The following is a 55,980-nucleotide window of genomic DNA, read 5'->3' on the forward strand; positions in this document are numbered from 1 at the left end:
TGGCCTGGACACGCGACCAGATCGCCGCGCGCGCGGCACAGGAGATCGGCGACGGCTTCTACGTCAATCTGGGCATCGGCATTCCGACCTTGGTCGTCGATCATCTGCCGCCCGGGATCGACGTCACCTTCCACAGCGAGAACGGGCTGCTTGGCATGGGGCCGTTCCCGCTCGATCACGAGGTCGACGCCGACCTGATCAATGCGGGCAAGCAGACGATCACCGAAGCCCCGAACAGCGCCTATTTCAGCTCGGCGACCAGCTTCGCGATGGTGCGCGGCGGCCATCTCGACATCAGCATCCTCGGTGCGATGGAAGTGTCGGAGACCGGCGACATCGCCAACTGGATGATACCCGGCAAGTCGATCAAGGGCATGGGCGGGGCGATGGATCTGGTCGCCGGGGTCCGCAAGATCATCGTGACGATGGAGCATATGTCGAAGGACGGCAGCCCGAAGTTCGTCAAGAGCTGCTCGCTGCCGCTGACCGGGGTCAACGCGGTCGACATGGTCGTCACCGACCTGTGTGTCTTCGCCCGTGACGATCGCGACAGCGGCTTCCGCCTCGTCGAGCTCGCCCCCGGCGTCTCGCTCGACTTCGTCCGTGCCAACACCGGCGGCGCCTTCGCGGCCTGATCGACGTTTCTTCATTGAACGTTCGATCAAATAAGTTGCGCAGCGGTTGGCCTTCCCATATTGTGCCTCCCGCGCCGGATGCGATTCCTTATGGGTCGCCGGCGCGGGACCGACAGCGATATGGAGGGGTGGGATGGCTTCGATCAGGCTTGAGCGTCAGCGCGGACACGCCGCCGAGCCCGCCAATGATCCCCGCGCCGGAGCGGAGGGTGAGGGCGACAGCCCCGGCATGTACCCGCTCCAGGCATCGCGCTCCTACCCGCGCGAGCAATGGTATGTCGCTGCCTATCGCAACGAACTGCCCGCCGGAAAACCGCTAGGCCGCGAGATCTTCGGCGAACCCGTCGTCCTGTTCCGTTCGGACAGCGGAGAGGCGGCCGCCCTATCGGGGCTGTGCGTGCACCGCTTCATGCCGCTGGCCGGGGGACAGGTGACCGGCGGCAAGCTGGTCTGCCCCTATCATGGCTATGCCTATGGCGCCGACGGGCAATGCGTCCACATCCCGACCGGGGGCAAGCCGTCGCCACACGCGAAGCTGCGCCATTATCCGGTGATCGAGGATGGGCCCTTCATCTGGATCTGGCCGGGCACGGCCGAAAAGGCCGCCAATACCCCGTTGCCCGATCTGCGCGACATCGGCCTGTCGGGCGATGGCGAAGGCTGGCGGGTCGATACGGCGGAACGGCTCGATCTCGACGCGCGCCCGGCGCTGCTCGTCGACAACCTTTTCGACCTGTCGCACATCGCCTTCATCCACCTCCAGTCGCTCCCCGGCGCTGAAGGGTTGGCGCTGATCCCGCCGGTGTTCGACCGGACCGACGTCCGCTTCCGCGTCGGCCGTACCCTGCCCGGCTTCGTCGCCGAGCCCGATACGGCGATCGCGCGGACGATGCCGCTCATCGCCGGACGGCCCGTCTTCGTCAGCCTGCACACCGATTTCTACAGCCCGGCGATGATCAATTCCTCGGGTCCCTGGGCCTATGAACTGGTCGATGGCAACCAGCCGGGCGCGCCGATCGCCAAGATCAACTTCGTCCATATCGTCACCCCGAAGAATGAGACTGCGACCCATTATTTCAACGTCGTCTCGCGGGATTTCGACCTGGATGACGAAGACATCTCAGCCCAGCTCGTCGCGCAGACCGACCGCGTCCGCAAGGAAGACGCGGTGTGGATCGCCCAGATCGAGAAATATGCCGACCGGCTGGATGTCCGGAAGGAAATCTCGACCAAAGCCGACGAAGGCGCGCTCAAGGTCCGGCGCGTCCTGCAAGCCCTGATCGAGGCCGAAGAGGCCTGATCGGCCAAGGCCGGCGTCCGGCCACGGACTGCGGATATCCCGAATGACGGGCCAGCCGATTGAAAACCTCCGGCCACGTCAGGTTCGTGCTGCGTCGAGCCCGATCTGGTACCACTGGAAATATTATTTGATTGAACGTTCAACTATTATTAGCGTTGCTGTCGAGAGAGGGCGGTCCTTCGCATCGGGGTCGTTCAGCGGAGGATCGGATGATACCTGAGAAATACGAAAAAGGACTGTTCCAGGTCGGAGCGGGCACTTACGCCTACGTTCAGCCGGACGGCATCTGGGGCATGAGCAATGCGGGCCTGATTGTCGACGGTGACCAGTCGATGCTCGTCGACACGCTGATGACGCTGCGCCTCACCGACGAGATGCTGACCGTCATGGCCGATGCGGTCCCGGCGTCGCGCAAGATCGACATCCTCGTCAATTCGCACGCCGATATCGACCACACCTATGGCAACCAGCTGGTCGGAGGCGCGCGGATCGTCGCTTCGCAAGGCACCGCCGATGAGTTCTTCAAGGTGCCGCCCGATTATCTTCAGAAGCTGGTCACCACCGACCATAGCGAGGGCGGGCTCTACATCGCCGAGAAGATGGGCACCCATCTGTTCGACTATAGCGACATCGTCCTGACCCCGCCGACCGAGACCTTCGACCGCGAGGCGACGATCATGGTGGGCGACAAGGAGGTCCGCCTCATCAACGTCGGGCCCGCACACACCTCGGGCGACACCCTGATCCACTCGGTTCAGGATCGTGTGGTCTTCACCGGCGACCTGCTGTTCCTCGGCGTCCACCCGGCGATCTGGGCGGGGTCGGTCGATGGCTGGATCTCCGCATGCGACACGATGCTGGGGCTGGACATCGACACCGTCGTCTCAGGCCATGGCCCGGTGACCGACAAGCGCGGCGTTCAGCTGTTCCGCGATTATCTGGTCACAGTCCGCGACGAGGTACGGAAGCGCTTCGACGCCGGCCTGTCGGTCGAGGAAGCGGCGTTCGACCTCGCCCTGTCGCCGCCCTATGACGAATGGATCTCTCCCGAGCGGATGGTCGGCACGGTCAACTATCTCTACCGCCTGTGGGGCAGCACCGAAACGATCAACGATTTCGTCGGCATCTTCGCCGCGCTCAGCCGCTACGCCAAGCGCAAGCAAGCGTGCCGCGAGGGGCTGCACAGCGCCGGCTGCGGCCACGCGCACTAAGCCTTATCGCATATCATAATCACGAACAGAGGAGCGGAAGATGCGTTTTGTCACCTTTAACGCGCAGGGCACCGACCGGGTCGGCGCGCTCGTCGACGGCGGCGTGCTCGATCTCGCAGCGGCGGGCCGGCGCACCGGCAATGCCGTGCCGGGCACCATGCAGGAGCTGATCGACGCCGGACCACAGGCCTGGGACGCCGCGCGCGCCTGCATCGAGAAGCGGCCCGACGAGGATGTCGTCGCCGCCCCCGCCCTGCGCGCACCGATCCCCCGGCCGGTCCGGCTGCGCGACGCCAGCCTGTTCCTGGAACATATGGAGGTCGCGCTAGGCAAGCTCGGCAAGACGATGAACCCCGAGTTCAAGCGGCAGGTCATCTACTACAATGCCGACCATATCCACATGGTCGGCCCCGACGCGGACGTGCCGTGGCCGACCAAGTCGCAGTGGCGCGACTATGAACTCGAATGGGCCTGCGTGATCGGCAGGACCGCCGCCAATATCAGCCGCGCCGATGCGCGCGACCATATCTTCGGCCTCACCATCTTCAACGACTGGTCGGCCCGCGACCTCCAGATACCGTTCATGGATTGCGGCCTGGGCCCGGGAGACGGCAAGGATTTCGCCAATGGTATCGGGCCGTGCATCGCCACGCTCGACGAATTCGACGACATCTACGACCTGCGGATGACCGCGCGGGTCAACGGCGAGACCTGGAGCGAAGGCAACACCGGCAGCATGCATCACAAGTGGGAGGACGCCGTCTCGCAGCTCAGCGCCGACCGGACGCTGACCGCGGGTGAGATCATCGGCTCGGGCACCGTGCTCAGCGGCTGCGGCTTCGAGCTCGACAAGCGGCTCGACATCGGCGACGTCGTCGAGCTGGAGATCGAAGGCATCGGCATATTGCGCAATCGCATCGTCGCCGGATGAGCGGGCGCTGACAATCGAAGGAGAATGACGTGGCGACAGTGGCGATAACCGGCGCAGGACGCGGCATCGGCTTCGAGCTGGTGAAGCAACATCTGGCGGCGGGCGACCACGTCATCTCGCTGGTCCGCAACCCGGCGGGGGCGACCGCGCTCGCCGCGCTGGCCGATGACAGCGGCGGAAGGATCGCCGTTCACCAGCTCGACGTCACCGATCTCGCTTCCGCCACCCGTGCCGCCGCCGCGAGCGGCGATGTCCCGATCGACATCCTCTATAATGTCGCGGGCGCGGCGGACGGCCGCTCAGACCTCGCCAATATCGACTGGCAGCAGTTTGACGAAGTCGTCGACATCGGACTGAAAGGTCCGTTGCGGGTGCTTCAGGCCTTCCTGCCCCGGCTACGTGAAGGGTCGAAGGTCATCAACATCACCAGCCAGATCGGCGCATCGACCTGGCCGACCGGCGGCTATTATGCCTATGGCGCGACCAAGGCGGCGCTCAACCGGCTGATGCGATCGATCGCCGTCGACCTGAAGCCGCGCGGGATCATTATCGGGCTGGTCCATCCCGGCTGGGTGCAGACCGACATGGGCGGCCCGAAGGCCGATCTCACCCCCGAGCAGAGCGCCCATGGTATCTGCACCGTCGCGCGCGGCTGGACGCTGGACCGAAGTGGCGATTTCTACAAATGGAATGGCGAGCCGCACGCCTGGTGAGGCTTGCCCCGCCGCTTTTCGAACGATCGTAGCGGCCCGCTATATCCCGACCTTTTCGTGCGCGACGCCCAGGCTGTAGCGCATCGCATCGGCAAAGCTGGTCGGCTCGCGGCCCAGGATCATCCGAAGGACATTGCCGTTCCCGACCAGGCCATAGCCGTCATAATGGTCGAGCATCAGCCGCAGTTCGCGGGCCTGTCCGGGCGTATAGCCCCGCGGCGCCGCGACGCGCGGGACGAGGGTGTCGGCGCTCGCCTTGCGCGCACTGATCGGGCGTCCCAGCACGGCACTAAGCCGCTCGGCCATCGCCACCGAGTCCAATATCTCCGGCCCCGCCAGCTCATAGGTAGCGAAGACATGGCCGTCCTCGCTGTGGATGATAGCGGCGGCTTCGGCCAGATCGCCCTCGTGGATCGGTGCGAAAGGCTTGGCGGTATCGAAGGCGGGGATAAGTTCGCCGGCTTCGGCGTCGAAGAAAGCCAGCGCGGTCTGCGCATACATGGCGGGCTGGATGATCGTCCAGCGAAGCGCCGAATGGCGTAACAGATGCTCGGTCTGGCTCTTGCGGAAGTGGTGCGGCATCTCGGGCGTGCCGGGGTGCAGGACCGAGTGATAGACGATCCGCGCCACCCCCGCGCGCTCGGCGGCGGCGATGATATGGCGCGCGAAGTCCGGTTCACGCGGATCGAAGGACGGCGGGATATAATGGATCGCACTGGCGCCCGCGAAGGCCGCAGCCAGTGATCCGGCGTCCTGCAGGTCACCGCCGCGCAGCTCGACCCCAGACGGCAGCAGCGCCGCCGCGTCGCCGCGCCGGGAGATCGCGCGGACGTGCGGGCCCTTGCCGATCAGCGCCCGGACGAGCGGGCGGCCGGTGCCGCTGGTGGCGCCGATAACGGCGATGATGCTCTCGGTCATGCGATCCTCAATCAAAAGGTGGCGGGAAGCCTCTAACTCGGCAACCCGCTTCACAGATCATGGACTTTTTAGATTGATCGTTCAACCAATTAAATTCCGCCCCGGCCGGGCACGGTGTCCAGCCGGGTCAGCCCCCCAACCTACCAGGCGGATTCGCCGCTCGCCTCCACGAACCGGCCTGAGACCGCATCGTCGCCTAGCAGCGCATATTTGACCGGCAGCTGGGCACCCTCCTCGACCGTCAGGAAACCCTGATGGCCGGTCAGGTCGGTCTTCACATAGCCCGGGCTGACCGAATTGATCACCAGCGGCGTGCCGCGCAGTTCCTCGCTCAACTGGACGGTCAGCATGTTCAGCGCCGCCTTCGAAGCGTTATAGCCCATCAGCCGCGCCGAATAATAAGGCGAGGTCGGATCGGCATTCTGGCTGAGCGAGCCGAGCGCGCTCGACAGGTTGACGATCCGCCCCGCCGCCGACTTGCGCAGCAGCGGCAGCATCGCCTGCGTCACCGCCAGCGTGCCGATGAAGTTGGTGTCCATGATCCGGCGGGCGGCCTCGGGCGAGGCGACGGTCGGCGGGCCGTCGGCGGCGTCGACGATGCCGGCATTGTTGACGAGGATGTCGAGCCGGCCATGTTCAGCCTCGATCGCCTTCGCCGCCGTGGCCAGGCTCGGATGATCGTTCAGATCGATGCGCAGCGACTGCACCGCCAGCCCGTCTGCGGCCAACGCCTCGGCAGCCGCGGCGCCCCGCGCCGCATCGCGCGCGCCGAGGATCACGAGGATCCCGGTCTGCGCGAGCTGGCGGGCGATCTCCAGCCCGATGCCCTTGTTCGCGCCGGTGACGAGGGCGATGCGTTTCGTGTCGGCCATGCCGAATTCCTTTCGTGTTTTTGTGACGACTCAGGATATGAAGGATTATTCACTTTGAGGATTCGCTTATGGCCTCGGATGCCCCGGCCCATCTAAATCCCCGGAAAATGCCGCGTCAGGCACGGGCGGCGGCGACGGTCGAAGCCATTTTCGAGGCGACCATTCAGGTTTTGGTCGCCGAGGGCCCGCGCCGTCTGACCACCACCCGCGTCGCCGAACGGGCCGGGGTTTCGATCGGCAGCCTCTACCAATATTTCCCGCACAAGCAGGCGTTGTTCTACGCACTCAACGAGCGCTACCTCGAAGCCCTTGCCGCCACGGTGGAGGCGAGCTGCCAGGCCCGGCACGGCGCGACCGCCGCCGAGATGGTCGAGGCGCTCGTCACCACCTATTGGACCGTCAAGATGGACCGGCCCGAGGTGACCCAGGCGCTCTACCGCTCGGTCGCCGAACTCGACAATGCGGCGATGATCGCGACCTTCAGCCGCCGGGTCGACACCGCCACCGCCGCGATGCTGGCGAGCGCCTCCGATGCGGTCTTCGCCGATCTGCCGATCGTCAACCTCACCTTGCTCAGCACGATCTTCGGCACGGTGCGCAACATCTTCACCCGCAACCTGTCGCTGGCCGAAAGCCGCGCCGTCCACCGGCAGCTGGTGCTGATGTGTCAGGCCTATCTGAACGCCGTCCAAGCCCAGCCGCACGATGTCGCTGCCTAATCCTTTTTTATGTTCTTCTGGAAATAGGGGGCTGGCGCGACCGTCGCGCGGATTTCGTGGACGACATTGTCCTCGACGGTGATCCGGCGCGAGTTCGGTTCGCCCCAGCGCAGCATCACCTCGGTTCCCGGCTCGCTATGCTCGACGCCGACCAGCGACAGCGACAGCATCTGCCGGGCGTTGGCGCTGATCCCGGCATATTGCGAGACGCCGGTGCGGCGGCCGCCCTTGATCACTTCGTCGCACTGATAGGTCGCGTAGATCGACAGCGGCATCTTGATGAAGCGAGCGGGATTCTCGCGCTCGAACAGCGAGGCGCGCATCGCCTCCATCACATCGTCCTGGTTCCAGACGAGCGTGACCTTCTTGCGCTTCGGATTCTTGATCTTCTCGGCCAACGCATCACGACCGATGAAATCTTCGTCGAAGTCGATAAACGGACCGTAGCCGACCTCGATCGGGTCCATATAATAATCGCGGATATCATCGGACTCGAGGCTGCCGCCCAGCGACGCCAGCGCCGGACGATGGTTCGGCGACAGCCATTCGCGGAACGGCTTCATCGCGTCACCGTCATAGATCCCGGGCAGCGGCGTCGCCATCCAGCCTGACTCGATCGACGAAGTGGGAAAGGCGAGCCCGCCGACCTTGCGCATCCCATATTTCTCGCCGGTCGTGGTCAGCGCTTCGAGAACCGCCGCCTGATCCGCCCAGGGCCCGAAGATCTCGAAGCCCGGCGACCCCGCCATGCCGTGACGCAGCGCGCGCACCGGCTTGCCCGCGATCTCGAACTCGCCGATCCCGAAGAAGCCGATCTTGGGCAGCGTCCCGCCGGTTACCTCGTTCATCAGGTCGAGCGCATGCGGGCCCTGCACCTGATAGGCGAAGATGCGCGGTTCGCCGCCGCGCAGGCCGACCGTCTCGTCGCGGTCCATCTCGATGTCATAATCGCCCGATTCGACGTTGAACTGCACCCAGTCGCTGATCGTCGGCCCGGCGGCGACGCGATAGACGTCGTCCGATGTGTGGAAGCAGATGCCGTCGGCGATCAAATAACCGTCGGGGCTGGCGCAGATCAGCTGCTTGCCCCGGTTGACCGGAAACTCGCCGATCTTGTTCGCGCCGATCCGGGTCAGCAGCCGCTTCGCATCGGGACCTCTCAGGTAGAGATGCGTCATATGATAGGAGCTTTCGAGCAGCGCGCAGGACTCGCGCCACGCCCGCTGCTCGTCGCGCCAGTTGGTGAACTCCGGCGGGATGCCCGGAAAGGCGTGCGAGCCATAGGGCGACGAGCGGAGCAGGTTCACCGGTCCGCCGGCGGCGGCGAGCATCTCTTCCAGGTTGTTGTATGTCGGCATCGTGTCTTCCTTGGATTTCCTGGAAAAGGTCAGGCCCAGTCGCGCTGGACGACCGCGGCGAAGGTGGTGGAGGGGCGGCCCAGCAGCATCTCCAGCACCCGGCCGTTGCCGGGCAGGCCGAAGTCGCCATAATGGCGATACATCGCAACCAGCTCCTCGGTCTGGCCGGGATCGAATCCCTTTCGCTCCGCGCGGACCTTCGCGAAGCTTTCGGTGTCCTCCTGGCGGAAGACGATGTCGCGGCCGAGCGTCGCCTTCAGGATCGCCGCCATCTCGACCGGGGTCAGCCGCTCGCTGCCCGCCAGTTCATAGGTGGCATATTCGTGGTTCTCGCCGGTCAGGATATTGGCGGTCGCCTCGGTCAGGTCGGGCAGGTCGATCGGGTTGAACAGCCGGTCGATCGCATAAGGCGGGGTGAACGCGCCCGCGTCCCGGTCGAAGAAGGTCAGGCAGGTCTGGCTGTACATGGCGGGCTGAACGATCGTCCACACCAGCGGGGATTCGCGCAGCATCAGTTCGACCAACGCCTTGCGGCCATGGTGCGGCATCGCCGGGGTCGGCGCGTGGAGCACCGAATGATAGACGATGCGCGGCACCCCCGCCTGCTGGGCGGCGGCGATCAGTGCGGTCGCGAACTCGATCTCGCGCGGATTGAACGAGGGCGGGATATAATAGAGCGCCCGCGCGCCTTCGATCGCGGCGGCAAGCTGATCGACGCTCGCGAGATCGGCGATCCGTGCCTCGCGGAACATCGCCGCCTGCTCGGCACGGCGCACCACCGCGCGGACGGGCGCCCCGCGCCGCTCGAGCTCGGCGACCAGCGGACGGCCGGACAGTCCGGCCGCGCCCAGGATCGCGATGGGGCTTGTCGTTTCAACCATATCTTCAGTCCTTCCAGGCCGTCTCAGGCGGCCGTTCGTTCGGGGCGGACGGACCGGGCCCATGCGGCGCGGAAATCGTCCATCAATCCGGCGGTTTCGACCCGTGCGAAGCGGGCCATGATCCGGTCGCGCGAGGCGGTCAGCCGGGTGCGGATCGCAGGCCAGTCATGCCCGCGCAGACGCCCGCCGCGCTTCACCGCCCGGCCCGCGACGAACACCGAGTCCACATCGGACGGGTTGGCGTAGAAGACGATCGCCGCCGCCGGATCGTTGACCGGGGCCATGTTGATCGAGTCGGTCCGGATCAGGACGATGTCGGCCGCCTTGCCGGGGCTGAGCGACCCGGCGCGGTCGCCGGTCCCCGCCGCCGCCGCGCCGCCCACCGTCGCCATCCGCACCATGTCGCGGGCGGGCCGGCGCCGGGTCAGCGGCAGGCTGCCCTCGGCCTCGTAATCGCGAAAGCGCTGGACCTGGAGGAGCATCCGCATCTGCGAGAAGAGGTCGCCGGCGACGCTCGACGAGATGTCGGTGCCCAGCGACGGCTCCTTGCCGCTGCGCGCCACCCGCGCCGCGACCGGAAAGCCCATCCCCATCTGCAATTCGGTGTCGGGGGTTGTCGATACCCAGCCGCCCTGCGCCGCGAGCAGATCGAGGTCGTGATCGCTCAGATGCGCGCCGTGCGAGAAGAGGAGATCGTCGCCGAGCAGCCCCGCCGCCGCCAGTGCGGGGACAAAGCGGACCTGTTCATTGACCCCGGTGCCGATATGGACGCTGATCCGCGCGGGCTCCAGCTCGCGCAGCAGCCTTATCTCCTCGACCGCCGGGCCGGTCTCGGTCAGCCGCGACCATTCGGTCGAGGCGAGCCCGAATTGCAGCAGGTCGTCGGGCCCGGTGAAATAGGTATCGCGGATGCGCCGGGCGTTGGCGCGATGGAAATCGCTCACCGGGCTATGGACCAGCGTCGAGGCGATATGGTCGCCGTCGCGCTTCGGATTCTCGTACATGCCGTAGCAGAAGACGCCGCGAACCCCGCTATCCTTCAGTCCGCACACCAGCGCGTCGCTATGCGCCTCGCTGATCTGGAGGTGCGAATGATCGACGATCGTCGTCACCCCGGCGTTGAGCGCCTCCAGCGCGCCCGCGAGATTGCCGATATAGGCGTCTTCGGCGTCATAGCTGGTGCAATAGCCATGGCGCATCAGCACGACATAGTCGAACAGGCTCCAGTCGGCGACGACGCCGCGCAACTGGGTCTGCCAGTAATGGCGGTGGGTATCGGCGAAGCCCGGGGTCACGATCATCCCCGCAGCATCGACGATCTCGGCATCGTCGGCGGCGATCGTCGGCGCGACCGCGACGATCCGGCCGTCCTCGACCAATATGTCTCCCTGCGGCAGATCGCCGATCGCCGGGTCCATCGACAGGATATGCCCGCCCCGGATCAGCATGCGCGCACCCATCGATCAGCCCTCGGCCACGCGTTCGCGCGGGTGCAGCCGTCGCAACGTCGCGACGAGCGCCGCAGCACCGACCAGCACCGCCGCCGCGAGCAGGAAGCCGCCGCGATAGCTGCCGGCATGATCGTAGAGATATCCCATGATCGTAGGGCCCATCGCGCTGCCGAACAGGAAGACGCCGAACAGCCCGCCATAGGCGGTGCCATAATGCTGGCGCGGGAAGTGGCGGGCGGTCAGGTAGCAGAGCAGGTCGACCTCGCTGCCCATCGCCAGCCCGACGACCAGCGCGCCGATGATCGCCACCGAGGCGCCTTCGAGCGCGAGAATGGAAAGGCCCACCGAGGTGATCAGGAACAGCGCCGCCGCGACATATTCGGGCACCAGCCGGTCGAGCAGCCAGCCCGTCACCAGCCGCCCGCAGATCAGCGCGACGCCGAGCAGCGAAGCGAGCTGCGCCGCCCGCGCCGTGGTCAACCCGCCATCGACCATCATCGGCACGAAATGGACCACCGACGCCGCGATCGCGTTGGCCGCAAGCAGGAAGGTCGCGGCGAGGAGCAGAAAGGGCCGCTGCGACCAGATATCCCAGCCGCGCACCGCCGCCGAAGCCTCGCCGGTCGGGGCGGCAGGCGCTGATGCGCCGCCACGCTTCGTCCCGATCAGGATCGCGACCAGCACGCCGACGACGATCACGATCGAGGCGAGCAGGCGATAGGCCCCGCGCCAGTCGCCTTCCTGAAGGGTCGAGGAGAGAATGAACGGGATGGTGAACGCGCCCATCCCCGCGCCGGTCTGCATCATCGCCAGCGCCAGCCCCCGGTGCCGGTCGAACGCGTCGACCACCAGTCGGCTGAACGACACCGAACTCGATCCCGCCCCCAGCAGCGCGATCAGCACCGAACAGGCGAGCAGCGACGCCAGGCTGCTGGTCGCCCAGGCGCAGATGACGAAGCTCGCCGCCAGCCCGGCCAGCGAGACGAGGCCGATCAGCCGCGCCCCCAGCCGGTCGACCGCCCGACCGAGCAGCGGGGCCATCACCGCCGCGGTCATGCTGCATACCAGCAGCGCCAGCGTCGCCTCGCCCCGGCTCAGGCCCAGGTCGCGGGCGATCGGGATCAGCAGCAATCCGCTCGAATAGAAATAGGCTGAGCTATATCCGGACGCGACGCCGAGGAAGCATCCGAGCAGGATGCGGCCCTGATAGAGGCGGATAGTGTCGTTCTGCATGGTCACATCCGGATGCCCGATGGTGATCCGGGATGGCCGCGGCCATCCCGGATGGAAACGGAAGTCAGATCAATCGACGAAGGCCACGACGCGCGCGGGCGCGGCGCTCATGCCCTTCAGCTTGATCGGGAAGAAGCCTACCATGAATCCGCGCAAGGGAAGTGCGCCCAGATTTTCCAGCTTCTGGACGATGAAGGCCTCGCGCTCCTTGATCGCATAATGGCCGTCCCACAGCACCGAACGGTCGCCGGTCTCGGCGAAGATCTTGCGCATCACGTCGAACGGACGATCCCAGGCGAAGCTGTCGGTGCCGAGAATGGTCGCGCCCTGGTTGGTCAGGTGCAGCGTCCCCTCGCGGGTCATGCCCGGATAGGTGGTGAACTCCGGATCATTATAGCCGTAGCGTTCCTGCCCGGTGCGCAGCAGCACCGCCATGCCCTGCTCGATCCTGCCGCCGGCCGCTTCCAGCGCGCGATCGAGCGCCTCGATGCTGATCGCCTCGCGCGGCTGCACCCAAGGGCGGACGTCGAGGACGATCCCCGGCCGGTAAAGCTCTTCCAGGGCGATGTCGGAGATCGTCCGCGCCGCCTTGCCCTCGATCGTCGCACCCGAATGGAGCGGCGCGTCGACATGGGTGCCGCAATGCGACGACATGTCGTTGAGCCGCTCCGCCCCCCAGCCTTCGCCATCGGGCAGATCTTCGGGGCAGCAGCCCAGGACGTTGCAGGTGATCTCCAGCCCCTTTTCCTTGGGATGGAACACCTCGACAACCGGGGCGACGACCGCCTTCAGATGCTTGATGTGGTCGGGTAACAGATCCCGCTGGGCGGGATCGATGGTGGAGGTGAGGTCGACGATACGGGGCAAGGTCAATTTCCTTTTACTGATAAACTACGATCACCATTCGGCCCCGGCCCGCACACCGATCGTCCGGCGCGGACCCCAGACTTCGAGCAGACGGGTGGGGTTGATGTTGACGACCTGGGTCCGCTGGCGGTTGCCGGTCAGGTTGGTGACGAAGGCGCCGACGCGGAAATTGCTGAACTTCAGATCGGCGCTGAGATCGATCGAGGTGTAGGACGGCTCCTTCACGCCCGCGTCGAAGTTGCTCGGCTCCCAGTAGAAGCTGTCGACATATTGGCCGCCGCCCCGCAGGTTGAGCGAACCGAAGCTCAGCGGGATGTCCGCCACCAGCGCCGCGTTGAGCGTGTGCTTGGGCGAGCGCGGCAGATGGTTGCCGGTGAAGTTCACCGTCGGCGAGAAGATGTAGCTGTCATATTTCGCGTCGAGATAGGAATAGCCATATTCCGCCCGCAGCCCGCGGGTGAAGACGAACTGGCCGTCGACCTCGAAGCCCTTCAGCGTCGATTTCGCACCGTTGCTGAGCAGCGAAATCGTCGTCGTCTGGCCGGGGAGCAACACGGTGCGCTGCACCTGGATATTGCTGTACTTATAATAGAAGCCCGCGATGTTGAGCCGCATCCGCCCGCCGAGCAGGTCCGACTTCAGGCCCGCCTGATAGGCGGTCATCCGTTCGGGCTTGGCCGCCTGGGTCGCCAGCAGCGGGGTCGCCGGCGCGAGCTGATAGGCGCCGCTCTTGAAGCCGCGCGAATAGCTCGCATAGGCGAGGACCGAGCGGTTGATCTTGTACGACAGGATCGCCGTCGGATCGAACGCACTCCATGAGCGCGACGCCGGCTGGGTGAAGTTCGACCGGTATATTCCGGGGGCCGACGTCACCGCCTGGGCGACATAATCCTTCTTGTCCTTGGTGTAGCGGCCACCGAGATCGAGCGACAGCGCGTCGGTGAAGTTCAGCGTCACCTGACCGAACAGCGCATAGCTGCGGACGTCGATATTCTCGGTGCTGACCCAGGTGATCGGTGTGCCGCCGGTGCCCGACGGCGGCGGCAGCGCGACCAGCGAGCTGTCCACCCCGTAGTTGTAGGTATAGTCCTGATGGACATTCTCGGTGAAATAATAGGCGCCGAAGGTCCATTTCAGGAAATTGCCGAAGGTCAGCGGACCGTCGGTCTTCGACGAGAAGCGGATTTCCTGGCTGAACTGATCCTGCTTGGATTCGGTGGTGACCAGCCACAGATCGAGGCTGGTGCCGTCGAAGTCGACCGGCCCGAACAGCTTCGCCTTCCGATAGGCGGTGATCGTGGTGATATCGACCGCGTCGGTGCTGAAGTCGCCGGTCAGGCTGACGCCGCCGCCGTCGCGCTGCACGCCTTTCACGCCCGGCGTCTGGGTCACCTTATAAGGATTAGGATCGACCGGTGAGGTCGCGCCCGGGCGCACCAGCAATATGGTCGGGCGGCGACCGTCGACATCGTTGCTGCGATAGACCGAGGTCTCGTCATGCGAGTCATAATAATCGCTGTTGAGGGTCAGCTTGGCGTCGTCGGACAGGTCGAAGATCAGCTTGCCGCGCACCGTGGCGTTGCGGCCGCCATTGCCGGTGCGGCCGGTGTTGACGATCTTCATCACGCCGTCGGCGTCGCTGTAGCTGGCGCTGACCTGCGCCTTGACGCGCTCGGCGATCGGCCCGCTGACCAGCCCCGAGACGGTCACGCCGGTGCCGCCGAATTCCTGGTTCCAGGTATGTGAGGCGTTGACCTGCGCATGGAACTCGTCGGTCGGCGAGCGGGTAACGATGTTGAGCGCGCCGCCGATGGTGTTGCGGCCGAACAGCGTGCCCTGCGGCCCCTTGAGCACCTCCACCCGCTCGACGTCGAACAGGTCCTGCAGCGCCGAGCTGAAGCGCGCGATATAGACGCCATCGACGAAGGTGCCGATCGAGGCGTCGGCCTCATCGGTGAAGCTGCGCGTGCCGATGCCGCGGATATAGAGCGAGGGAACGCGGCGATCGGCCGCGCGATAGAAGACGCCCGGCGACAGGGTGGCGACCGCGCGGATGTCGGTCGAACCACGCTGGAGCAGCGAAGAGCCCGACAGCGCCGAGATCGCGACCGGGACGTCCTGCAGACGCTCTTCGCGCTTGCGGGCGGTCACGACGATGTCCTCGACATGATAGCCGTCATCCTGAGTGGCCGCCGGAGTCGATGGCGAATCGGCTGCGACCTGCGCGTGCGCCGTGGCGATCGGCGACGTCGAAAAGGCTAGAAAAGCGAGCAAGGCATGGCGATTTTTCATCTGATTTCCTCTCCTGGGCTTTTGGTTGTTGCGATTTCATACGATCGTTCGTAATAGAGCGCAACAGTTCATTCGCATGATCAAAAATCATCGCGAAAATCGGGATCGAGAGGATCATGAGACTCATAAGCTTCAAGACGATCGGCGGCGCCGAACAGCGGCTCGGCGCGCTGGCCGACGACGATGCGGCGATCGACCTTCAAGCGCGTCACATCAGCCGATTCGGGCGCGAACACGCCGCGCTGGCTTCGACGCTCGCGCTGATCGAGGCGGGACCGGAGGCGCTCGACCTCGCCCGCACGCTCATGGAAGGCGACGGCCCCCGGCTCGCGGTCGGACGCGATGTCCGCCTGCTCGCGCCAATCCCGCTGCCGCCGCAGATCCGTGACAGCCTGAACTTCCTTGGCCATCTCGAAAACGCGATCGACGGCCGCAACCGCCGCAACGGCATCGCCGAACGCAGCAAGGCGCAGCTCGATCGGCTCGACATCTTCCTGCGCCGCCCGGCTTGGTACAAGGCCAACCGCTTCTCGGTCACGGGCACCGACAGCACCGTCGTCTGGCCGCCCTATTCCAGCTATCCTGACTATGAGCATGAGCTGGCAGTCGTGCTGTGGGGCGGCCGCGATCTGTCGGTCGAGGAAGCCGAAGGCCGTATCTTCGGCTATATGAACTTCAACGACCTTTCGGCGCGCGACACCCAGGCCGATGAGATGGCCGGCCAGATGGGCCCGACCAAGAGCAAGGACTTCGACGACGCCAACGTCTTCGGCCCGTGGATCCTGACCGCCGACGAATTCGATACCGCCAACGCGCGGATGCGCTCCTGGGTCAACGGCGAACTGGTCAACGAGGGCCGCGTCGCCGACATGCATTACAGCTTCGCGCAGGTGATCTCCTACGCGTCACAGCATGAGACGCTGCGCCCCGGCGAGATCATCGGATCGGGCACGGTGCCGGGCGGCTGCCGGCTCGAAGCCGGCGAACAGCTCGCCTTCGGCGACACGGTTGAGATCGAAACCGACGGTCTCGGCCGATTGAAGGTCACGATCGCCGCGCGCTGACGCCCGGCCTTCGAACAGCATTTATCGAGGAGACAGACATGCGCGCGATCCGCATACGCGAATATGGCGGCCCGGAGGTCCTGGAGTTGGCCGAGATCGACAAGCCGGTGGCCCATGACGACTATGTCGTCTGCCGGATCCACGCCGCCGGCCTCAACCGTGGCGACGTCGTCCAGCGCGAGGGCCGCTATCCGCCGCCCCCCGGCGCGCCAGACACGCCCGGCTTCGAGTTCGCGGGCGTGGTCGAAAGCGTCGGCCCAGCGGTCACCCGCTGGAAAGCCGGGAACAAGGTTTGCGGCCTGCTCGCAGGCGGCGGCTATGCCGAATATTGCCTGATCCATGAAGGCCATATGCTGCCGCTGCCCGATGGCTGGACGATGGCCGAGGGCGCGGGCCTGATCGAAGCTATCGCGACCGTGTGGACCACCATCTTCGACCAGGTCGTCCTGAAACCCGGGGAGACCCTGCTCGTCCATGGCGGCGCGAGCGGGATCGGCACGATGGCGATCCAGATGGCAAAGGCGATCGGCGCAGATGTCCTGACCACCGTCAGCGGCGCCGAGCGCGGCGCACGCTGCGTCGCGCTCGGCGCGGACGCGGCCATCGACTACACCACGCAGGACTTCGTGAAGGAGGTGCTCGCCCTGACCGATGGACGCGGCGCCGACGTCATCCTCGACATGGTCGCTGGCGACTATATGGCGAAGAATATCGAATGCGCGGCGATGAACGGCCGGCTCGCGACGATCGCCTGGCAGCGCGGGTCGGAGATCACCCTCGACTTCCGCGCGCCGATGCGCAAGCGCATGCTGCTGTCGCAGAGCGCGCTACGCGCCCGTGACGTCGCCGAGAAGAGCCGGATCATGCGCGGCGTCGAGCAGGACTTCTGGCCGCATATCGTGGCCGGGCGGATCAAGCCGGTCATAGCCTCGACCTATCCGCTGGCAGAGGCCGGCGCGGCGCAGAGCGAAATGGAGCGCGGCGGCCATGTCGGCAAGATCGTGCTGCTGGTCGACTAAGATGACCACCCCGCTCATTCATCCCGGCTGGGCGCAGCCCGCGACCAATATGGTCACGGGCTATTCGCTGGAGATGACCGCGAAGGACATCGGCTCGCTGCGCGCGGCGGCGCCAGCAATCCGGCCGACCGCGCCGGTAGCGGTCACCTTCCTGCCCAACGAGGACCCTGCCGCGCGGATCGCGGCAGTGAAGGCAGTCCGCGACCTGGGCTTCGAACCGATGCCGCATTTCTCGGCAAGACGGATCGGATCGGCGGGGGCATTCGAGGACTATCTCGCCGCCGCCGTTGCCGAAGCGGGGGTGAAGCGCTGCTTCGTCATCGCGGGCGATCCGTCGACTCCCGAAGGCCCCTTCACCGACAGCATGGCGCTGATTGCCAGCGGCGCGTTCGAACGGCACGGCATCGCCGCGATCGGCGTCGGCGGCCATCCCGAGGGCCATCCGAATATGAGCGAGGAACAGGGCTTCGCCATACTCGAGGCGAAATGCGCCGAAATCGTCGCGCGTGGCATGGCCCCGCTGGTCGTCACCCAGTTCGCCTTCGACGCGGGCCGGGTGCTCTCCTGGCTGGCGGCATTGCGCGCACGCGGCACGGACGCGCCGGTGCGCATCGGCATCCCCGGCCCCGCCGGGATCAAGACGCTGCTGCGTTTCGCCGCGCGTTGCGGGGTGGGCGCATCGACCGCCGTCCTCGCCAAATATGGCATCTCGGTAGGCAAGCTGTTCGGCTCGGCAGGACCCGACAGGCTGGTCGACGAGCTCGATCGCGGGTTGGGCCCCGAACACGGCCCCGTCCGCCTGCATTTCTATCCGTTCGGCGGGCTCGAAAAGACCGTCGCGTGGATCAACGGCTATGATCGCGCGCATCGCTCGCGCGCGCCGGAAAGGACCGTCTGAGGTGAGCACTTCCTATCTTCTGCGCGTCGAAGCCCCCGACCGGCCCGGGCTCGTCGCCCGCGTCGCCGGTTTCCTGGCCGATCGGGGCGGCAACATCATCGACGCGCAGCAGTTCGACGACAGCCTCAACGACCGCTTCTTCATGCGCGTCGCCTTCCAGCCCGGCGAAGGCGAGACGCTCGAAGCCTTCCGCCGCGACTTCGCGCCGATTGCCGAGGGCCTCGGCCTGACCTGGGCGGTACGCGATCAACTTCAACGCAAGAAGGTGCTGCTGCTGGTCTCCAGGTTCGACCATTGCCTCGGCGACCTGCTCTATCGCTGGAAGATCGGCGAACTGCCGATGGACGTGGTCGGGGTGATCTCCAACCATCCGCGCGACGCGATCAGCGTCGAGATCGGCGACGGCATCCCCTTCCACCATCTGCCGGTGACGAAAGACACCAAGGCCGATCAGGAGGCCCGGATCAAGGCGATCGTCAACGAGACCGGGGCCGAGCTGATCGTCCTCGCCCGCTATATGCAGATCCTCTCGGACGATCTTGCGGGCTTCCTGTCGGGACGCTGCATCAACATCCACCACAGCTTTTTGCCCGGCTTCAAGGGCGCGAAGCCCTATCATCAGGCGCATGCGCGCGGGGTGAAGATGATCGGCGCGACTGCGCACTATGTCACCAGCGACCTCGACGAAGGGCCGATCGTTCATCAGGACGTCGAGGCGATCAGCCATGCCGACACCCCCGACGAGCTGGTCCGCAAGGGCCGCGACATAGAGCGCCGGGTGCTCGCCGAAGCGGTCCGCCTCCACCTCCATGGCCGTGTCTTCCTCAACGGCGCGAGCACCGTCGTCTTCAAGGGCTGACGCCATGGCCGCGGTTATCGACGGCCTCGTGGTGCGCATCCGCGATCTGACGGTGCTCGCCGATATCGGCATAAATCCCGACGAAATCGGACGACGCCAGCCGCTCGTGATCCAGGTCGAGCTGACCCTATCCTCGCCCGACCCGAACAATATCGAAGGGATGGTCGACTATCGTAGCATCGCTCGCGCCGCAGAGGCCCTGGCAGAAACCCATATTCCGCTGATCGAGACGTTCGCCCAGCGGCTGGCGACGCAATGCCTCTCCTGGCCGCCTGTCGCCGCAGTTCGCATCACCGTCGACAAGCCGTTTGCGCTGGCGTGGGGGCTGGCCGGTGTAGAATTGAGGATGCGTCGGCCTGACTGTTGCGCGCCGAATCCACACCGCGTCGGCGGGCATCAGCCCATATAGCCGCCGCAGATCAGGATCATCTCGCCCGTCACATAGCGTGCCGCCTCGCTGCACAGGAAGGCGACCACCGAGGCGGTGCGTTATCGGCCAGCATCGTGGCTCAAGCGCGATCGACGATCATCGCCAAATCGCGCGCAACGCGCTTCAGCGCGGGCAGGTAGCGCGTCCGCAATTCCGTCAGCGAGACCCGCCCCGCAGGAACGCCGATGTTGATCGCGGCATGGACGCCATCCCGGCCGATCACCGGAACGGCAACCGACCGCAGCCCCACTTCGAGCTCCTGGTCGACGATCGCACAGCCTTCCTCGCCCACCCTGTCGAAGATCGCCAGCAGCGCGGCCGGATCGGTTTCGGTCTTGTCCGTCAGCGCGACCAGCGGCGTCCGGCGCAGATAGGCCTCCTGCGCCGCCCTGCCCTGCCCCGCCAGCAGAACCCGTCCCATCGACGTGCAGTAGAGCGGCACCCGGCTGCCGACCCGCAGCGCGACCGACATGATCCGCGACACCTCGGCGCGCGCGATATAATAGACCTCGTCCTCCTCGACCACGCCGAGCGAGCAGGATTCGTGCAGATCGTCGCGCAACTGGTCGAGCAGCGGCTGGGCGCGCATCGCCAGGCTGCTCGACGACATATAGGCATAGCCCAGCGCCAGCACCTTGGGCCGCAGCGCATAATGCGCACCGGTCTGCATCGCATAGCCCAGCCGCACCAGCGTATGCAGGCAGCGCTTCACCGCCGGCCGGCTGAGTCCGGTCAGGCGGCTCGCCTGCGCGATCGTCATCGGCTGCCGCTCGTCGGCGAAGCAGCGCAGCACCGCAAGCCCCCGCGCCAGCGAGGTCATGAATTCCGGATCGCCTTGCGCGTCCAGCGTGGAAAGCTGCTCCACCCTGTTCTCCACTAACCGATTATCGGACAATATCACGTTTATCGGTTGACTCAAGTGGCAGCCGCCGGGAGACGGAGCGCCATCGATCGCCGCTGGAAGGAGATTCGCGCGTGGTGGACAAGACGGTGGCGACGGTCGACGACGCGGTCGCCGATATCTTTGACGGCGCATCGGTGATGATCGGCGGCTTCGGCACCGCGGGCATGCCCGATCAGCTGATCGACGCGTTGATCGCGCGCGGCGTCGGCGACCTGACGATCATCAACAACAATGCCGGCAATGGCGAAAGCGGCGTCGCCGCGCTGATCAAGGCGGGCCGCGTCCGCAAGATCATCTGCTCCTTTCCGCGCCAGAGCGATTCCCACCATTTCGACGCGCGCTACCGCGCTGGCGAGATCGAGCTCGAACTGGTGCCGCAGGGCAATCTCGCCGCGCGCATCCAGGCGGCGGGGGCCGGGCTCGGCGCGATCTTCACTCCCACCGGCTTCGGCACGCTGCTCGCCGAGGGCAAGGAGACGCGCAACATCGACGGGCGCGACTATGTCCTCGAATATCCGATCCATGCCGATTTCGCGCTGATCAAGGCGCATCGCGGCGATCGCTGGGGCAACCTCGTCTACCGCAAGACCGCGCGCAATTTCGGGCCGATCATGGCGATGGCCGCGGAAACCGCGATCGCGCAGGTGTCTCAGATCGTCCCGCTCGGCGAACTCGATCCCGAGGCGGTGATTACCCCCGGCATCTTCGTCCAGCGCCTCGTCCAGACCGGAGCATCGGCATGACCCCCATGACCCGCGACCAGATGGCCGCCCGCGTCGCCCGCGACATTCCTGAAGGCGCCTATGTGAACCTCGGCATCGGCCTGCCGACCAAGGTCGCCAATTATCTGCCGCAGGATCGCGAGATATTGCTGCAGAGCGAGAACGGCCTGCTCGGCATGGGCCCCGCACCCGCGCCGGGCGAGGAGGACTGGGAACTGATCAACGCCGGCAAGCAGGCGGTAACGCTGCTCACCGGCGGCTGCTATTTCCACCATGCCGACAGCTTCGCGATGATGCGGGGCGGCCATATCGACATCTGCGTGCTCGGCGCCTTCCAGGTCTCGGTCCATGGCGACCTCGCCAACTGGCACACCGGCGAGCCCGATGCGATCCCGGCGGTGGGCGGCGCGATGGACCTCGCGATCGGCGCGAAGCAGACCTTCGTGATGATGGAGCTGCTCACCAAGGCCGGACAAAGCAAGCTGGTCGGGCGGTGCAGCTATCCGCTGACCGGCCTCGCCTGCGTCTCGCGCGTCTACACCGATCTCGCCATCTTCGACGTCGGCGCGGACGGCGCGCGCGTCGTCGATATGGTCGACGGCCTGTCGCTCGACGAACTTCGCCGCCTCACCGGCCTCACCCTCACCGCTGCCTGACGGAAAGATCATGACCGACGCCTTCATCTGCGACGCCATCCGCACCCCCATCGGCCGTTATGGCGGCATGCTCGCCGGGGTTCGCGCCGACGATCTCGGCGCGCTGCCGCTGAAGGCGCTGATAGAGCGCAACACTTCGCTCGATCCGGCGGCGATCGAGGAGGTCTTCTACGGCTGCGCCAACCAGTCGGGCGAGGACAACCGCAACGTCGCGCGGATGAGCCTGCTGCTCGCGGGCCTCCCCACCAGTGTGCCCGGCCTCACCCTGAACCGGCTGTGCGCCTCGGGCCTCGAAGCGGTCGGCGCAGCGGCCCGCGCGATCCGCACCGGCGAGATGGCCCTCGCGGTCGCGGGCGGGGTCGAGAGCATGACCCGCGCCCCCTTCGTGATGGGCAAGGCCGACGCCGCCTTCGGCCGCGCGCAGAAGCTCGAGGACACGACGATGGGCTGGCGCTTCGTCAACCCCACGCTCGACGCGCTGTACGGCACCGAGACTATGCCGCGCACCGGCGAGAATGTCGCGCAGGAGCATGGCATCTCGCGCGCCGATCAGGACGCCTTCGCGCTCCGCAGCCAGCAGCGCGCCGCCGCCGCGCAGCAGGGCGGCTTCTTCGCCGAAGAGATCGTCCCGCTCACCCTGCCCGGCCGCCGGAAGGGCGACACCGTCACCACCGACACCGACGAGCATCCGCGCGCCGACACGACGATCGGGACGCTGGCGAAGCTCAAGCCGCTGTTCGGCCCCGACGGCACCGTCACCGCGGGCAATGCGTCGGGCATCAACGACGGCGCGGCGGCGATGATCGTCGCCAGCGAGACCGCCGCGAAGGCGCACGGCCTGACGCCGCGCGCCCGCATCCTCGGCATGGCCAGCGCCGGGGTCGAGCCGCGTGTCATGGGGATCGGTCCGCTGCCCGCCACGCGCAAACTGATGGCCCAACTCGGCCTGTCGATCAGCGGCTTCGACGCGATCGAGCTCAACGAAGCCTTCGCCGCCCAGGCGCTCGCGGTGACCCGCGGCCTCGGCCTGCCCGACGACGCGCCCCAGGTGAACCCCAACGGCGGCGCGATCGCGCTGGGCCATCCGCTCGGCATGTCGGGCGCGCGGATCGCGATGACCCTTGTCCACCAGCTCGAACGGACCGGCGGCAAGCGCGGCCTGGCGACCTTGTGCATCGGCGTCGGCATGGGCCTGGCGCTGGCCGTCGAGCGGGTCTGAACGCCGGCAGGTGAAAGCCCATCGCGCCGGATCAGGCTTCCGCGAGGATTCTGTCCTTCTCGTCGGGCGCCGGATAGTTGATCAGCACCGCGCGATATTTGCCCTTGAAGACGAACAGGCTGCCCGCCGCCGCCCCGATCACCCCATGATCCCGGACAAGGCCCCCGATGTCGTCGAGCGACCCGGCCCCGCCCAACAGGGTGAGCGGCAATGAGGTGGCGGCGCGGACCGCGGCGATGAGGTCGCGGTCATAGCCCTTCATCACGCCGTCGCGGTCGACATTGTTGAGCAGGATCTCGCCGGCCCCAAGGTCCTGCACCGCGCGCGCGAACGATACCGGATCACGGCCGGTCCGCCGCGTGGCGTTGTGCGTCACGACCTCGGCCCGGCGCAGCAGGCCGGTCTTCTGCACGTCGAGCACCGCGACGATGCTCTGGCTCCCCACCCGGGCGGCCGCCTCCGGCAGGAGCTGCGAATCCGCATGCAACGCCGCCCCCAACGCGACCTTCTCCACGCCGAGCCCGACGATGCGCTCGATCTGCTCGACCCGGCCGACGCCTCCGCCATAGCAGAGCGGCATGCGGCATTCGTTCGCCAATATCTCGATCAGCCGGTAATTGGGTTCGCGGCCATGCCGCGTCGCATCGATATCGACGACGATCAGCTCGTCGACTTGCTTTTCGTTGAAGATGCGCACCGCGTTGATCGGGTCGCCGACATATTTCGGGCTGCCGAACCGCGTCGTCTTCACGAGGCCGCCGTCCTGGACGAGGAGACAGGGCATGATCCGCGCACGCAGCATCGTCAGAGCGCCGCGAAATTCTTGAGCAGGCGGATGCCGCCGGCATGGCTCTTTTCGGGATGGAACTGGGTCGCGTAGATATTGCCCGCGCCGATCGCCGCGGCGAACGTCACGCCATAGTCGGCCTTGGCCAGGATCGCGCCGTCGTCGGCGGGAATCATGTGGAACGAATGCAGGAAGTAGAAACGGCTGCCCTCCAGCCCGTCGAACAGCGGGCTCGGCCGGTGCAGGATGATGTCATTCCAGCCCATGTGCGGCAACTGCGTTTGCCCGTTGAGCCCTGCCGTATCGAGCTTCACGACCTCGGCGTCGATCCAGCCGAGCCCGGCCTCCCGCCCCTCCTCGCTCCGCCGCGCCATCATCTGCATGCCGACGCACACGCCCAGCACATCGGCCTTTTCTTCGAGCACGACGCGGTCGAGCATGTCGCGCATGCCCGACGCCTGCAGCCGCGCCATCGCCCAGTCGAACGCGCCGACGCCGGGCAGGATGATCTTGCGCGCACCCGCCAGCGCCGCCGCGCCGTCGGCGATGCGGACGGGGATGTTCAGCTGCCGGTAGATGTTGGCGAAGGCCTTCACATTGCCGAGGCCGTAATCGACGATGGTGATCAACGCTTGCCGCCGATTTCGAGGCCGAGCCGGCGCATCGCCCAGGCGCCCGCGTCATAGATCGCCCGCTGGTTGCGATAGTCGCTGTAGCGCTTGTGCGGCAATGCCATGAACCCCATCAGCTCGTCGACGCTGATGTCCAGCTTGTTGGCGACGAACTCCTTGTCCTGCGCGATCGTCTCGCGATCATAGGAGGGCTTTTCAAGCTCGGCCAGCGCGTCCTCCCGGCGCATCTGCCCGGTCACGATCAGGCTGGAGAACTGGACACGCCGCACGTCATATCCGAAGCGCTCGGGCAGCCAGTAGCTTTCGTAGAAGCGGGTGAAGCGCGATTCGAAATGCTTCTGCGGATAGGGCTGCCAGCCGAACCGCTCCGCCAGGAACGCCTTGGCCTCCTCCTTGACATAAGGGACATGGTTGAGGGGGCGCAGCACCTTGATGCGACGGACATAGGGCAGCCACAGCTTGTGCCAGAGGATCGAGGTGACCGGATAGCTGCGCAGCGGGCGCCGGCCGAAGCGGCGATGGATGTCGCGGAGCTGCCAGGAATCCGACTGATAATACATCCACTCGACCGGATTGCGCACGCACTCGGTCGACAGGTTCGCGCCGGTCAGGATCGTGTTCACCCCATGCTCGGTCGCGAATTTGTACATCGTCGCGAAAAAGGCATGGTCCTGCGGAACGTCGATATGCGGCACGCCCGAGCGGAAGAAGGCGAGCTGGAGGTCCTTCATGTCTTCCCAGTTGATGACCTCGGTGAACAGGTCGAGCTTCAGCCCGTCGACCAGCCGCTCGATATTGTTGACCGCGATCTGGGAGTTCCAGCCGGCGTCGACATGGAACACCAGCGGCCGCAACCCCAGCATCTCCTTGGCGACATAGAGCAGATAGGAACTGTCGATCCCCCCGCTCATGCCGATGATGCAGTCGAAGTCCTTCCCCCGCCCCGCCTTGCGCACCCGCTCCAGCGACCGTTCGAGCTCGGCCCGCCCGCGCTCGTCGGGGTGCCAGTTGGGCAGCGTGTGCTCACGGAAGGTGCGGCAATGATCGCAGACCCCCTCGGCGTCGAAGCTGATCGCGCTGTCGCTGGTGTCCATGACGCAGGAAGTGCAGATCTGGTAGGCGCGCCCGGTCATTGTGCTTCAGGAATTCCCGACAGGAGGAAGGACGTTTGCGATGACGTTACCCGATCGATCGCCATCATGGCAGATTATAGATGGCGCGCCTGATTTTGGTGATCGACGAACCAGCGATAGGCATCTTCCAGGCCGTCGCGGATGGCAATAGTGGGCTTCCAGCCGAGCGACGACAATTTGGAGATGTCGAGCAGCTTGCGCATCGTTCCGTCCGGCCGGCTCTCGTCGAAGCTTATTCGTCCTTGGAAGCCCGTGATGCCGGCAATCATCACCGCCAGGTCCCGGATCGAAATGTCTTCGCCCAGGCCGACGTTCAGATGCGAACACATCGGACGGGTGACGGAGCGATATTCCTCCTCTGACAAACCGAGCACGAAAAGGCAGGCCTCGGCCATGTCCTGCACGTGAAGAAACTCCCGCCGGGGCGTCCCCGTCCCCCAGACGACGACTTCGTCCGCCTGCCGCGCCGCTGCCTCGGTGAACCGTCGAATGAGGGCCGGCACCACATGCGAATTCTCGGGATGGAAATTGTCCCCGGGCCCATACAAATTGGTCGGCATCACGCTGCGGAAATCGGTGCCATATTGGCGGTTATAGCTTTCGCATAATTTTATGCCCGCGATCTTCGCGATAGCATAAGGCTCGTTGGTAGGTTCGAGGGCTCCCGTCAGAAGCGCCTCCTCTGCCAGCGGTTGAGCCGCCGCGCGTGGATAGATGCAGGAGGACCCCAGAAACAGCAATCTGGACACGCCCGCGGCGAAAGCCTGATGGATGACATTGCATTCCATCATCAGATTCTGATGGATGAACTCGGCCGGATAGCTGTTGTTCGCGTGAATCCCGCCAACCTTCGCGGCCGCGAGGATCACCATGTCAGGTCTCTCCGCCTGCATGAACCCGGCTACCGCGTGACCGTCGGTCAGGTCGAGCTCGGCGTGGGTCCGGGTCAGCACCTCCTGCCCCCGATGCTCGAACGCACGTGAGATGGCCGATCCCACCATTCCACCATGACCGGCCACATAAACGCGCATCGTCAGTTCTCGAACGTCATGGATGAACGAAATCCATGCGCGCGCAGCAGCGCGTGGCGGCGGGCCTTTTCAAGATCCTCCGCCACCATCTCGGAACACATCTCCCGAGCGGTTGTCTTCGGCTGCCAGCCTAATTTCACCCGCGCCTTGCTGGGATCCCCGAGAAGCGTTTCGACTTCCGCAGGCCGAAAATAGCGCGGATCGATCCGGACGATCACATCGCCCGGTCTTACGCCCGACGCGATCTCACCGTCCACCGCCTCGACGATTCCGACCTCTTCCACCCCTTCTCCCTCGAAGCGCAGTTCGATCCCCAGTTCCTGCGCCGTCCACAGGGTGAACTGCTTGACCGAATGCTGCTCGCCGGTCGAAATGACATAGTCTTCCGGGCTGTCCTGCTGCAGCATGAGCCACTGCATTTCGACATAGTCCCTTGCATGGCCCCAGTCGCGCAAGGCGTTCAGGTTTCCGAGGTAAAGGCAGCTTTCGAGGCCCTGGCTGATATTGGCGAGCGCGCGCGTGATCTTGCGGGTGACGAAAGTCTCGCCACGGCGGGGGCTCTCATGATTGAACAGGATGCCGTTGCACGCATACATCCCATAGGCTTCGCGATAATTCACCGTCATCCAATAAGCGAAAAGCTTCGAGACGGCGTAAGGCGATCGGGGATAGAAGGGCGTCGCCTCGGTCTGCGGAACCTGCTGGACGAGCCCGTAGAGTTCGGACGATGATGCCTGATAAAAGCGGGTACTGCTCTGGAAGCCGAGAAACCGGATCGCCTCCAGCAGCCGCAAAGCCCCCATCGCATCGACGTCCGCCGTATATTCGGGCGCCTCGAAGCTCACCGCCACATGGCTCTGCGCGGCCAGGTTATAGACTTCGTCCGGTTCGACCTCGCTGAGGATGCGGGTCAGGTTGGATGCGTCGGTCAGATCGCCATAATGCAGCCGGAGATGCCCGCCCTTCTCGTGCGGATCCTGGTAGAGATGGTCGATACGCTGCGTGTTGAACAACGAGGATCTGCGCTTGATGCCATGGACCTCATATCCTTTGGCCAGGAGCAGTTCCGCCAGGTAGGAACCATCCTGCCCGGTTATCCCGGTGATCAAAGCCTTCTTCATCATCGAAAATCGGTACCTTCGGTAACTGCTCAGCGTCTACGAGCGCGCTCGGACTTTGCCAAGAACGGACTCTATGTACGAGAATGTCAGGTCTGAGCACCGGTCCCATGTGTAAGCGGTGCTGTTCTTTCTGGCCATGGCGGCGATCTGTTTGGCAACCACATCGCTCGATACGACCTTCTCGATGGAAGACGCGATATCGGCTGAATCGGTGGGATCGAAATATATCCCGCCGTCGCCCAAGGTTTCCCGGAGACTTTCGAGACGAGAGCAGACAATCGGGATGCCACAGGCCATCGCCTCGAGCAGGGTTATGCCGAACGTCTCGCACGATGAGGCGAATATCGCGATATCGGACGCGCGGTAGAGATCGATCATCTCGTCGCGGCCAAGATGGCCGAGCATTCGCACCGATCCCTCGCGGGCGGGATCGCGCGCGATCATCGAGCGGATTTCCGCGACATGCGCCGGCTTGCCGCCGCCGACGAGGGTGAGTTCGACGCGATATCCCCGCGCCTGCAACAGGCCGATCGCCTCTATCACCTTGTCCTGGTTCTTATAGGGCGCGATCGGCGACACATAGAGGCACCGGATGACCCCGCCCTCACGCGGAATAGCGGGCCTGGCCACCGCCCCCGCCTGCCGATACCGCTCGTCAAAGCCGTGCGCTATGACCGTGGTGTCGGCTAGGGCGCCCGTATATCGGCCGATCGTCTGCCGTGCGTGCTCGGTTAGAAATATCACACCGTCCGATCGCCTCATGCGCGCTACCTGGACGCGCCCGATCGCCCATAGCCGCAACTTCTCATAACCGAAGGAGAAGCGCTGCGGGATGCCCGCCTCGAACGAGAGCATGTCCTGGCTCAGGGCAACCGACGGTCTGAAATCGCATAAGCTTGCGGCATCGAGCGTGAACATTATGTCACAGCCGTAACGTCGCGCTTCTACCCCCAGCACGAACCTCTGCCAGAACAGTTGAAACAGAAGGGGAGCGTTCAGGAGCCTGGACCTGTGCCGGATAATATGGGCCGAGGGCTCGATCTGATCGAGCAGTTCGTCATAGGACCAGATGTGCAATTCGATATCCGGCCGGTCGGCCTTGGCGAAACTGCGCAGAATCCCGAGCAGATGACCGATGCCGCCGCCCGACCTGATCCGGGAAGCGTCGATGCCGATCTTCATGGATTCGCCTGCCGGAAAACTGTGCCCGGCTTGCGCCTTGCCAGAGACAGGAAGCTCTGCGCGGACATTTCGGGATTGATCGCCATCGCGAGTTCGGTGCTCCGCTTCCCCATGGCCTGTCGCTCCCCCTCGGAACTAAGCTCCATCCGGCGCATCGCAACCGCGAGATCCGCCGGATCCGCATTGCGTACCCGAAAACCGTTATAGCCGGGAATAAGCAATTGCGGCGCCGCACCAACGCCTTCCGACAGAATCAGCGGCAGACCCGCAGCCGCGAATTCGTGCACCACCACACCCCATTGGTCCAGCCGGCTGGGGAGGATGAATGCTCCAGCGCGCTCGGCCAAACCGGCAAGCGCATCCTGATCGCTGAAGCCAACATGGTGTATATCCGGGCACCGTGCAACGCGCTCAGCAAGCTCGCCGCTGCCGACGCAGGTGAGCGTCCACGCTCCCCCCAGCTCCTTGCGATAGATGTCATAGGCGTCCAGCAGGACGTCGACCCCCTTCACCCGTCGCAACGCCCCGACATACAGGAATCCCGTCGTCGCACGCGCGAGACGCCGTTCCGGCACCGCGCCGAAGAGCCGGGTGTCAGCACTCAACAGGTGAAAGATGATCTCATCGTCCCGGAAACCGAGCCGCTGCGCAAAGGCATATTGTCGCGGCCCGGCGACCCACGCGTGAGAAAAGAACAGCGGCCTGAGGACGAAGCGGGACAGAAGCGCCCCTGCGCGCTGCCGCAACCTGCCAAGCCACTGATCGTCGAAACCGACGACGACCGGCGTTCCGCTTCGGCGCAGCGCCATTGCCGCAGGGAGATATCCCAGATCCTGCCACCCGGCGATGTAGACGATGTCGGGACGCAGGGCCCGCGCCATATCCGTGATCGCCCGTGTTGAAAAACTCTCCCGGTCGTAAGTGGTTACCGGGAGCGACGACGGAAGTTGGTAGGGTGTGATATTTCTTCTGGTCCACCGCATCACATGCAGCTCGCAACCTGCTGCCAGGAAACTCCGGAATACCGGAACGTGATAGGGCATGATTTCGCTATGGAGGTACAGGATCCTCAATTTTGCATCCGCCTGCGGGCAGACAATGTTTCTGCAAACAGAACCGGCATCAATGCCACCGACAACATGAAGGACCAATATAATGAGTATATATAGGGCCTTTGCAAGATAAGGATCAGCAGAGTTAACGGAATTGCCCAGCCAATTTTCCTATTCTTGAAGCATAAAAATAAAAGCATACAACATATCAGGAAATATGGAATCCATACAAATATACCTGATGCAAAAAGGATACTGAAAGGATTAGAACTCATATCCAAATCAAAACGACCATAGGACGTCAGGTATCCCTTTTTAATTATATTCCAGTCCAGGTAATAAAAGAAATTTTCGAGCTGGTTCGATCTGTTATCTCCGGCGAACTTTCCGTCCTCCATGCGGAATCGTGAAAGAACAGTCTCGGAAAATATATCTCGGGCGGTAGGAATAGCCAACAATGCTATCGTAGCCAGAAAAGCCACGGCAAAAGCGACAAATCGCTTACCCCTTACGAAAAAGGCGGAAGTCCAAAAAATAACTAAAGCTATGAAAGCCATGACAGAGAGAGTCACAAGATTAGCCAACAATATAAGCTGGGTCTTAGAACTATTTTTCCCATATATATCATTAATTATAGCGACGATTATCGAAAACATCGCCAGAGCACCCGGCTCATCGAATATTCCCGAAGGTCTTATAAGCCCATCCTGCACGCTATTTGTAAAGGACGTGAGATAGAATGGCATCTCCTTGTCCGTTTCCAGGTTCATCGCGGCAAAAATCGCCCCGCCACCCAAGAGAGCATATATAAGTGCTATCCAGGCACCTGCGAGAATGCAGAATGTAATGATGTTCAGAGCTCTGACGGCTTGCTCGGAATAAATATACCGCCGGCTATAATATACCGCTATCACCGAAGCACTGCCGACGATACCGATCATGATCTGATGATAGGCCCCAGAAATGATCGTTCCCAGAATGCCGAACGCGAAATAAAGGAGCGCGATCGCGAGTGGCCGGTAGCTATGGGTCTGCTCACGTTCACCGATGAAGCATATTGCGAGCAATCCGACGAACGACGCGACATAGACATATTTGATGTCCCAGTTCAGCAGGCCATGCAGCGGATGCGACGTTGGGGCCAATATGCAGAGAACGGCCAGCACCGACAGGACCATCCGATTGATCCCCCTGGTGCGGGACTGAAGGGAAGTCTGGCTCATTTGAATTGTTTCACAACCTTGGCAGGACAGCCGGCTAAAAGAGAGTTGGGCGGGTAACGGCCACGCTTTACCAGACTCCCTGCAGCCACCAAGCTCCCGCTACCGATGACCGCCCCGGCAATGATCGTGGCGCCGGTGCCGATCCATGTGCCCGATCCGATCCGGATCACCCCCTCGCTCGGCGCGCCGGCACGGCGGGAGTCATCGCCCATGAGGTGGCTTCCTGCGTGGATGGTGACGCGCGGCGCAATGTCGCAACGACAGCCAATGGCAATGTCACCACCCGTTATCAAAACCTCATCCCCCACGAACGTGTCGCGCCCAATCTTGATCTTCCCGTGGTTGAGGAATGCCGAGTGCATGATGTTGGCAGACATGTGCACCCGATGCCCCATCGCGTTGTGGAAGCGATTACGCAATGTCCTGAAAGGCGCGCCACTGAAAAGGGTCAAGACCAGACGGGACTGGCTTCGCAGATAGGATTTCAAACGCGGAAAGAATGTCATTCGAAGTCCATTGCCGCCCGGGGCCTGGCCGATGTTCGCCAACAGATGATGCCCCAGCCCCGTCGGTCCCTTTTTGCCCTGCGATAACGGCCTAGCATTCAGGGCCATTCGTACCAATGCCTATCTTGATGAAACGCGCGCTTGGCTGGGTATGGAGGTCAACGGGGGCGGTCAACCAGGGCGGATCGACATTCGGTTCTGACCGAGCCGGAAATGCCAGTCTTCGGTGACCCCGCGCGCAGCGTACTCCGCCCGGCCGAGGGGTTGCTCTGGGAAGTGCGCTGGCAAGAAGGACTGCGCAGCGCGGGCTGTGGTTGTCCGTGCCAGCAGGCCGTCGCTGCCGGCGTGCTTCCCACAGCAATCACGGCCATCAATCTATGTGACGACCGGCCCAAATGTACGTGAGCAACGGAAGCACCGGAAACCGCATTTGCAGGCCGGCATGAGCTGAACGTCGACCCGCCCTAATATGGTCTTTCACCCAAAATATTTCCGCCCTCGCTGTAGCGGCAGACGAAGAATTCGTCTTTCCGTCCCCGCCGTAAGGCACAGCCGACCGCCTTGCTCGAAGCCCATACCATCTGCGTGTAGTGACCGACATCCTCCAGGTCGCCGGTCCGGCTATTGTCGGGGAAAACGCCATATTTGAAGTTGCGCTTTTCCTTCAGCCACAGCTTCGACATATCATCCGCGGAAAAGGCTCCGGCGGTGCCCGCCCACAAATTTTCGCCCTGCGGTGAGATGTCCGCTGGATCATCGGGGGAATGGACCAGATATCCGAGCCGGGCCAGATGCCTGGCCCAGCGATCCGCATCCGCTGCAAGCCGCCTGTCCCATTTGAGGGGCCCGATCCCGAGACGTGCCCGCTCGAAATTATGAATGGCAAGCGTGCGCTGTTCGAGTGCCTGGACCCTGCCGATGCTTCCCATGGTCAGCACGGCAATGGCCGGCAACGCGAGGGCCCGCACTAAGCGACATGCATCCGGCATAACCTGCTCTTCTCGGCCCCCCCGATCAGAGTTTGGCGGTTATCGCTGTCGCGCACTTAATACGGCACCGTAACGCTCATCTTAAGCGCGGATTTCTACCTAGCTGGCCACAAGGCGCTTCATCCTGTGGAGCCCGCGATCGACGATTGGAGGAACAGCTGGATCCGCCTGTCCTCCGGAAAGGGAGGATCCACCCCACCAAATCCTCCTTACGCGAAGCATGGGGAGGGGAACATGCAAAGCATGGTGGAGGGGTATCAACGGCTTTCGCTTTGGCTCCCGCGCTGCCTTTGACTGGCTCGCGCATCCGCCGACTGAGTATCGTGTTCCCCAGGATTCGGGAAATGTCGCCACCAGCCATCGCGAGCCGTTCTTGTCGCCTGGCTCTGGCGGACCGCCATCCGGCGCATCGTCAATCGGGCATCGGGATAGCCCGGGCGTCGGATGCGGCCTTCGAACAGATCCGGAGTGATGGCGTGCGCGACGCAATCGGCGTGATAGACATCCGCGCCGATGCCGAAGATGCTCGTCGTCGTGTCATCCCGGCTGTGCCGCGCGATATCGAGTCTGGCGCGCAATTCGATGCCCGCCATGCTCCATTGGCCCATATAGGCGAAGCTGCTGTCGCCGCCGCCGAGCAGCCCCTCGCCGATATGAACCACGCCGCCCCGCGTTTCGCCATCCGGGCAACCGAACGTGCCGAACCGCAATGACCACAAGCCCGTCATCTCCCCCGCCGTTATATCGACCGGCGCACCACCGACGACAGGCGGGCGGCCCATCGGGCGGCCGAAGGCGTCCAGCGGAAACCGGCTCGCGCCATCCAGTGCCTCGACATGTCCAAACGCGGTCATCTGTTCCACTTTCATCTCCATTGAAGGCATAAGAGGCAGACTGGGACTCCGTTTAGTCGACTGCCCGCTGCACCGGGCGCGCCTCGGCGAGGCTGGGCTCGCCGTCAGCCACTATGAGGTTCGCGGGCGCCGGTTGATCGCGCACGACCATGTCGACCATCGCCACGATCGCGGGTGTGAAGCGCAGCCCGTAGTTGAAGCATAGATGAGGATCGTATCGAGGCCGGACCTGATCGCAGACCGCGCCCAGATGCACGCCGATCGCGGCGTGCATCCGCTCGTCATAATACATGCCGCCGGACGATCCCGGGCTCGAGTCGGCTGATGTCGAAAAGAGCCGCCGTGCGTTGGTGATGCGCGTGGCCGCCCTGTCGTCGCGCTGCTGACTGGCGGGGAAATCGCGCAATCGGCCCCTGGTGATCCAGGCGCGCTGCATCTCGCCGACGCCCAGATGAAAGGCGACAAGATCCACCACCGCCTTCTCCTGGCCCTTGAAAGCCATCGCCACCGGAATGCTATCGATCTTAATCGGCCGATCGAGCTTGAGGATGGCGACGTCGTAGGAGCTGTCGTTACGGATGGTGATGTCGGCCCAGGGCGACACCGCATATCGGATGCGCGCTTCCTGTCGGATCTGCTGGTTCCGATCATAAAGAATGAAGGCGCACTTGGCCGGGTTTAGCGCCCGTGCCGCCCTCATCGTCGATGCGCCACGGAAAAAGACATGGGCGGCCGTCACCACGGTGTCGGTGCTGCCGAGCACCCAGCCGGTGGCGACATACGCCACGCCGGATGTTCGGGGGTCGCGGCATTCAACCCGGCCGACGCCCGCGAACCGCCCCCTGTCGTCGGCCGACATCATGGCGGAGCCATCGGTCGGGCGGCTTCCACTCAGGATGATGGCATCGGCGGTCGTCCCGCTCGATAACAGCATCGCGGCCACCGGGACGAGCAGGCGGCGCCGGGCCAGGGCGTGCAGCGCCCCGCCCTTCGATAGGTATCGAAAAGCCATGATGATGTCCGATGCAGGCTGTCACGTCGCCGTGGGTCAGATCCGCGTGGCGACGTCACTCATTGAAATGACGGCGGCGCTGGGGCGCGTACACCTCAACCTGTACTGCTGCGCCTTCGGCGATGTCCGCGCCGCTGTGCTATGTCATGGCGCGCGCTGCACGTTCGAAGCGGTGAGCAGCACGGCCCGGCTGGAAAGAGTCGCATGATATGGCCTCCGGGGGCCATGATGCGCCGGCGCCCCCGCCCTCTCAACTTCGGTCTGGCGACATTTCAGGACAAAGCGGCGTCGCTTTCGTCATCGCGCGTGCCTTCTCCGGTAGCCTGAAAGCGAAGGCGATAGTGCATCGGCGTGACGCCGATCCTCCGCATGAAGGCGCGGCGGAGCGTCGCCGTCGATCCGAAGCCCGCGACATGGGCGATCCGCTTGATGGGGGACGCGCTGTCTTCCAGCAGGCCGCGGGCGATTTCGATGCGGGTCAGTTCGACATAATCGGCCAGGCTTATGCCCAGTTCGGCGTGGAATAGCCGCGACAGGTGACGCGGGCTGACCCCGGCCGCTCTGGCGACGGCGGACAGGCTAAGGTCGGCACGCGGATTTTCGAGGATGTGCAGGCGGACTTTGTCGATCGGGCTGGTCGTCGCGATCTGCGCTGTCAGCGTCGCACTGAACTGCGATTGCCCGCCAGGCCGCTTCAGGAAAACGACGAGCCGGCGCGCCACCCACAGCGCCAGCGCGCTCCCATGATCTTCCTCGATCAGCGAAAAGGCCAGGTCGATCGCCGCGCTTACCCCGGCTGAACTGAACACCGGTCCGTCGCGCACGAAGATCTGGTCTGGCTCGACGCGGATGTCCGGATATTCGGCGGCAAGGCGTTCGGCATATTGCCAGTGGGTGGTGGCGCGTCGCCCCGACAACAGCCCCGCCTGCGCCAGCAGGAAGGCGCCCGTGCAGGCGGAGCCGTAGCGGCGCGACTGCCCGGCCTGTTCGCGCAGCCAGCGCGTGACATCTTCGCTCGAACGCGCCGGCACCCCATTGGGCCCGACGACGATCAGGGTATCCGATCGCTCGGTCGCGTCGCGCACGCACGCATCGGGCATGAACTTGACGCCGGACGCGCTCTCGGTGATCGTTCCGTGCTCGGTGACCAATTGCATGCGATACGGTTTCCCGGTCCGCATCTTGCAGTTCGCTTCGAAGAACGCATCGCGCAGGCCGGCGATTTCCAGCAAATGCACATTGGCGGGAGCAAAGATCGTGATCAGCACAACGCGCGTCGCCCAGCGGTGGCGCAATGCCCCCGATAGGTCTGGTAATACGCCTCTTTGGCCGGATTACCTAGAGCGGCAGGAAAAGCCGCCTGGCGCTATCCGCGCAGCCTCGACGGGATCACGCGACCGCCGATTGGCCCGGCGGGCGGCAAGGACATCGCCAACCGCATCGGCCCCTGCATCGTCACCCCGGACGAGTTCGCCGATCCCTACACGCTGACGATGACCGCCCGGATCAACGGAGAAATCTGGTCGCACGGCACCACCGCCAGCATGCACTGGCGCTTCAAAGACGCGATCGAACAATTCAGCCGCAACGCCCCGCTGGTCCCCGGCGAGATCATCGGATCGGGGACGGTCCTCAACGGCTGCGGCTTCGAACTCGACCGCTATCTGCAGTCAGGCGACCGGGTGGAACTGGAGATCGAGGGGATCGGGTGCTGCGGAATAGGGTTGGGTATGTGGGGGAGCTTGAAAGCTAAGGCGCGATCCTATGGCGGCAATTGCGCATCGGCGTGCCGCCGGGCAAATGGAGGCCTGACCTCTCAAATCCTCCCTATCGCAAAGCGATGGGGAGGGGGACCATGCGCAGCATGGTGGAGGGGTATGCGACGCTGATGACCGCAAAAACGCTGGAATTACTATACAGGTTTACCAAATCCGATCGTCGGATAACGATCAACCCATTTTGGCGTAAACTTCCGGATTTAGTAAACTGTCACCGTAATCCTAGGGCGGATCGGCACTCGGTGCAGATCGAGCCGAAACATCGGCAATGGGGGAGCACGGCATCCTCTTCCTGCCGTGCTGGACTTCGGTTTGGCGGGGGCATGAGCCGGTAGACCGGAATCGTGGCCATGTGATCGAACTGCCTCGACCAGGCCGACTGACCGCCAAGATAATTGTTCTCTTTTTGTTCTTGCTTTTTCCGGGCGATTATATACTTGACAAATCGCACAAGGAAAGAACAAATGGAGAATGACAGGCCGGCGCTACCGTTTGAACTTCCGCCAGAGGCGTTGGACGCTGGCGTGGATGCGTTTTGCGAGTTCGAGCCCGACGACGGGAGTACCGCTAGCGAGATCGTTAGCGCCGTCTTCCTTGCTATCTGGGCCAAACTTCCACACCCCAATGTCGTCACGAATTGACCAGCATTCGTTGGCAAGCGCGTGGATTTCAGCGCCGATCTTTCCAATCTGCAGCGGGGTGAATGACTGCTCCTTTTTTTCACCCTTCAGGCGCGACATTCTCAGGGTAGTGGCCCCGTTTTCCATAGGCCGATGAGCGCCATGCACAAGCGTATTGCGGTCTGCCGCCAACCCGTCTCGCAAAGCCTTCCGAACGGCGGTGAGGCGCTTGGTAAACCGGAGAGGTATCTTATTGTGCAGTCCCAGGCCGAGGGCCATATTAATGCGCGGTATGATATCGAGACCGCCGAATATGATTTCCCCTTTTTCGACCGTCATGTCCTCAATTGTGATAAGGACACCGATAACAGCCAATTCGAGGCGAGCCCATTGAAGGCAGAGATGGCCGATACCGGCCATCACTTTGATTTCCTCTGAGGCGCAAGGTTGAGATTGATCCATGTCCGATACCGACCCAACAGATGATGTGCTGCGCCGTATGCTCAGCACCCCACCTAAACCGCATGATGCGAAGAAAGAGTCGAGTCCGAAACGGAAGAGCGCTCCTAAAGCCGATTGATCAGCGGCCAGCATAGTGGTACTATGATACCACTATGCTGGAGCCACCTTTTAAATACGGCGTGCCGTATCGGAATGGTCAGCCGTTTACATCACGGACTGGAGCCACTCCGTCCCCTTGTCGTCATATCCCCACCACGCGGAATCTTCCGTCCAAGCCTGAACAATAAGGTCGTCATTGCTGTCCAGAAACTGGCAAGCGGCGGTGGCGACATCGAGCGCGGACGAGGCTGGCCCAACAATCCAAGCCGATTTTTGAATGTGCCAGTGGTTTGGATAGCCTTCGAGATGCTTGATTAAGTCCGGATAGTTTTGGCCCGGCTTATTGCAATCATAGGCGACGAGATAGTGAGGCATGTACGTGACCCTTTCTTGGTCTGGATCGTACAATCGCCTTGACCTTGGACATCGAAGGGCCCAAATTCCCCCTGCAAAAGCTGCCAGTCCGCTGGCGATTGTACTCATCGTTAGCGGATTGATCGAAGCCGGGGCTGTAGGAGGCCTCGGCTTCAATCGTGTCGGGGACCGTAATAACTCATTAACCGAAAATTGTCGAATTTTTCGAGTCGCTTAGCGGCCAAAAACACGCTATGCGCCTTCCCCGCGCATAGCGTACTAGCTCCCTCGTCAATGTTTAGATCGCCAGCGCTGATTTTTCGGCGGCTTTGTCGGTTTAGCTTTAGGCGTATTGCTCGTCAGACCGCCGATAGGTGAGGCGCTTGCCGCCGATGCCCTTCAAGGCGCGCTCGGCGCGAACATCATCGCTGATGCCGAGCTTGGCACGGTTCGAATAGCGGAAATCGAACTCGGCAAGGTAGCGGTGCAAATGCTGCTCGCCGCAATGCTGATAGATGCCCTTCATGCCACGCTTGAAGATGGAGAAAGAGCCTTCGACGGTGTTGGTGAACACGTCGCCGCGCACATACTCGTTGACCGAGTGATTGACCGTCTCGTGGCTGGCGAACTCTTTGCCGAGCGGCTTATAGAGGCGAGCCTGATCGGTGATCAGACGGGCTTCCTTCGCGATGTTCGCCTTTACGATCGGCTCCACATAGGTCGAGATCATCTGATCGAAAGCGTATGAGCGAATGCGGCCCGTGTCGCGATCGACAAGGCTAATGACCTTCATCTTGTGCCCGCCCGACTGACGGACGGGCTGACCCTTAAGGCGACCGATGTAAGTTTCGTCCACCTCGACGCCGCCACCGCCCGAACCGAACGGCACAGCAAGCTCGCCTTCACGCATGGACTCGCGAATGCGGTGGAACATGAACCAAGCCGTCTTGTAGGTGATGCCCAGCATACGGTGAAGCTGATGGGCGCTCATGCCCTTCTTGCTGGCACACAGCAGATGCGTAGCCATCAGCCACTTGTTCAGCGGAACCTTGCTGCTCTCAAACACAGTACCGACCGTGACGCTGAACTGCTTACGGCAATCGCGGCACTGGTAGACGCCATCACGAACCGCGCCTTCCGGGTGCGCCTTGGTCGGACGACCGCGCTGCGCCGGAAGCCGCTGCGCGTTGACCGACTGGCAGTGCGGGCAAACGGCACCGTTCGGCCAGCGCAGAGCTTCAAGATGCTCGCGTGCTTTGTCGGCGTCGGTGAAGTGCGGGGCGGTAAGGTTCGTCATGCACCCCTTTTAGGGGTCGGGGGTCTGCTTTGTCAAGTATATAATCGCCTTTTTCCGCTAAAATCGAATAGGCATTTCGGCCCCAAAACCGAAGCCGAGCGCCTTTGACCCGGTCCGACGCCGCCTTACCTCCTCCCCATGCGAAGGCCGATCTTCGCCGGGCGGGCGGGTGAAGAAGCCGCCATGCCGGGCCGGATGCGCCCGGCCTGAAAGGCAGGCCGATGACCGACATGACCACCTCCAAAGCACACCGAAAAGACAGAGACCCCGGTAAACCGCACGAAATCCGCGCGCTGATGCGCGAGATCCTCGTCGACCATGCCGTGTCGCTCGATGGCATCTTCACCGATTTCACCGATCACGCCGTGGATGTCTTTCAGGACTCCCCCTTCGCTTCGCAGACCTATCTCCGTCTGGCGATGCGCGCGCAGACCGGGTGCCGCGCGGCGTTGCAGGCGGTCGTTCGGGCCGATCAGGCGGTGGAGGCAGCGGCGGCGAAGGAAGCGCGGAAGGCGGCGGCATCCGGCCTTGATGCGGCCATCGCCCCGCCCGCCGGAAAACCGGCCCGGCGCAATCGCTCCGCCGCCACCCATTAAAAAACGAGCGGTCGAGCCCATGCAACCGGACATCCTGGCCAATGCGCCCCGCTGCGGCGCGCGCACGCGCGGCGGTTCGCCGTGCCGCTCGCCTGCGGTCGGCGGCAAGGCGCGGTGCCGGATGCACGGCGGCGGCAAGGGCAGCGGCGGACAGCGCGGCAATCGCAATGCCTGGAAACATGGCGCGCGCTCGGCGCGGACGCGCGGGATCACCCGCTATCTGCGCCTCTCGCGCCACCTCATCCGTCTCGCCGGCGACAGCGCGTTAGCCGGTGGCGGCGCTCGGGCCGCCGACGGCGCTCTTCACCATGCGTTGCGGGCTCAGCTGCGCCTCCTCGATCGGCTCGTCGAAGGCGATGCCGAAGCGGTCCTCGTCGTTCCAGCGGATCACGCCCTTCACCGGCATCCCGTCGCCGAAATCGAGGGTCACCGCCTCGCCGGGGCGGAACGGGATCCCGCATTCGATCATCGCGCCCGATCGCGACAGGTTGCGCACACGCCCCGTCTCGGTGCCGCGCGGGCTCTTGATCGTGGCGGCGCGCAGCACCGCCACACGCGGATCGCGGGTGACGACCAGGCTTGGCATCACCAGCTTGCCCGATCCCGCCACACGGGCGCGCGCCTCGTCCGACAGCATCGGCTTGCCGAAGATATAGCCCTGGATGTGGCTGCAGCCGAGCGAGCGGATCAGCTGCAATTCCTCGGGGGTCTCGGCCCCCTCGGCGGTGGTCTCCATCTCCAGGCTCTCGGCCAGCGCCACGATCGCACGGATGATCGCGGCATTGCGGTTCCCCGGGACAGCCGCCCCGCGCACGAAGCTCTGGTCGATCTTGATCTTGTTGAACGGCGCCTTCTTCAGATAGCCGAGCGACGAATAGCCGGTGCCGAAATCGTCGAGCGCGAAGCGCACCCCGATCGCCTTCAGCCGCGCGAACATCGCGTCGGTCGCGGCGTCGTCGTTCAGGAACACCCCCTCGGTGATCTCCAGTTCGAGCCGGTGGGGCGGCAGCTGCGAGGCGGCCAGCGCGCTCATCACGATGCCGGGCAGCGACGGATTGGCGAACTGGATCGGCGAGATGTTGACCGCGACGCGCACCGAATCGGGCCAGTTCGCGGCCTCCAGGCAGGCGGTGCGCAGCACCCATTCGCCGATCTGCGGGATCAGGCCGATCTCCTCGGCGATCGGGATGAACTCGCCGGGGGAGACGGGCCCGCGCGTCGGGTGGTTCCAGCGCGCCAGCGCCTCGAAACCGACGATCGCCTCGCTGTCGGCGTTGACCACCGGCTGATAGACGAGGTGCAGCCCGCTCTCGTTCATCACGTTGCGCAGGTCCATCTCGAGCAGGCGGCGCTCCTTGGCGCTGGCGTGCATCTCGGGCTCGTAGAAGCGGTGGACGCCCTTGCCGTCGGCCTTGGCGGCGTAAAGCGCGAGGTCGGCATTGCGGACCAGCGCATCGGCGGTGGCGCCGTCGTCGGGGGCGATGGCGATGCCCACCGACGCGCCGATCGAGACATGCGCGCCGTCGATCAGATAGGGCTTCGACACTTCGGCGATGATCGCGGTGGCGAGGGTGGCGAGCCGGTGCTTGTCGACGATGCCGGGCAGCACGACGTTGAACTCGTCGCCGCCCAGCCGGCCGACCTGCCCATCATTATGCACCACGCGCTGCAACCGCTCAGCCACCTGCCGCAACAGGCTGTCGCCCACCGGATGACCCAGCGTGTCGTTGACCGACTTGAAGCGGTCGAGATCGAGCATGAACAAGGCGGCGCGCTTCGGCCGCCCGGCGATGTCGTGCAGCGACTCGTCGAGGGTCCGGCGCATCAGGATGCGGTTGGGCAGGCCGGTCAACGAGTCATAGCTCGCCAGCCGCTTCACCTCGGCCTCGGACCGGCGCATCTCGGTCAGGTCGGTGCCGCTGCCGCGGAAACCCAGGAAGGTGCCATATTCGTCGAAGGCCGGGCGGCCGGAGAGCGACCACCAGCGGATCTCGGTCCCCGCCGCCGCGCGCACCGCGATCTCGGAGAAAGCGAGCCGGGTCGACAGGTGGAAGCCCAGCGTGCGTTCGCCGTCGCCGGTGCCGCCGTCGCCGCGCTCGTGGAGGACCAGGCCGGTCATCGGGCTGCCGATCAGTTCCTCGACCGGCAGGTCGATCGCCGACGCGATCTGGGGCGAGATATAGGTGAGCAGGCCGCGGGCGTCGGTTTCCCAGAACCATCCGCGCCGGTTCTCCTCGAACTCGCGCAGCAGCACGGCGGCCTTCAGCGCTTCGGCGGCGTTGGCCAGCCAGCGGCGCGAGGCGAGATAGCTGCGTTCGGAAATCCCGCCCAGCGCGACCGTGGCGATGGCGAGAAGCGGGATCAGCACCGCCAGCGCCATCCACTGCCCGGCGGCGATCCCGGCGGTGATCGACAGGGTAAGCCACAGCGCCAGCGCCGCGGTCGGCACCGGGGCGAAGGCCAGGGTGGTGATCACCAGCAGCGCCGAATAGGCGATCGCCGCGACCGGCCAGCGGTCCGACGTCATGTCACCCACGGCGCCGATCATCCAGGCCGACCAGACGAGGCCCTGGGTCAGCCCGAAGATCGAGACGAGCGCGTGCATCCGCTCGGGCGAGAAGGCCGCGGGGCGCTTGTGCCGCGCCACGAAGCGCAGCAGCGCGCCCGACCCGAGGATCAGCGCCAGCGGCGCGGCGAGCAGCCAGAAGGCGGGGCCGAACGGGTCGGGCCTGCGGATCAGCCCCAGGCCCGCCACCACCGCGACATTGGCGAGCAGCAGCATCGGCAGCGCGTCGACCGCCATGCGGACGCGGTTGCCGATCGATTGCTGGTCATGGGTGGTGGCGCGCGGAAACAGGCCGCGCAGGAAGCGAAGCCGCTCCTTGCGTTCTTCCTCGACGCTGTCGACCGCGAGGGCCGACCTTCCACGCACGCGCCGCATCGGGCGACTCCCCCTGCAAACCGGAACCGGCTCGCTGGCGGCCGATCCGATTCGGGGCTTAACCCAAACTGCTTAATTTCGTTTGAACTTCGCCGTCGATCACGCTCGCGCGCAGCAGCCAGCGCCGCTCGCCTTCCAGGCCCAGCGCGGTCAGAACGCCGCTGCGATAGGCCCCGGTGTCGATGCCGATCCGGTTGTTCTGGACATCCGGTTCGGTGGAGATCGAATGGCCATGGACTATGAACGCGCCCAGTTCGCCGCGATGATCGAGGAATTCGTTGCGGATCCAGCGCATGTCGGCCGGGGTCTGGTCGTCCATCGCCACCCCGGGACGGACGCCGGCATGGACGAACACATAGTCGCCGAAGCGGATCGCATCGGGCAGATTGTCGAGAAACTGGCGGTGCCGCTCGGGAATATGCTGCCGCAGCGTCTCGATCGGCGGGATTTCGTCGCCCAGCGCGGCGACCGGCAGGCCATAGCTCGCCAGCGTCTCGTAGCCGCCGAATTTCAGCCAGAGATTCTGGCTGCGGTCCTCGAGCGGGTCGAGCGCGCGCAGCATCGCCTCCTCATGGTTGCCCATCAGGATATGGAAGGTCGCGAAGCCCGGCAGGCCGCTGATCGCATATTCGAGCGTCTCCGCCGAATAGGGCCCCCGGTCGACCAGGTCGCCGAGCAGCACGACATGATTGTCGGCGGCCGCGCGCGCGGCGATGTCGTCGCGGATATGGGCGAGCAGCGGGATCAGCAGGTCGAGCCGGCCATGGACGTCGCCGATCGCATAGACGCGCTGCCCGGCAGGAACCTGCGGGCGCGCGGCATCGCCGCGCCGCGCCGTCAGCGTGTTCATCCGCTGCAGCCAGCCCCTGTCGCCGCCCTGTCCTATGCCAGCCTGGTTCAATTCCTGCCTCCGAACCGGAGAATATGGCGCTCGACCGTCGAATTGGCAATGCGAGGCGCTCCGCGCTCCGTCCATAGTCCATGTGCTTCGGGATTATTCGTCTCCACCGGTCCGATTTTCTGCTAGCGACCCCGGGCATGTACCGAATCCCATTGTCCGACACCCTCCTACGCGGGAGATACGACCGCGTCCGGCAGCGCGGGGCTAGTGTGAAGCCATGACTCGCCCGGTCGATTTCACCCTCTTCGCCAACCGCCGCACGATCCTTCGGTATGTTCCGAAGCTGCAGGCATGGCTGCGCCGCGTCTACCTCCAGCGAACGGTCAGCGCGATCCCGGTCGATAACGACACTATCCTCTGCCGGATCCTTGGCCGGACCAAATTCTTCGTCGACGCCCGCGATCGCAGCATCTCGCCGCATCTGATGATGGATGGCTGCTGGGAACCGCGCATTACCGGCCTGCTGATCGACAAGCTTCGCTTCGGCATGACCGTGATCGATGTCGGCGCGAACCTCGGTTATTTCACCGTGCTGATGGCGCTGCTCTGCGGGCCTAGGGGTCGGGTCATCGCTTTCGAGCCCAATCCGCGCATTGCCGCGATGCTGCGCGACTCGGTGCAGATAAACGGGCTCCAGAGCCGGGTGGATTTCCATCAGCAGGTGGTCGGCGCCACGGACGGCGCCGAGGTGAATCTGCTCCTGTCGGACGACCATCCGGGCGGCACGCAGATCACCGCCCTCGCTCCCGACGGCCCCAATTTCATGAAGGCCACGACGCGCCGGCTCGATGGTTTTCCCGGGGCGATGGAAGCTACGCTGGTCAAGATCGACGCCGAGGGCGCCGAGGAAATGATCTGGCAGGGCATGAGCGCGATGATTGCGGGCGAATGCCTGCGCTACATCATCATCGAATTCTCGCCAGCGAGCTACCATGACGCGCCGGGCATGCTCAATCAGGCCGAGGCGGCAGGCTTCTCGATCGCCTGGATCGACGAAGAATATGGTCTCCGTCCGGTCAGCCGGGCCGAAATCTTCGACGGCAGCCCGCTGCGCATGCTGTTCCTCAGCCGGTGACCGCCATTTCCCGCCTGCCATCCGGACCGGCCGCCCGGAGCGGTCTACCCAGTCTCGCGCAGGTGATCTGCGCGGTTGAAACATTCCTCCTGCGGCCATAGAGCGGCGTCTCCTATGACGATCGATGCCCCCATGCCGCCCCAGGCCTCGACCCGAACCCGTCCTTCGCTGATCCGCCGCTTGGTTTCCTATTGGCATTACGCGTGGAGCGACCTGCGTTCGCTGCCGCATCGCAACCGCCAGCGCGTCGCCCTGCAGCCCTTTTCCTTCTGGCCGGGGCACGCAAGCGCGCTCGTCGAAAACGCCGGACAGGAACCGCCGCTCGTGCCGGGCTACGCCTTTCACACAAATTATGTGCAAAGCTCCGGCGGCCGCATCCGCTTCCTGATCCGCTTCCCCGGGCTGGAAGCACGAACGGGTTCGCTGCTGCTGTCGATCAACCGCCTCGACGGCCTGGGCGTCCTGCGCGACTCTCGTACCAGGCAGCTTCCGCTTGCCGAGATCGCGCGAGCCGGCGGGGAGACCGAGATATCGATGCGCGGCCGCCTCGACTGCAGCTATGCGGTGATGGGCGCGGTTACCGCGGACAGCGACGCGCGCGCCGATCAGGTCGAAATCGACATGATCGGCGGCGAGCCCCGTGAAGCCCTGAACGACCGGTTCGACATCGCGCGCCGAACATTCCTGGCGGCGCCCGGCACCGGCCCGCTGGCTTCCCATATCGTCCAGCGGCCCGCCACCCTCGCCGAGCCCCTGTCGCAGATGTGCACCGCTGCGCAGATGGACGAGCCGGCATATGAGGAGTGGTGCCGGCGCATGGGCATGGCCCGCTCGCCGCATCGCAAGCAGTGGGAATATGTCTTCATCGCCCGCGCTCTCGAATATTATGGCGCCTTGCGCGAAGGCGCCCGGGGCGTCGGCTTCGGCATCGGGCAGGAGCCGCTGCCGTCGGTCTTCGCCGCCGCCGGCTGCCAAATCGTCGCAACTGATCTCGCGGCGGCCGATGATCGCGCGCAGGCGTGGAACGACACCGCCCAGCTCGGCACCAGCCTGCGCGACATCTATCAGCCGCATCTGTGCGACGAGGCAACCTTCTTCGAACGGGTCAGCTATCGCGCCGTGGATATGACCGCGATCCCGGCCGACCTCACCGGCTTCGACTTCACCTGGTCGTCCTGCGCCTATGAGCATCTCGGCTCGATCGACGCCGGCCTCGACTTCTTCGAAAATTCGCTCGCCTGCCTGAAGCCGGGCGGCCTCGCGGTCCACACCACCGAACTCAACCTGAGCTCGAACGACCAGACGTTGGACAGCGGCGCGACGGTGATATTCCGGCGGCGCGATTTCGAGCGGCTGGCGGCGCGCCTGATCCGCCAGGGCCATCAGGTCATCCCAATCACCTTCGACAGCGGCGATGCCGAACTCGACCGGGTCATCGATCTGCCGCCCTATGTGAATGATCCGCATCTTCGCCTCGCCCTGCTGCGGTGGGTCGCGACATCCTTCGGGATGATCGTCCGAAAAAAAGCGTGACGGCCAAGGCGGTTGACCGGTGGCTCCGTCCATAATAGCGGGACCGGACCATTTTGGTGCGTTGCCGCAATTATTATGTTGCAACAAATGCAAGCCCGGCTATTTTCGCGACGAGCAGTGGGGCCAGGGAGACGAGCGTGATAACACACGACATCCGGTCCGACGCGGCCAACGACATCATTCTCGAACGCGGGCGCGAAGTGCTGCGCGCCGAGATCAACGCGCTGGTCCAGCTCGAAGCGCTGCTCGATGACAATTTCACCGCCGCCGTCCGCCTGCTCGACGCGACCGAGGGCCGCATCGTCGTCACCGGCATGGGCAAGTCCGGCCATATGGCGCGCAAGATCGCCGCGACGCTGTCGGCGACCGGATCGCCCGCGATCTTCATCCATCCCGCCGAGGCCGCGCATGGCGATCTCGGCATGGTCAAGCATGGCGATACGCTGATCGTCCTGTCCAATTCGGGCGCGACGACCGAGCTGACCCCGGTCATGCAGCATTGCCGCAACCTGCGCATTCGCATCATCGGCATCGCCTCGCGCGCCGAGTCGCCGGTGATGCAGGCCGCCGATGTCCGCCTACTGCTGCCGCAGGTGCGTGAAGCCTGCCCCAGCAACATCGCGCCGACCAGCTCGACCGTGATGATGCTCGCGCTCGGCGACGCGCTGGCGATGGCCCTGATGGACGTGCGCGGCGTCGCGCGCGACAACATCAAGAAGCTCCATCCGGGCGGCGCGATCGGCCTGCGCCTGATGGCGGTGAGCGAGATGATGCATGTCGGCGCCAGCCTGCCGCTGGTCGAGCTCGACACCCCGATGCGCGAAGTCATCATGACGATGACCTCGATCGGCTTCGGCGTCGCCGGCGTCATCGACGGCGACGGCCGGCTGGTCGGGGTGATCACCGACGGCGATCTTCGCCGCCATATAGCCGATCTGCTCGACGGGACCGCTGCGATCGTGATGACGCCGAATCCCAAGACCGTGCCCCAGGACACGCTCGCGGAAGACGCGCTGATGATCATGAACGACTGCAAGATCACCACCGTCTTCGTGATGGACGAGCAGCGCCCCGGCTATCCGGCCGGCATCGTCCACATCCACGACTTCGTCCGCTACGGCCTGAGCTGAGGACCCCGCCGCTGTGACCGGCGTCGCGGTCATCATCCCCGCGCGTTACAAGTCGTCGCGCTACCCCGCCAAGCCGCTCGCCCCGCTGGTCGGCGCGACAAGCATTGCGAAGCCGCTGATCCAGCGCAGCTGGGAATGCGCGACGACGATCGCCGATCCTGCGTCGATCTGGGTCGCGACCGACGACGAGCGCATCGCCGACGCCGTGCGGGCCTTTGGCGGACAAGTGGTGATGACCGCCGAAAGCTGCGCCAACGGCACCGAACGCTGCGCCGACGCCATCGCACGGCTCGGGATCGAACCGGAGATCGTCGTCAACCTCCAGGGCGACGCCCCGCTCACCCCCGCCCATGTCGTCACCGCGCTGGTCGACGCGCTGCGCGCCACGCCCGATGTCGCGATGACCACGCCGGCGATCCGCTGTGCGCAGAGCACCTACGCCCATCTGGTCGCGGATCAGGTGCAAGGCCGGGTGGGCGGCACCACGGTCGTGTTCGGCGGCGACCGGCGCGCGCTCTACTTCTCCAAGCGTGTGATCCCGCATCTGCCGCCTGACGCCGCGGCGCTGCCCTTCCCGCCGGTCCATCTCCATCTCGGCGTCTACGCCTATCGCCCCGACGCGCTGCGCCGCTATGTTGCGCTCGGGGTCTCGGAGATCGAACAGCTCGAGGGGTTGGAGCAGCTTCGCTTCCTCGCTGGCGGCGTAGCCGTGGGTGTGGTGCCGTTCGAACCGATCGACTGGGATGCGATCGAACTCAACAATCCCACCGACGTCGGTCCGATCGAAGCCATCCTCAAATCGCGCGGCATCGCCTGAACAGCCTCATGACCCCGATTCTGCGCACGCTTCTCGCGCCCTGGTGGGCCGCACAACTGCTCACCGGGGCCAAATCTTTCCTCGACAACCCTATGATCGGGTCGGATCGCCTCAACCGGCGCGGGCTGCACGCAGGCCGCGTCCGGCTGGCGAGCGCGATGGCGGAGCGGCGGCGGCGCGGGCTGGCGAAGGCGGTCGATCCCGCCGATGTCGCCGCGTTCCAGCGCGACGGCTTCGTCGTGAAGCACGACTTTCTGCCAGCCGGGGATTTCGCAGCCCTGCGCGATCAGCTGCGCGACTGGGCCGGACCGGCGCGCGAGATGGTTCAGGGCGACACCGTGACGCGCCGCTACGCGGTCGATCCGGCGATGATCCGCCAGGTGCCCGCGGTCCGCAGCTTCCTCCGCGATCCGCGCTGGCGATCGCTGGCGCGCTATGTCGCCAGCTTCGACATCGAGCCGCTGCTCTATGTCCAGTCGATCCTCAGCCACCGCCACGACAACCTCCCCGATCCGCAGACCAACATCCATGCCGACACCTTCCATCCGACGATGAAGGCGTGGCTTTTCCTGGAAGACGTCGCTCCTGAAGACGGCCCGCTCACCTATGTTCCCGGATCGCACCGGCTGACGCCCGAACGGATCGCCTGGGAGCAGCGCCGCAGCCTCGCGGTCCGCGGCAGCGGCGATTTCCTGTCGGCACGCGGGTCCTTCCGGATCGAACCCAACGAACTAGCCGAACTCGGCCTGCCGCCGCCCGCCGCCTTCGCGGTACCCGCGAACACGCTGGTGGTAGCTGACACCTTCGGCTTCCATGCCCGGGCGGAAACGAACCGGCCGACCACGCGTGTCGAGCTGTTCGCCTATAGCCGGCGCAACCCGTTCCTGCCGGTCAGCGGCCTCGATGTCTGGAGCCTGCCCGGTATCGCCCCGCGCCGCGTGCCGCTGCTCTGGCTGACGCACGACATATACCGGCGCTGGATCGGTCAGCCCTGGGCCAAGGCGGGCCGCAAGCGGCCTGTCGATGATTGACGCGCAAGCCCTTCCGCGATCGGCGATGCGGTTCTAGGGAGAGGCCATGTCGGATATCGAAAATCAGGACCTGGTGCGCGAACTCGATCCCTTCGGGTTCATGATCGGTCACAGCAGCGCGATCAAACCGCTGGGCGGCGGCGAACGCGGCCCCGATCCGCGCTATGTCTTCCACACGCCCTATATCGCCTTCCGCCCGGGCCGCGTGACCTTCACGATACATATCGACAAGCTGCAGGCGAGCTTCGGCGAGCTGCGCGTCCACATCAACGCCTTCGTCCACGGCAGCGGCCGCGACGCCATCTTCGTCACCTCTTCCCGCCTCGATCTGACCGATCGCGCGGCGGCCGAGCGCGGCATGACCATCTCGGTCCTGGCAGTCGCCGGGGCGACCTATGCCGCCTATGGCTTCTGCCTGGAGGGAACCGACGCCCGCGCCGCCGGGATCAGGATCACCGCCGAGGAGAGCGGCGGGTCCGACGGAACGATCGCCGACGAGTTGCTGCTGCCGACGCAGTGGGGCACCAAGGCGCTGGAAACGCCCTTCCGGCTGGTCGGCGACGAGCCGGTGCGGCTGAGCGATCCGGTGTCGCAGCCGATGACCGAGGAACAGCTGGCCGAACCCGATTTCACCCGCTGGTCGAAATTGATGCCCGCCGCCGCCGACGATGAGCGTCTCGCCTGGCAGCTCGCTTTCGCGGCCCAGGCCCTCGATCGCTACGGGATGTTGCAGCCCGGCGCGCGCGGACTGGCACTGGGACAGCGCGCCACCGCACTCGCTCCGGTCATGGCCGCACATCAATGCCACGCCATGGTCGCGACCGTCAGGGCGCAGCCTGGGGGCGCAGGCATCCATTGGGATGCCTTGCCCTGTTTGCCGATCGATGCGGTCCCCGGCCCCGATGGCCGCCTGCACGGCATCCCGCTCTCGATCGCCGACCAGCCCGCCGACGAACGTGGCTTCGATTTCATCTGGTCACTCGGCGCGGCCAGCCGGCTGCACGTGACCGGCGACACGGCCAGTTTCCTGACCGGCGCGATGATGCTGCTGCGGCCGGGCGGCTATGCGGTACACATGTTCGATCTGGCGACAGGCGGCGACGCACCGCCCACCGCCATTCCGCGTGCCGAGGTCGAGCGAATCGCGATCATGCTCATCTCGCGCAATTTCTCGGTTGCGCAGCTCAACTTTGCGGCGGGTACCGGACTGGAAAAGCCCTTCACGCCCTTTGGCCTCATCGTCCGCAAGGGCTGATGTGGATCAGGTCGTTTCGGGCGCAGCCAATTAGACGCTGAGGCGTTCTTCAGCTCCTGACGGGAGCCTTGATGACGCAGCCACAAATCTTCGCCTTCCTCATCCTCGCGGGGATGATGCTTCTCTTCATATGGGGCCGGTTGCGCTACGACGTGGTGGCGATGATCGCCCTGCTCGCATCGATCGCGGCAGGAACAGTCTCCCCCAAAGATGCTTTCAAAGGCTTCAGCGATGACATCGTGATCATCGTCGGCAGCGCGCTGGTCGTGAGCGCGGCGGTCGGCCGCGCCGGGGTGATCGAAGGCGTTCTCGGCTGGCTCGGCAAACGCGTCACCAGCATACGTTGGCAACTGACCCTGCTTGTCGGATCGGTCACCATATTGTCGGCGCTCGTCAAGAATATCGGCGCGCTGGCGATGCTGATCCCCGCCGCGCTGAAGATGGCAAAGCGATCGAACGCCTCGCCCTCAGTATTCCTGATGCCCATGTCGTTCGGATCGCTGCTCGGCGGGCTCATCACGTTGATCGGGACCTCCCCGAACATCATCGTGTCGCGCGTGCGCGAGGAAATGACCGGCCAGCCTTTCGGGATGTTCGATTATGCTCCGGTGGGCCTCGGCCTCGCGCTGGCCGGACTTGTCTTCCTCCGCTTCGGTTACCGGCTTATACCGCGCGACCGGCGCTCGGCTTCGACGATCGACGAGGCGCTGGACATTGCCGACTACAATACCGAGGCCGAGGTGCCGCCCGGCGCGCGCGCAGCGGGTGGAACCGTGGGCGACTTCATCGCGGCCAGCGGCGGCGCGGTGGTCGTCACCGGCATGATGCGCGGAACGCGACGGCGTGCGGTCACCCTGCCCGACATGGTGATCGAGGAGGGCGACACCCTGTTCCTGCGCGGCGAACCCAATGCACTCGAAGGGGCCATAGCGAAGGGAGGACTCGAACTCGCGGGCCAGGATCGCAGTGCCGTCACCGAAACGATGGAGGAAAAGCGCGGCGTCATCGAAGCGATCGTCACGTCGAACGCTTCGCTGGTGGGCAAGGCCGCGGGACTGATCGCTCTCCACGACGTCCACGGCATCAACCTGATCGCGATCTCGCGCGCAGGGCATCGCATGACCGAGCGGCTCGGCGATACCCCGCTTGCCGCCGGCGACGTGGTCGTCGTCCAGGGGCCGCTGGATATATTGCCCGAGCGGATGCGCGAACTCGGCCTCCTGCCGCTCGCCGAACGGCCGATCCGGCTGGGCAGCATGCGCCGCGGGCTGCTGCCGGTGGCGATCCTCGCCGCGGCGATGGGGGCCACGGCGGCGGGCCTTATCCCAGTCGCTGTGGCGTTTTTCGGCGCAGCGGCGCTGATGATACTGACCGGCTCGATCAGCCCCGCAGAGGCTTATGACAGCGTCGAATGGCCGATCCTCGTCATGCTCGGCGCGCTGATCCCGGTCAGCGAAGCGCTGCAAACCACCGGTGGCACCGACCTGATCGCCGGCTGGCTCTCGGCAACCGCGCGAACCCTGCCGATATGGGGGGCGGTGGGCCTGATCCTCGTCGCCGCCATGGCCGTCACGCCCTTCCTCAACAATGCCGCGACGGTGCTGGTGATGGCGCCGATCGCGGCTATGTTCGCCACCGACCTCGGCTATCGGCCCGAAGCCTTCCTGATGGCGGTCGCAGTCGGCGCGGGCTGCGATTTCCTCACGCCGATCGGCCATCAGTGCAACACGCTGGTCATGGGCCCCGGCGGTTACCGCTTTTCCGACTATGCCCGGCTGGGCGCGCCGCTGTCGCTGATCGTCGTGCTGTTGGGCGTACCGTTGATCCTGGCGGTCTGGCCGGTGTGAGCAATCCGATCTAAGCGGGACCCATGAGCCTCGAATCAGTCCGCGCCTGGCTGGCGCAGCACGCCCCCGACATCGCGATCATCATTCAGGAAGCGAGCACCGCCACCGTCGCGGAAGCCGCCGAGACGCTGGGCGTCCTGCCCGGTCAGATCGCCAAGACACTGTCGGTGCGGGTTAACGAGGCGGTCATGCTGGTGGTGGCGCGCGGCGACGCGCGTCTCGACAACCGCAAGACTAAGGATGCGCTCGGCGGGCGTCCGCGCATGCTGGGCGCCGAGGAGGTCGAGACGCTGACCGGGCATCCGGTCGGCGGCGTCTGCCCGTTCGGCCTCGCGACGCCGCTGCCCGTTTATTGCGACATGTCGCTGAAGGATTTCGGGCTGGTCTATCCGGCGGCGGGATCGCGCACGGCATCGGTTTGCCTGAGCCCCGAGCGGCTGGCCGCGATCACTGGCGCGACCTGGGTCGATATCTGCCAGCCGCCGGCATGAAAAAGGCCGGCAGAGCCATGCTCTACCGGCCCGATGGTTTTCGAAGAGCGAAGGCTCAGGCCTTGCAGCTCTGCGCCGGCTTGCCGGGAGCGGCGATTTCGACCTGCGGGCCATCGCCGCTGATCGAATAGCCTTCGGCGGTGAAGGGCTTGCCCGCTTCCGGAGCGGTCAGCGTGGTCGCCTTGCCTTCCTTCTCGGTCTTGTAAGCTGCGGTGTTGTTGCTGAAGAAGTCGACGTAGACGAGGCTCGCGTCCTTGCAGCGATAGGTGCGGCTGCGCATGACCATTGGGGGCAGCTCGACCGGCGCTGCGGCGTTGATCGACGCAGCATCGGGATCATTGTCCCCCTGGGTGATGGTTTCGGGCTTACCGCACGCGGTGAGCAGAAGAGCGGAGCCGAGAACGGCGGCGGCGATAAAGCGGGAAGGGTTGTGCATAGCGGCGCTGTCTTTGGGGTCCTTGTGTGCACTGCGTCAAGTACAGGAACGCGATGAAGCTTGGATGAATAAAAAAATCTGCTTCGCCGGCAAATTCGCCCGCTTAATTCCCAAGAAATTGCCGAATTTTTATCCAGCTGCGCAATTTTTCGGCATAGCCGAGCGTATATGCCGGGCTACTGGACGGCAGATCGACCAGCGCAAGTCCGGACCGATCGCCGAGCATCTTCCGTCCGATTCGCGCTGCGGTTGCACCATTGAAGCCGATAGCCCGCAAATTGGGAAGCGAAGCCACTAGCGTGACGAGGTCGTTCGGCCGGTGATCGCGGATGGCGCCATCGAGGCTGCCCGGTCGCACCGCGTCCGCCACGACGTCCCAAAGACCGACGCCGGCCGCGGCAAGCGCAGCAAGCCGGTCGGGATATTCCAGCGCGTTCAGATCGTCGCCCCCGATAGCCGCGCCAAGCAATCGCCAGAACTGGTTCTGCGGATGCGCATAGTAGCGCGCCGCGCGCAGCGACGCCTCCCCGGGCAGGCTGCCGAGCATCAGCAGTCGGGTTTCGGGCGTCACGATCGGCGGAAAACTGGCTTTGCGCAGGGTCATCCGCCACAAGCAGCACAGACCGCCGCGAAAGAGAAGCTATGTTGGCAAGGCGGATGGGGCTCGGCTAGGTAGCGCCCATGGCAAATGAGAAGATTGCGCCCGACGCGCTTGCACTGATCGGCAACACGCCGCTGGTCCGCCTCAAGGGACCGAGCGAGGCGACCGGATGCGAGATCCTTGCCAAGTGCGAGTTCATGAATCCCGGCGGCTCGGTGAAGGACCGCGCCGCGCTGGCGATCATCACCGACGCCGAGGAACGCGGGCTGATCCAGCCCGGCGGCATCATCGTCGAGGGCACGGCCGGCAATACCGGCATCGGCCTGGCGCTGGTCGGCAATGCGCGCGGCTACCGGACGATCATCGTGATGACCGACACCCAGAGCCAGGAGAAGCAACAGACGTTGCGCGCCCTGGGCGCCGAACTGGTGCTGGTCGCGCCGACCGCCTATTCGAACCCGGCGCATTATGTGCACACCTCGCGCCGCATCGCCGAGGAGACGCCCGGCGCGCTCTGGGCCAACCAGTTTGACAACACCGCCAACCGGCTTGCCCATATCCGCACCACCGCGCCCGAGATTTGGGCGCAGACGGGCGGCAAGATCGACGGCTTCACCTGCGCCGTGGGCACCGGCGGCACATTGGCCGGGGTCGGCCTCGGCCTGAAGGAGTTCAGCGAGGACGTCGTGATCGGCCTCACCGATCCGCACGGCGCGGCGCTCTATAATTATTTCGCGCATGGCGAACTGAAGGCCGAAGGCAGCAGCGTCGCCGAAGGCATCGGCCAGAGCCGGATCACCGCCAATCTCGACGGAGCGCCCGTGGACACCCAGTTCCGCGTCTCGGACGAGGCGGGGCTCGAACAGGTCTACGGCCTGCTTGAACAGGAAGGGCTGTGCGTCGGCCTGTCGTCGGGGATCAACGTCGCCGGTGCTATCGCGCTCGCCAAGGAGATGGGTCCGGGCAAGACGATCATCACGATCCTGTGCGATTCCGGCATGCGCTACCTGTCGTCGCTGTTCAACCCGGCGTGGCTCGAGGCGAAGGGGTTGCCGGTCCCCGCGCTTCTGCGGCGCTAAAGTTCGGCGGCGTTCCCGCACCGGCGGGAAATTGGCGATTGACCTCGGCACGAGGCTGACGGACATTGTCCCCCATGGGGATCACCGCCTGATGCAGCGCGTGCGTGTCGGCATAACCGGCCTTGCGGTCGTGTTTCTGATCGTCTTGCTGGCGGCGGCCATCGTCGGATTCCATTCCAAGGAACGGACGGGCAATGCGGCCTCGGCCAATGACGCGGCCAATGGCAGCGAGGCGCCGCCCGCCGACCCCCTTGCCGAGCTCGGCGTCGCACCGGGCGGAACCGCCGGCGACAAGGACGACTCGAAGGCCGAGTCGCCGCGCTGATCGCGCGCACCGGACGCTCATAACGCCTGACTGACCGGCCCGCGGCCGACCTAAGCCGCGGAAGGCGCCGCGCCGCGCCCGTCGTTTTCGACAAACTTATCCACAGGACCCTTCAGACCGGGAGCCCCGGATTCCAGCCGCGCATGGCGCGCCGCGGCATGGCGGCCCATCCCATGCGATTCCATGAATCCACAGGCTGAACCGTATGAATCCATGAAATGGTATAAAAATGCTTTGAAAAACCAGTCCGATCCCAGTACATCCAGCATGGTGAAATGGGGTGGGAAGTATCGCTTGGCGTAAAGCACGCCTCGAACCGTCCGGGAGGACGGTGCGGCCCCTGCGATGCTTCCCTCGCTCGAACGGGGTGCGGCTGTGGCGGCGGGTGGTGCGGTCTTCAATGACGTTCATTTGAACGGCGTCGACCAGAAGGGTCGCGTTTCGCTGCCTGCTGCCTTCCGTCAGACCATCGAAATCCGCTGCGGCGGCGGCAAGGTCGCCCCGGGCCTCGAGCGGGTCCTGCGCATGGCGAAACACCCCACCCTGCCCTGCATCGAAGTGTCAGACGGCCGCCAGATCGCCGAGCATGAGGAGCAGATGGACGCGCACGCCGCGCGCATCGCCGCCGAAACCGGACG

The 55,980-nt window shown here is 64.8% G+C and carries 59 protein-coding genes and 1 pseudogene (2 of these 60 cut by a window edge); 29 read left to right on the top strand and 31 right to left on the bottom strand.

The window, feature by feature from the left end:
- The 5 genes from ASE00_RS11190 to ASE00_RS11210 form a co-directional block, all read left to right on the top strand.
- A protein-coding gene (locus ASE00_RS11190; RefSeq protein WP_056380227.1) for a 3-oxoacid CoA-transferase subunit B crosses the window boundary here: on the top strand, window positions 1–635 show its 3' portion. Its footprint begins 1 nt before the window's first position; 635 of the gene's 636 nt are visible here — the last part of the coding sequence; the start codon is cut by the window's left edge — 2 of its three bases fall inside, at window positions 1–2; the stop codon is at window positions 633–635.
- Between the two features lie 133 nt (window positions 636–768).
- On the top strand, window positions 769–1,935 hold the full coding sequence (locus tag ASE00_RS11195) for an aromatic ring-hydroxylating dioxygenase subunit alpha (protein ID WP_056380229.1): 1,167 nt from the start codon (window positions 769–771) through the stop codon (window positions 1,933–1,935).
- Between the two features lie 209 nt (window positions 1,936–2,144).
- Entirely contained in the window at window positions 2,145–3,146 is a 1,002-nt protein-coding gene (locus ASE00_RS11200) for an MBL fold metallo-hydrolase (protein WP_056380230.1), read from the top strand.
- Between the two features lie 40 nt (window positions 3,147–3,186).
- The gene (locus tag ASE00_RS11205; RefSeq protein ID WP_056380232.1) at window positions 3,187–4,077 is read left to right on the top strand and encodes a fumarylacetoacetate hydrolase family protein; all 891 of its coding nucleotides are present in this window, start codon (window positions 3,187–3,189) and stop codon (window positions 4,075–4,077) included.
- Between the two features lie 29 nt (window positions 4,078–4,106).
- Complete coding sequence (locus ASE00_RS11210; RefSeq protein ID WP_056380234.1) at window positions 4,107–4,790, top strand: SDR family oxidoreductase; 684 nt, start codon at window positions 4,107–4,109, stop codon at window positions 4,788–4,790.
- A 39-nt stretch (window positions 4,791–4,829) separates the two neighbouring features.
- On the opposite strand, the gene ASE00_RS11215 is transcribed toward ASE00_RS11210, so the two are convergent.
- Both ASE00_RS11215 and ASE00_RS11220 read right to left on the bottom strand, forming a co-directional pair.
- The gene (locus ASE00_RS11215) at window positions 4,830–5,708 is read right to left on the bottom strand and encodes an SDR family oxidoreductase (protein ID WP_056380236.1); all 879 of its coding nucleotides are present in this window, start codon (window positions 5,706–5,708) and stop codon (window positions 4,830–4,832) included.
- 140 nt (window positions 5,709–5,848) lie between these two features.
- Window positions 5,849–6,580 carry an SDR family NAD(P)-dependent oxidoreductase gene (locus ASE00_RS11220; RefSeq protein ID WP_056380239.1) on the bottom strand — a complete coding sequence of 244 codons (732 nt, stop codon included), beginning with the start codon at window positions 6,578–6,580 and terminating at the stop codon, window positions 5,849–5,851.
- 107 nt (window positions 6,581–6,687) lie between these two features.
- On the opposite strand from ASE00_RS11220, the gene ASE00_RS11225 reads away from it, so the two are divergent.
- Window positions 6,688–7,299 (top strand): TetR/AcrR family transcriptional regulator, encoded by a 612-nt coding sequence (locus ASE00_RS11225; protein ID WP_235538633.1) that lies wholly within the window; start codon window positions 6,688–6,690, stop codon window positions 7,297–7,299.
- Here the strand turns inward: ASE00_RS11225 and ASE00_RS11230 are convergent.
- From ASE00_RS11230 to ASE00_RS11255, 6 genes are all read right to left on the bottom strand, one after another.
- Window positions 7,296–8,657 carry an aminomethyltransferase family protein gene (locus tag ASE00_RS11230; RefSeq protein WP_056380242.1) on the bottom strand — a complete coding sequence of 454 codons (1,362 nt, stop codon included), beginning with the start codon at window positions 8,655–8,657 and terminating at the stop codon, window positions 7,296–7,298. The genes ASE00_RS11225 and ASE00_RS11230 overlap by 4 nt on opposite strands.
- Before the next feature lie 29 nt (window positions 8,658–8,686).
- Window positions 8,687–9,538, bottom strand: a complete 852-nt coding sequence (locus ASE00_RS11235) for an SDR family oxidoreductase (protein ID WP_056380244.1) — start codon at window positions 9,536–9,538, stop codon at window positions 8,687–8,689.
- Window positions 9,539–9,561: 23 nt separating this feature from the next.
- Window positions 9,562–10,998, bottom strand: a complete 1,437-nt coding sequence (locus ASE00_RS11240; protein ID WP_056380246.1) for an amidohydrolase family protein — start codon at window positions 10,996–10,998, stop codon at window positions 9,562–9,564.
- A gap of 3 nt (window positions 10,999–11,001) precedes the next feature.
- Window positions 11,002–12,222: an MFS transporter gene (locus ASE00_RS11245; protein WP_056380248.1), complete on the bottom strand. Its 1,221-nt coding sequence runs from the start codon at window positions 12,220–12,222 to the stop codon at window positions 11,002–11,004.
- A gap of 69 nt (window positions 12,223–12,291) precedes the next feature.
- Complete coding sequence (locus ASE00_RS11250) at window positions 12,292–13,089, bottom strand: cyclase family protein (protein WP_162256447.1); 798 nt, start codon at window positions 13,087–13,089, stop codon at window positions 12,292–12,294.
- A 30-nt stretch (window positions 13,090–13,119) separates the two neighbouring features.
- Entirely contained in the window at window positions 13,120–15,381 is a 2,262-nt protein-coding gene (locus tag ASE00_RS11255; protein ID WP_056380252.1) for a TonB-dependent receptor, read from the bottom strand.
- Between the two features lie 116 nt (window positions 15,382–15,497).
- Here ASE00_RS11255 and ASE00_RS11260 point away from each other — a divergent pair, with 116 nt between their 5' ends.
- From ASE00_RS11260 to ASE00_RS11280, 5 genes are read left to right on the top strand one after another with little or no spacing between them, the layout of a single operon-like run.
- Window positions 15,498–16,445: a fumarylacetoacetate hydrolase family protein gene (locus ASE00_RS11260; RefSeq protein WP_056380255.1), complete on the top strand. Its 948-nt coding sequence runs from the start codon at window positions 15,498–15,500 to the stop codon at window positions 16,443–16,445.
- Between the two features lie 38 nt (window positions 16,446–16,483).
- Window positions 16,484–17,464: an NAD(P)H-quinone oxidoreductase gene (locus ASE00_RS11265; RefSeq protein ID WP_056380256.1), complete on the top strand. Its 981-nt coding sequence runs from the start codon at window positions 16,484–16,486 to the stop codon at window positions 17,462–17,464.
- A gap of 1 nt (window position 17,465) precedes the next feature.
- The gene (locus ASE00_RS11270) at window positions 17,466–18,362 is read left to right on the top strand and encodes a methylenetetrahydrofolate reductase (protein ID WP_056380258.1); all 897 of its coding nucleotides are present in this window, start codon (window positions 17,466–17,468) and stop codon (window positions 18,360–18,362) included.
- Between the two features lies 1 nt (window position 18,363).
- Entirely contained in the window at window positions 18,364–19,221 is an 858-nt protein-coding gene (purU, locus tag ASE00_RS11275; RefSeq protein WP_056381589.1) for a formyltetrahydrofolate deformylase, read from the top strand.
- 4 nt (window positions 19,222–19,225) lie between these two features.
- The gene (locus tag ASE00_RS11280) at window positions 19,226–19,630 is read left to right on the top strand and encodes a dihydroneopterin aldolase (protein ID WP_056380260.1); all 405 of its coding nucleotides are present in this window, start codon (window positions 19,226–19,228) and stop codon (window positions 19,628–19,630) included.
- On the opposite strand, the gene ASE00_RS24460 is transcribed toward ASE00_RS11280, so the two are convergent.
- Window positions 19,618–19,698, bottom strand: coding sequence for a hypothetical protein (locus ASE00_RS24460; RefSeq protein WP_414819853.1), 81 nt, complete (start codon window positions 19,696–19,698; stop codon window positions 19,618–19,620). The genes ASE00_RS11280 and ASE00_RS24460 overlap by 13 nt on opposite strands.
- A 32-nt stretch (window positions 19,699–19,730) precedes the next feature.
- Entirely contained in the window at window positions 19,731–20,516 is a 786-nt protein-coding gene (locus ASE00_RS11285) for an IclR family transcriptional regulator domain-containing protein (protein ID WP_235538634.1), read from the bottom strand.
- Between the two features lie 110 nt (window positions 20,517–20,626).
- Between ASE00_RS11285 and ASE00_RS11290 the strand changes: the two genes are divergently transcribed.
- From ASE00_RS11290 to pcaF, 3 genes are read left to right on the top strand one after another with little or no spacing between them, the layout of a single operon-like run.
- A complete protein-coding gene (locus ASE00_RS11290) occupies window positions 20,627–21,298 on the top strand; it encodes a 3-oxoacid CoA-transferase subunit A (RefSeq protein ID WP_056380263.1) in 672 nt (223 codons plus the stop codon).
- The gene (locus tag ASE00_RS11295; RefSeq protein ID WP_056380265.1) at window positions 21,295–21,933 is read left to right on the top strand and encodes a 3-oxoacid CoA-transferase subunit B; all 639 of its coding nucleotides are present in this window, start codon (window positions 21,295–21,297) and stop codon (window positions 21,931–21,933) included. The genes ASE00_RS11290 and ASE00_RS11295 overlap by 4 nt, the downstream gene beginning before the upstream one ends.
- A 10-nt stretch (window positions 21,934–21,943) precedes the next feature.
- Complete coding sequence (gene pcaF, locus ASE00_RS11300; RefSeq protein ID WP_056380267.1) at window positions 21,944–23,152, top strand: 3-oxoadipyl-CoA thiolase; 1,209 nt, start codon at window positions 21,944–21,946, stop codon at window positions 23,150–23,152.
- Window positions 23,153–23,183: 31 nt separating this feature from the next.
- Here pcaF and ASE00_RS11305 read toward each other — a convergent pair whose 3' ends face one another.
- The 12 genes from ASE00_RS11305 to ASE00_RS11360 all read right to left on the bottom strand — a co-directional run bounded on the left by ASE00_RS11305 (window position 23,184) and on the right by ASE00_RS11360 (window position 34,674).
- A complete protein-coding gene (locus tag ASE00_RS11305) occupies window positions 23,184–23,954 on the bottom strand; it encodes an AglZ/HisF2 family acetamidino modification protein (RefSeq protein WP_056380269.1) in 771 nt (256 codons plus the stop codon).
- Window positions 23,955–23,956: 2 nt separating this feature from the next.
- Window positions 23,957–24,568: an imidazole glycerol phosphate synthase subunit HisH gene (hisH, locus tag ASE00_RS11310; protein WP_056380271.1), complete on the bottom strand. Its 612-nt coding sequence runs from the start codon at window positions 24,566–24,568 to the stop codon at window positions 23,957–23,959.
- On the bottom strand, window positions 24,565–25,704 hold the full coding sequence (locus ASE00_RS11315; RefSeq protein WP_082594640.1) for an N-acetyl sugar amidotransferase: 1,140 nt from the start codon (window positions 25,702–25,704) through the stop codon (window positions 24,565–24,567). The genes hisH and ASE00_RS11315 overlap by 4 nt, the downstream gene beginning before the upstream one ends.
- A gap of 74 nt (window positions 25,705–25,778) precedes the next feature.
- A complete protein-coding gene (fcl, locus tag ASE00_RS11320) occupies window positions 25,779–26,735 on the bottom strand; it encodes a GDP-L-fucose synthase (RefSeq protein ID WP_056380275.1) in 957 nt (318 codons plus the stop codon).
- A 2-nt stretch (window positions 26,736–26,737) separates the two neighbouring features.
- Window positions 26,738–27,859 carry a GDP-mannose 4,6-dehydratase gene (gmd, locus tag ASE00_RS11325; RefSeq protein WP_200957921.1) on the bottom strand — a complete coding sequence of 374 codons (1,122 nt, stop codon included), beginning with the start codon at window positions 27,857–27,859 and terminating at the stop codon, window positions 26,738–26,740.
- A gap of 33 nt (window positions 27,860–27,892) precedes the next feature.
- On the bottom strand, window positions 27,893–29,038 hold the full coding sequence (locus ASE00_RS11330) for a glycosyltransferase family 4 protein (RefSeq protein ID WP_056380277.1): 1,146 nt from the start codon (window positions 29,036–29,038) through the stop codon (window positions 27,893–27,895).
- Window positions 29,035–30,081, bottom strand: coding sequence for a glycosyltransferase family 4 protein (locus ASE00_RS11335; RefSeq protein WP_156405393.1), 1,047 nt, complete (start codon window positions 30,079–30,081; stop codon window positions 29,035–29,037). Before ASE00_RS11335 ends, ASE00_RS11330 begins: the two co-directional genes overlap by 4 nt.
- Window positions 30,082–30,107: 26 nt before the next feature.
- Entirely contained in the window at window positions 30,108–31,268 is a 1,161-nt protein-coding gene (locus ASE00_RS11340; RefSeq protein WP_162256448.1) for a hypothetical protein, read from the bottom strand.
- A 41-nt stretch (window positions 31,269–31,309) separates the two neighbouring features.
- Complete coding sequence (locus tag ASE00_RS11345; protein ID WP_056380283.1) at window positions 31,310–31,927, bottom strand: acyltransferase; 618 nt, start codon at window positions 31,925–31,927, stop codon at window positions 31,310–31,312.
- 356 nt (window positions 31,928–32,283) lie between these two features.
- Window positions 32,284–32,808: a CAP domain-containing protein gene (locus ASE00_RS11350; protein ID WP_056380285.1), complete on the bottom strand. Its 525-nt coding sequence runs from the start codon at window positions 32,806–32,808 to the stop codon at window positions 32,284–32,286.
- Window positions 32,809–33,065: 257 nt separating this feature from the next.
- Window positions 33,066–33,671: a hypothetical protein gene (locus ASE00_RS11355; protein WP_156405394.1), complete on the bottom strand. Its 606-nt coding sequence runs from the start codon at window positions 33,669–33,671 to the stop codon at window positions 33,066–33,068.
- A 43-nt stretch (window positions 33,672–33,714) separates the two neighbouring features.
- The gene (locus ASE00_RS11360) at window positions 33,715–34,674 is read right to left on the bottom strand and encodes a trypsin-like serine peptidase (protein WP_056380288.1); all 960 of its coding nucleotides are present in this window, start codon (window positions 34,672–34,674) and stop codon (window positions 33,715–33,717) included.
- On the opposite strand from ASE00_RS11360, the gene ASE00_RS11365 reads away from it, so the two are divergent.
- A complete protein-coding gene (locus ASE00_RS11365) occupies window positions 34,673–34,882 on the top strand; it encodes a hypothetical protein (protein WP_056380291.1) in 210 nt (69 codons plus the stop codon). The two genes, ASE00_RS11360 and ASE00_RS11365, sit on opposite strands and share 2 nt — an antisense overlap.
- Window positions 34,883–34,946: 64 nt before the next feature.
- On the opposite strand, the gene ASE00_RS11370 is transcribed toward ASE00_RS11365, so the two are convergent.
- The gene (locus ASE00_RS11370) at window positions 34,947–35,969 is read right to left on the bottom strand and encodes a GlxA family transcriptional regulator (RefSeq protein ID WP_235538635.1); all 1,023 of its coding nucleotides are present in this window, start codon (window positions 35,967–35,969) and stop codon (window positions 34,947–34,949) included.
- A 30-nt stretch (window positions 35,970–35,999) separates the two neighbouring features.
- On the opposite strand from ASE00_RS11370, the gene ASE00_RS11375 reads away from it, so the two are divergent.
- Complete coding sequence (locus ASE00_RS11375) at window positions 36,000–36,563, top strand: fumarylacetoacetate hydrolase family protein (protein ID WP_056380292.1); 564 nt, start codon at window positions 36,000–36,002, stop codon at window positions 36,561–36,563.
- Between the two features lie 374 nt (window positions 36,564–36,937).
- Here the strand turns inward: ASE00_RS11375 and ASE00_RS23470 are convergent, their stop codons facing one another.
- The 3 genes from ASE00_RS23470 to ASE00_RS11395 form a co-directional block, all read right to left on the bottom strand.
- Window positions 36,938–37,666, bottom strand: a complete 729-nt coding sequence (locus ASE00_RS23470; RefSeq protein WP_156405395.1) for a hypothetical protein — start codon at window positions 37,664–37,666, stop codon at window positions 36,938–36,940.
- A 72-nt stretch (window positions 37,667–37,738) separates the two neighbouring features.
- Window positions 37,739–38,008 (bottom strand): hypothetical protein, encoded by a 270-nt coding sequence (locus ASE00_RS11390; RefSeq protein ID WP_056380299.1) that lies wholly within the window; start codon window positions 38,006–38,008, stop codon window positions 37,739–37,741.
- A gap of 322 nt (window positions 38,009–38,330) precedes the next feature.
- A complete protein-coding gene (locus ASE00_RS11395) occupies window positions 38,331–39,284 on the bottom strand; it encodes an IS1595 family transposase (protein ID WP_056380301.1) in 954 nt (317 codons plus the stop codon).
- Between the two features lie 221 nt (window positions 39,285–39,505).
- Between ASE00_RS11395 and ASE00_RS11400 the strand changes: the two genes are divergently transcribed.
- The gene (locus ASE00_RS11400) at window positions 39,506–39,880 is read left to right on the top strand and encodes a hypothetical protein (RefSeq protein WP_156405396.1); all 375 of its coding nucleotides are present in this window, start codon (window positions 39,506–39,508) and stop codon (window positions 39,878–39,880) included.
- Window positions 39,881–39,899: 19 nt separating this feature from the next.
- Window positions 39,900–40,010 (top strand): annotated as a pseudogene (locus ASE00_RS24465) (HGGxSTG domain-containing protein); the annotation flags it as partial.
- 135 nt (window positions 40,011–40,145) lie between these two features.
- Here ASE00_RS24465 and ASE00_RS11405 read toward each other — a convergent pair.
- Both ASE00_RS11405 and ASE00_RS11410 read right to left on the bottom strand, forming a co-directional pair.
- Window positions 40,146–42,821, bottom strand: a complete 2,676-nt coding sequence (locus ASE00_RS11405) for an EAL domain-containing protein (RefSeq protein ID WP_056380304.1) — start codon at window positions 42,819–42,821, stop codon at window positions 40,146–40,148.
- A gap of 58 nt (window positions 42,822–42,879) precedes the next feature.
- Window positions 42,880–43,722, bottom strand: coding sequence for a metallophosphoesterase family protein (locus tag ASE00_RS11410; RefSeq protein ID WP_235538636.1), 843 nt, complete (start codon window positions 43,720–43,722; stop codon window positions 42,880–42,882).
- A 217-nt stretch (window positions 43,723–43,939) separates the two neighbouring features.
- On the opposite strand from ASE00_RS11410, the gene ASE00_RS11415 reads away from it, so the two are divergent.
- The 8 genes from ASE00_RS11415 to ASE00_RS11450 all read left to right on the top strand — a co-directional run bounded on the left by ASE00_RS11415 (window position 43,940) and on the right by ASE00_RS11450 (window position 52,901).
- Window positions 43,940–44,797, top strand: coding sequence for an FkbM family methyltransferase (locus tag ASE00_RS11415; protein WP_056380306.1), 858 nt, complete (start codon window positions 43,940–43,942; stop codon window positions 44,795–44,797).
- Between the two features lie 114 nt (window positions 44,798–44,911).
- A complete protein-coding gene (locus ASE00_RS11420; protein ID WP_056380308.1) occupies window positions 44,912–46,330 on the top strand; it encodes an SAM-dependent methyltransferase in 1,419 nt (472 codons plus the stop codon).
- 137 nt (window positions 46,331–46,467) lie between these two features.
- Complete coding sequence (locus tag ASE00_RS11425; protein WP_056380310.1) at window positions 46,468–47,460, top strand: KpsF/GutQ family sugar-phosphate isomerase; 993 nt, start codon at window positions 46,468–46,470, stop codon at window positions 47,458–47,460.
- Window positions 47,461–47,473: 13 nt separating this feature from the next.
- Window positions 47,474–48,277: a 3-deoxy-manno-octulosonate cytidylyltransferase gene (locus ASE00_RS11430; RefSeq protein WP_056380312.1), complete on the top strand. Its 804-nt coding sequence runs from the start codon at window positions 47,474–47,476 to the stop codon at window positions 48,275–48,277.
- Window positions 48,278–48,285: 8 nt separating this feature from the next.
- A complete protein-coding gene (locus ASE00_RS11435; protein ID WP_056380315.1) occupies window positions 48,286–49,308 on the top strand; it encodes a phytanoyl-CoA dioxygenase family protein in 1,023 nt (340 codons plus the stop codon).
- Window positions 49,309–49,354: 46 nt separating this feature from the next.
- Window positions 49,355–50,563: a hypothetical protein gene (locus ASE00_RS11440; RefSeq protein WP_056380316.1), complete on the top strand. Its 1,209-nt coding sequence runs from the start codon at window positions 49,355–49,357 to the stop codon at window positions 50,561–50,563.
- 71 nt (window positions 50,564–50,634) lie between these two features.
- Window positions 50,635–52,410, top strand: a complete 1,776-nt coding sequence (locus ASE00_RS11445) for an SLC13 family permease (protein ID WP_056380318.1) — start codon at window positions 50,635–50,637, stop codon at window positions 52,408–52,410.
- A gap of 23 nt (window positions 52,411–52,433) precedes the next feature.
- Window positions 52,434–52,901 carry a YbaK/EbsC family protein gene (locus ASE00_RS11450; protein WP_056380321.1) on the top strand — a complete coding sequence of 156 codons (468 nt, stop codon included), beginning with the start codon at window positions 52,434–52,436 and terminating at the stop codon, window positions 52,899–52,901.
- Window positions 52,902–52,956: 55 nt separating this feature from the next.
- Here the strand turns inward: ASE00_RS11450 and ASE00_RS11455 are convergent, their stop codons facing one another.
- Window positions 52,957–53,337: a hypothetical protein gene (locus ASE00_RS11455; RefSeq protein WP_056380323.1), complete on the bottom strand. Its 381-nt coding sequence runs from the start codon at window positions 53,335–53,337 to the stop codon at window positions 52,957–52,959.
- Between the two features lie 103 nt (window positions 53,338–53,440).
- Complete coding sequence (locus ASE00_RS11460; RefSeq protein ID WP_056380325.1) at window positions 53,441–53,941, bottom strand: DNA-deoxyinosine glycosylase; 501 nt, start codon at window positions 53,939–53,941, stop codon at window positions 53,441–53,443.
- Window positions 53,942–54,018: 77 nt separating this feature from the next.
- Here ASE00_RS11460 and ASE00_RS11465 point away from each other — a divergent pair, with 77 nt between their 5' ends.
- Window positions 54,019–55,017 (top strand): cysteine synthase A, encoded by a 999-nt coding sequence (locus ASE00_RS11465; RefSeq protein ID WP_056380328.1) that lies wholly within the window; start codon window positions 54,019–54,021, stop codon window positions 55,015–55,017.
- 31 nt (window positions 55,018–55,048) lie between these two features.
- Window positions 55,049–55,342 carry a hypothetical protein gene (locus tag ASE00_RS11470; protein WP_235538637.1) on the top strand — a complete coding sequence of 98 codons (294 nt, stop codon included), beginning with the start codon at window positions 55,049–55,051 and terminating at the stop codon, window positions 55,340–55,342.
- Window positions 55,343–55,392: 50 nt separating this feature from the next.
- On the opposite strand, the gene ASE00_RS23745 is transcribed toward ASE00_RS11470, so the two are convergent.
- Entirely contained in the window at window positions 55,393–55,611 is a 219-nt protein-coding gene (locus ASE00_RS23745; RefSeq protein ID WP_162256449.1) for a hypothetical protein, read from the bottom strand.
- 76 nt (window positions 55,612–55,687) lie between these two features.
- On the opposite strand from ASE00_RS23745, the gene ASE00_RS11475 reads away from it, so the two are divergent.
- Window positions 55,688–55,980: the 5' portion of a division/cell wall cluster transcriptional repressor MraZ gene (locus ASE00_RS11475; RefSeq protein WP_235538638.1), read on the top strand. Its footprint extends 265 nt past the window's final position; only the first 293 of its 558 coding nucleotides appear in the window; the start codon lies at window positions 55,688–55,690; its stop codon lies beyond the right edge, outside the window.

The organism is Sphingomonas sp. Root710 (assembly GCF_001429065.1).
Taxonomy (GTDB): Bacteria; Pseudomonadota; Alphaproteobacteria; order Sphingomonadales; family Sphingomonadaceae; genus Rhizorhabdus.

Excerpts from the sequence above, each read along its gene's own strand:
- ASE00_RS11195 (WP_056380229.1), top strand. The coding sequence starts at position 769 with ATGGCTTCGATCAGGCTTGAGCGTCAGCGCGGACACGCCGCCGAGCCC.
- ASE00_RS11200 (WP_056380230.1), top strand. The coding sequence starts at position 2,145 with ATGATACCTGAGAAATACGAAAAAGGACTGTTCCAGGTCGGAGCGGGC.
- ASE00_RS11205 (WP_056380232.1), top strand. The coding sequence starts at position 3,187 with ATGCGTTTTGTCACCTTTAACGCGCAGGGCACCGACCGGGTCGGCGCG.
- ASE00_RS11215 (WP_056380236.1), bottom strand. The coding sequence starts at position 5,708 with ATGACCGAGAGCATCATCGCCGTTATCGGCGCCACCAGCGGCACCGGC.
- ASE00_RS11220 (WP_056380239.1), bottom strand. The coding sequence starts at position 6,580 with ATGGCCGACACGAAACGCATCGCCCTCGTCACCGGCGCGAACAAGGGC.
- ASE00_RS11225 (WP_235538633.1), top strand. The coding sequence starts at position 6,688 with ATGCCGCGTCAGGCACGGGCGGCGGCGACGGTCGAAGCCATTTTCGAG.
- ASE00_RS11230 (WP_056380242.1), bottom strand. The coding sequence starts at position 8,657 with ATGCCGACATACAACAACCTGGAAGAGATGCTCGCCGCCGCCGGCGGA.
- ASE00_RS11235 (WP_056380244.1), bottom strand. The coding sequence starts at position 9,538 with ATGGTTGAAACGACAAGCCCCATCGCGATCCTGGGCGCGGCCGGACTG.
- ASE00_RS11240 (WP_056380246.1), bottom strand. The coding sequence starts at position 10,998 with ATGGGTGCGCGCATGCTGATCCGGGGCGGGCATATCCTGTCGATGGAC.
- ASE00_RS11245 (WP_056380248.1), bottom strand. The coding sequence starts at position 12,222 with ATGCAGAACGACACTATCCGCCTCTATCAGGGCCGCATCCTGCTCGGA.
- ASE00_RS11255 (WP_056380252.1), bottom strand. The coding sequence starts at position 15,381 with ATGAAAAATCGCCATGCCTTGCTCGCTTTTCTAGCCTTTTCGACGTCG.
- ASE00_RS11260 (WP_056380255.1), top strand. The coding sequence starts at position 15,498 with ATGAGACTCATAAGCTTCAAGACGATCGGCGGCGCCGAACAGCGGCTC.
- ASE00_RS11265 (WP_056380256.1), top strand. The coding sequence starts at position 16,484 with ATGCGCGCGATCCGCATACGCGAATATGGCGGCCCGGAGGTCCTGGAG.
- ASE00_RS11270 (WP_056380258.1), top strand. The coding sequence starts at position 17,466 with ATGACCACCCCGCTCATTCATCCCGGCTGGGCGCAGCCCGCGACCAAT.
- ASE00_RS11280 (WP_056380260.1), top strand. The coding sequence starts at position 19,226 with ATGGCCGCGGTTATCGACGGCCTCGTGGTGCGCATCCGCGATCTGACG.
- ASE00_RS11295 (WP_056380265.1), top strand. The coding sequence starts at position 21,295 with ATGACCCCCATGACCCGCGACCAGATGGCCGCCCGCGTCGCCCGCGAC.
- pcaF (WP_056380267.1), top strand. The coding sequence starts at position 21,944 with ATGACCGACGCCTTCATCTGCGACGCCATCCGCACCCCCATCGGCCGT.
- ASE00_RS11305 (WP_056380269.1), bottom strand. The coding sequence starts at position 23,954 with ATGCTGCGTGCGCGGATCATGCCCTGTCTCCTCGTCCAGGACGGCGGC.
- ASE00_RS11315 (WP_082594640.1), bottom strand. The coding sequence starts at position 25,704 with ATGACCGGGCGCGCCTACCAGATCTGCACTTCCTGCGTCATGGACACC.
- fcl (WP_056380275.1), bottom strand. The coding sequence starts at position 26,735 with ATGCGCGTTTATGTGGCCGGTCATGGTGGAATGGTGGGATCGGCCATC.
- gmd (WP_200957921.1), bottom strand. The coding sequence starts at position 27,859 with ATGATGAAGAAGGCTTTGATCACCGGGATAACCGGGCAGGATGGTTCC.
- ASE00_RS11330 (WP_056380277.1), bottom strand. The coding sequence starts at position 29,038 with ATGAAGATCGGCATCGACGCTTCCCGGATCAGGTCGGGCGGCGGCATC.
- ASE00_RS11335 (WP_156405393.1), bottom strand. The coding sequence starts at position 30,081 with ATGCCCTATCACGTTCCGGTATTCCGGAGTTTCCTGGCAGCAGGTTGC.
- ASE00_RS11340 (WP_162256448.1), bottom strand. The coding sequence starts at position 31,268 with ATGGTCCTGTCGGTGCTGGCCGTTCTCTGCATATTGGCCCCAACGTCG.
- ASE00_RS11345 (WP_056380283.1), bottom strand. The coding sequence starts at position 31,927 with ATGGCCCTGAATGCTAGGCCGTTATCGCAGGGCAAAAAGGGACCGACG.
- ASE00_RS11350 (WP_056380285.1), bottom strand. The coding sequence starts at position 32,808 with ATGCCGGATGCATGTCGCTTAGTGCGGGCCCTCGCGTTGCCGGCCATT.
- ASE00_RS11365 (WP_056380291.1), top strand. The coding sequence starts at position 34,673 with ATGATGATGTCCGATGCAGGCTGTCACGTCGCCGTGGGTCAGATCCGC.
- ASE00_RS11360 (WP_056380288.1), bottom strand. The coding sequence starts at position 34,674 with ATGGCTTTTCGATACCTATCGAAGGGCGGGGCGCTGCACGCCCTGGCC.
- ASE00_RS23470 (WP_156405395.1), bottom strand. The coding sequence starts at position 37,666 with ATGCTGGCCGCTGATCAATCGGCTTTAGGAGCGCTCTTCCGTTTCGGA.
- ASE00_RS11390 (WP_056380299.1), bottom strand. The coding sequence starts at position 38,008 with ATGCCTCACTATCTCGTCGCCTATGATTGCAATAAGCCGGGCCAAAAC.
- ASE00_RS11395 (WP_056380301.1), bottom strand. The coding sequence starts at position 39,284 with ATGACGAACCTTACCGCCCCGCACTTCACCGACGCCGACAAAGCACGC.
- ASE00_RS11400 (WP_156405396.1), top strand. The coding sequence starts at position 39,506 with ATGACCGACATGACCACCTCCAAAGCACACCGAAAAGACAGAGACCCC.
- ASE00_RS11405 (WP_056380304.1), bottom strand. The coding sequence starts at position 42,821 with ATGCGGCGCGTGCGTGGAAGGTCGGCCCTCGCGGTCGACAGCGTCGAG.
- ASE00_RS11415 (WP_056380306.1), top strand. The coding sequence starts at position 43,940 with ATGACTCGCCCGGTCGATTTCACCCTCTTCGCCAACCGCCGCACGATC.
- ASE00_RS11420 (WP_056380308.1), top strand. The coding sequence starts at position 44,912 with ATGACGATCGATGCCCCCATGCCGCCCCAGGCCTCGACCCGAACCCGT.
- ASE00_RS11435 (WP_056380315.1), top strand. The coding sequence starts at position 48,286 with ATGACCCCGATTCTGCGCACGCTTCTCGCGCCCTGGTGGGCCGCACAA.
- ASE00_RS11440 (WP_056380316.1), top strand. The coding sequence starts at position 49,355 with ATGTCGGATATCGAAAATCAGGACCTGGTGCGCGAACTCGATCCCTTC.
- ASE00_RS11445 (WP_056380318.1), top strand. The coding sequence starts at position 50,635 with ATGACGCAGCCACAAATCTTCGCCTTCCTCATCCTCGCGGGGATGATG.
- ASE00_RS11450 (WP_056380321.1), top strand. The coding sequence starts at position 52,434 with ATGAGCCTCGAATCAGTCCGCGCCTGGCTGGCGCAGCACGCCCCCGAC.
- ASE00_RS11455 (WP_056380323.1), bottom strand. The coding sequence starts at position 53,337 with ATGCACAACCCTTCCCGCTTTATCGCCGCCGCCGTTCTCGGCTCCGCT.
- ASE00_RS11460 (WP_056380325.1), bottom strand. The coding sequence starts at position 53,941 with ATGACCCTGCGCAAAGCCAGTTTTCCGCCGATCGTGACGCCCGAAACC.
- ASE00_RS11465 (WP_056380328.1), top strand. The coding sequence starts at position 54,019 with ATGGCAAATGAGAAGATTGCGCCCGACGCGCTTGCACTGATCGGCAAC.
- ASE00_RS23745 (WP_162256449.1), bottom strand. The coding sequence starts at position 55,611 with ATGCTGGATGTACTGGGATCGGACTGGTTTTTCAAAGCATTTTTATAC.